At 38.1% G+C, this 57,671-nt stretch carries 55 protein-coding genes and 1 riboswitch (1 of these 56 running past the window's edge); of the genes, 13 read left to right on the forward strand and 42 right to left on the reverse strand.

The genetic code is table 11. From position 1 onward, the window contains the following. Window positions 1-72: 72 nt before the first annotated feature. Entirely contained in the window at window positions 73-618 is a 546-nt protein-coding gene (locus tag FQ204_RS10455; protein WP_186286791.1) for a hypothetical protein, read from the forward strand. A 148-nt stretch (window positions 619-766) separates the two neighbouring features. After that, entirely contained in the window at window positions 767-1,564 is a 798-nt protein-coding gene (gene ucpA / locus FQ204_RS01640; RefSeq protein ID WP_144207773.1) for an SDR family oxidoreductase UcpA, read from the forward strand. A gap of 61 nt (window positions 1,565-1,625) precedes the next feature. On the opposite strand, the gene xerS is transcribed toward ucpA, so the two are convergent. The 4 genes from xerS to FQ204_RS01660 all read right to left on the reverse strand — a co-directional run bounded on the left by xerS (window position 1,626) and on the right by FQ204_RS01660 (window position 5,651). Then, a complete protein-coding gene (xerS, locus tag FQ204_RS01645; RefSeq protein WP_144207776.1) occupies window positions 1,626-2,696 on the reverse strand; it encodes a tyrosine recombinase XerS in 1,071 nt (356 codons plus the stop codon). 185 nt (window positions 2,697-2,881) lie between these two features. After that, on the reverse strand, window positions 2,882-4,432 hold the full coding sequence (ffh, locus tag FQ204_RS01650) for a signal recognition particle protein (RefSeq protein ID WP_144207779.1): 1,551 nt from the start codon (window positions 4,430-4,432) through the stop codon (window positions 2,882-2,884). Window positions 4,433-4,504: 72 nt separating this feature from the next. After that, on the reverse strand, window positions 4,505-4,837 hold the full coding sequence (locus tag FQ204_RS01655) for a putative DNA-binding protein (protein WP_144207782.1): 333 nt from the start codon (window positions 4,835-4,837) through the stop codon (window positions 4,505-4,507). A 115-nt stretch (window positions 4,838-4,952) separates the two neighbouring features. Beyond that, the gene (locus tag FQ204_RS01660; RefSeq protein ID WP_144207785.1) at window positions 4,953-5,651 is read right to left on the reverse strand and encodes a GntR family transcriptional regulator; all 699 of its coding nucleotides are present in this window, start codon (window positions 5,649-5,651) and stop codon (window positions 4,953-4,955) included. A gap of 141 nt (window positions 5,652-5,792) precedes the next feature. Between FQ204_RS01660 and guaA the strand changes: the two genes are divergently transcribed. Then, window positions 5,793-7,352, forward strand: coding sequence for a glutamine-hydrolyzing GMP synthase (guaA, locus tag FQ204_RS01665; protein ID WP_144207788.1), 1,560 nt, complete (start codon window positions 5,793-5,795; stop codon window positions 7,350-7,352). A gap of 55 nt (window positions 7,353-7,407) precedes the next feature. Here guaA and FQ204_RS01670 read toward each other — a convergent pair whose 3' ends face one another. The 10 genes from FQ204_RS01670 to FQ204_RS01715 all read right to left on the reverse strand — a co-directional run bounded on the left by FQ204_RS01670 (window position 7,408) and on the right by FQ204_RS01715 (window position 16,382). After that, window positions 7,408-8,253 (reverse strand): alpha/beta hydrolase, encoded by an 846-nt coding sequence (locus FQ204_RS01670; RefSeq protein ID WP_144207791.1) that lies wholly within the window; start codon window positions 8,251-8,253, stop codon window positions 7,408-7,410. 189 nt (window positions 8,254-8,442) lie between these two features. Beyond that, the gene (locus FQ204_RS01675) at window positions 8,443-9,390 is read right to left on the reverse strand and encodes a 2-keto-3-deoxygluconate permease (protein ID WP_144207794.1); all 948 of its coding nucleotides are present in this window, start codon (window positions 9,388-9,390) and stop codon (window positions 8,443-8,445) included. Between the two features lie 78 nt (window positions 9,391-9,468). Next, window positions 9,469-10,221 carry an SDR family NAD(P)-dependent oxidoreductase gene (locus FQ204_RS01680; protein ID WP_003042925.1) on the reverse strand — a complete coding sequence of 251 codons (753 nt, stop codon included), beginning with the start codon at window positions 10,219-10,221 and terminating at the stop codon, window positions 9,469-9,471. Between the two features lie 182 nt (window positions 10,222-10,403). Beyond that, on the reverse strand, window positions 10,404-11,006 hold the full coding sequence (locus FQ204_RS01685; RefSeq protein ID WP_144207797.1) for a lysozyme family protein: 603 nt from the start codon (window positions 11,004-11,006) through the stop codon (window positions 10,404-10,406). Beyond that, on the reverse strand, window positions 11,006-11,980 hold the full coding sequence (locus tag FQ204_RS01690; RefSeq protein ID WP_144207800.1) for a nucleoid-associated protein: 975 nt from the start codon (window positions 11,978-11,980) through the stop codon (window positions 11,006-11,008). Before FQ204_RS01690 ends, FQ204_RS01685 begins: the two co-directional genes overlap by 1 nt. A gap of 1 nt (window position 11,981) precedes the next feature. Then, window positions 11,982-13,238, reverse strand: a complete 1,257-nt coding sequence (glyA, locus tag FQ204_RS01695) for a serine hydroxymethyltransferase (RefSeq protein ID WP_144207803.1) — start codon at window positions 13,236-13,238, stop codon at window positions 11,982-11,984. Between the two features lie 49 nt (window positions 13,239-13,287). Then, entirely contained in the window at window positions 13,288-13,878 is a 591-nt protein-coding gene (locus FQ204_RS01700) for an L-threonylcarbamoyladenylate synthase (protein ID WP_144207806.1), read from the reverse strand. Further along, on the reverse strand, window positions 13,871-14,701 hold the full coding sequence (prmC, locus tag FQ204_RS01705) for a peptide chain release factor N(5)-glutamine methyltransferase (RefSeq protein ID WP_144207810.1): 831 nt from the start codon (window positions 14,699-14,701) through the stop codon (window positions 13,871-13,873). The genes FQ204_RS01700 and prmC overlap by 8 nt, the downstream gene beginning before the upstream one ends. Beyond that, entirely contained in the window at window positions 14,701-15,780 is a 1,080-nt protein-coding gene (gene prfA, locus FQ204_RS01710) for a peptide chain release factor 1 (RefSeq protein ID WP_003029728.1), read from the reverse strand. Before prfA ends, prmC begins: the two co-directional genes overlap by 1 nt. After that, the gene (locus FQ204_RS01715; protein ID WP_144207813.1) at window positions 15,777-16,382 is read right to left on the reverse strand and encodes a thymidine kinase; all 606 of its coding nucleotides are present in this window, start codon (window positions 16,380-16,382) and stop codon (window positions 15,777-15,779) included. Before FQ204_RS01715 ends, prfA begins: the two co-directional genes overlap by 4 nt. Window positions 16,383-16,485: 103 nt before the next feature. Between FQ204_RS01715 and FQ204_RS01720 the strand changes: the two genes are divergently transcribed. Then, the gene (locus FQ204_RS01720) at window positions 16,486-16,686 is read left to right on the forward strand and encodes a 4-oxalocrotonate tautomerase (RefSeq protein WP_260843534.1); all 201 of its coding nucleotides are present in this window, start codon (window positions 16,486-16,488) and stop codon (window positions 16,684-16,686) included. Window positions 16,687-16,753: 67 nt separating this feature from the next. On the opposite strand, the gene FQ204_RS01725 is transcribed toward FQ204_RS01720, so the two are convergent. The 6 genes from FQ204_RS01725 to nox all read right to left on the reverse strand — a co-directional run bounded on the left by FQ204_RS01725 (window position 16,754) and on the right by nox (window position 24,473). Beyond that, a complete protein-coding gene (locus tag FQ204_RS01725; protein ID WP_144207816.1) occupies window positions 16,754-18,091 on the reverse strand; it encodes an MATE family efflux transporter in 1,338 nt (445 codons plus the stop codon). Window positions 18,092-18,187: 96 nt separating this feature from the next. Further along, window positions 18,188-19,453: a nucleobase:cation symporter-2 family protein gene (locus FQ204_RS01730; protein ID WP_144207819.1), complete on the reverse strand. Its 1,266-nt coding sequence runs from the start codon at window positions 19,451-19,453 to the stop codon at window positions 18,188-18,190. Continuing rightward, window positions 19,453-20,034, reverse strand: coding sequence for a xanthine phosphoribosyltransferase (locus tag FQ204_RS01735; RefSeq protein WP_144207822.1), 582 nt, complete (start codon window positions 20,032-20,034; stop codon window positions 19,453-19,455). The genes FQ204_RS01730 and FQ204_RS01735 overlap by 1 nt, the downstream gene beginning before the upstream one ends. A 100-nt stretch (window positions 20,035-20,134) precedes the next feature. After that, window positions 20,135-20,230, reverse strand: a riboswitch (purine riboswitch). Further along, window positions 20,226-21,209: a GMP reductase gene (gene guaC, locus FQ204_RS01740; RefSeq protein WP_144207825.1), complete on the reverse strand. Its 984-nt coding sequence runs from the start codon at window positions 21,207-21,209 to the stop codon at window positions 20,226-20,228. Its footprint overlaps the riboswitch before it by 5 nt. A 194-nt stretch (window positions 21,210-21,403) precedes the next feature. After that, on the reverse strand, window positions 21,404-22,960 hold the full coding sequence (locus tag FQ204_RS01745; protein WP_144207829.1) for a ClC family H(+)/Cl(-) exchange transporter: 1,557 nt from the start codon (window positions 22,958-22,960) through the stop codon (window positions 21,404-21,406). 139 nt (window positions 22,961-23,099) lie between these two features. Further along, window positions 23,100-24,473 carry a H2O-forming NADH oxidase gene (nox, locus tag FQ204_RS01750; RefSeq protein ID WP_144207832.1) on the reverse strand — a complete coding sequence of 458 codons (1,374 nt, stop codon included), beginning with the start codon at window positions 24,471-24,473 and terminating at the stop codon, window positions 23,100-23,102. Between the two features lie 296 nt (window positions 24,474-24,769). On the opposite strand from nox, the gene FQ204_RS01755 reads away from it, so the two are divergent. The 4 genes from FQ204_RS01755 (at window position 24,770) to FQ204_RS01770 (ending at window position 28,459) form a co-directional block, all read left to right on the forward strand. Next, the gene (locus FQ204_RS01755) at window positions 24,770-25,699 is read left to right on the forward strand and encodes an FAD:protein FMN transferase (protein WP_144207835.1); all 930 of its coding nucleotides are present in this window, start codon (window positions 24,770-24,772) and stop codon (window positions 25,697-25,699) included. A 222-nt stretch (window positions 25,700-25,921) separates the two neighbouring features. Beyond that, window positions 25,922-26,905, forward strand: a complete 984-nt coding sequence (locus FQ204_RS01760) for an ATP-binding cassette domain-containing protein (protein ID WP_144207838.1) — start codon at window positions 25,922-25,924, stop codon at window positions 26,903-26,905. Further along, window positions 26,898-27,677, forward strand: coding sequence for an ABC transporter permease (locus tag FQ204_RS01765; RefSeq protein ID WP_144207841.1), 780 nt, complete (start codon window positions 26,898-26,900; stop codon window positions 27,675-27,677). Before FQ204_RS01760 ends, FQ204_RS01765 begins: the two co-directional genes overlap by 8 nt. A 2-nt stretch (window positions 27,678-27,679) precedes the next feature. Further along, window positions 27,680-28,459, forward strand: coding sequence for an ABC transporter permease (locus tag FQ204_RS01770; protein WP_144207844.1), 780 nt, complete (start codon window positions 27,680-27,682; stop codon window positions 28,457-28,459). Window positions 28,460-28,503: 44 nt separating this feature from the next. Here the strand turns inward: FQ204_RS01770 and FQ204_RS01775 are convergent, their stop codons facing one another. The 9 genes from FQ204_RS01775 to dnaG form a co-directional block, all read right to left on the reverse strand. After that, entirely contained in the window at window positions 28,504-30,201 is a 1,698-nt protein-coding gene (locus FQ204_RS01775; protein ID WP_144207846.1) for a sensor histidine kinase, read from the reverse strand. Beyond that, window positions 30,198-30,932, reverse strand: a complete 735-nt coding sequence (locus FQ204_RS01780; protein WP_144207849.1) for a response regulator — start codon at window positions 30,930-30,932, stop codon at window positions 30,198-30,200. The genes FQ204_RS01775 and FQ204_RS01780 overlap by 4 nt, the downstream gene beginning before the upstream one ends. A 56-nt stretch (window positions 30,933-30,988) precedes the next feature. After that, a complete protein-coding gene (gene msrB, locus FQ204_RS01785) occupies window positions 30,989-32,098 on the reverse strand; it encodes a peptide-methionine (R)-S-oxide reductase MsrB (protein WP_144207854.1) in 1,110 nt (369 codons plus the stop codon). A gap of 12 nt (window positions 32,099-32,110) precedes the next feature. After that, a complete protein-coding gene (locus FQ204_RS01790) occupies window positions 32,111-32,695 on the reverse strand; it encodes a redoxin family protein (protein ID WP_144207857.1) in 585 nt (194 codons plus the stop codon). Window positions 32,696-32,710: 15 nt separating this feature from the next. Next, the gene (gene ccdA2 / locus FQ204_RS01795) at window positions 32,711-33,421 is read right to left on the reverse strand and encodes a thiol-disulfide oxidoreductase-associated membrane protein CcdA2 (protein ID WP_144207860.1); all 711 of its coding nucleotides are present in this window, start codon (window positions 33,419-33,421) and stop codon (window positions 32,711-32,713) included. Window positions 33,422-33,556: 135 nt separating this feature from the next. Then, complete coding sequence (gene brnQ / locus FQ204_RS01800; RefSeq protein ID WP_144207862.1) at window positions 33,557-34,885, reverse strand: branched-chain amino acid transport system II carrier protein; 1,329 nt, start codon at window positions 34,883-34,885, stop codon at window positions 33,557-33,559. Between the two features lie 296 nt (window positions 34,886-35,181). Next, window positions 35,182-35,511: a metal-sulfur cluster assembly factor gene (locus tag FQ204_RS01805; protein ID WP_144207864.1), complete on the reverse strand. Its 330-nt coding sequence runs from the start codon at window positions 35,509-35,511 to the stop codon at window positions 35,182-35,184. A gap of 18 nt (window positions 35,512-35,529) precedes the next feature. Beyond that, on the reverse strand, window positions 35,530-36,642 hold the full coding sequence (gene rpoD / locus FQ204_RS01810; RefSeq protein ID WP_003031450.1) for an RNA polymerase sigma factor RpoD: 1,113 nt from the start codon (window positions 36,640-36,642) through the stop codon (window positions 35,530-35,532). A 2-nt stretch (window positions 36,643-36,644) separates the two neighbouring features. Then, the gene (gene dnaG, locus FQ204_RS01815) at window positions 36,645-38,420 is read right to left on the reverse strand and encodes a DNA primase (RefSeq protein WP_313905176.1); all 1,776 of its coding nucleotides are present in this window, start codon (window positions 38,418-38,420) and stop codon (window positions 36,645-36,647) included. 155 nt (window positions 38,421-38,575) lie between these two features. Here dnaG and mscL point away from each other — a divergent pair, with 155 nt between their 5' ends. Then, the gene (gene mscL / locus FQ204_RS01820; RefSeq protein ID WP_144207871.1) at window positions 38,576-38,953 is read left to right on the forward strand and encodes a large conductance mechanosensitive channel protein MscL; all 378 of its coding nucleotides are present in this window, start codon (window positions 38,576-38,578) and stop codon (window positions 38,951-38,953) included. A 112-nt stretch (window positions 38,954-39,065) separates the two neighbouring features. Here the strand turns inward: mscL and rpsU are convergent, their stop codons facing one another. The 3 genes from rpsU to FQ204_RS01835 all read right to left on the reverse strand — a co-directional run bounded on the left by rpsU (window position 39,066) and on the right by FQ204_RS01835 (window position 42,312). Continuing rightward, window positions 39,066-39,242 carry a 30S ribosomal protein S21 gene (gene rpsU / locus FQ204_RS01825; RefSeq protein ID WP_000048054.1) on the reverse strand — a complete coding sequence of 59 codons (177 nt, stop codon included), beginning with the start codon at window positions 39,240-39,242 and terminating at the stop codon, window positions 39,066-39,068. A 196-nt stretch (window positions 39,243-39,438) separates the two neighbouring features. Beyond that, complete coding sequence (locus FQ204_RS01830) at window positions 39,439-39,777, reverse strand: ATP cone domain-containing protein (RefSeq protein ID WP_003024641.1); 339 nt, start codon at window positions 39,775-39,777, stop codon at window positions 39,439-39,441. A gap of 231 nt (window positions 39,778-40,008) precedes the next feature. Further along, the gene (locus FQ204_RS01835; protein WP_144207874.1) at window positions 40,009-42,312 is read right to left on the reverse strand and encodes a CAP domain-containing protein; all 2,304 of its coding nucleotides are present in this window, start codon (window positions 42,310-42,312) and stop codon (window positions 40,009-40,011) included. 220 nt (window positions 42,313-42,532) lie between these two features. Here FQ204_RS01835 and FQ204_RS01840 point away from each other — a divergent pair, with 220 nt between their 5' ends. Beyond that, complete coding sequence (locus FQ204_RS01840; RefSeq protein ID WP_144207877.1) at window positions 42,533-43,819, forward strand: PLP-dependent aminotransferase family protein; 1,287 nt, start codon at window positions 42,533-42,535, stop codon at window positions 43,817-43,819. Window positions 43,820-43,848: 29 nt separating this feature from the next. On the opposite strand, the gene FQ204_RS01845 is transcribed toward FQ204_RS01840, so the two are convergent. The 5 genes from FQ204_RS01845 to FQ204_RS01865 all read right to left on the reverse strand — a co-directional run bounded on the left by FQ204_RS01845 (window position 43,849) and on the right by FQ204_RS01865 (window position 49,664). After that, entirely contained in the window at window positions 43,849-45,591 is a 1,743-nt protein-coding gene (locus tag FQ204_RS01845) for an ABC transporter ATP-binding protein (RefSeq protein ID WP_144207880.1), read from the reverse strand. A 2-nt stretch (window positions 45,592-45,593) separates the two neighbouring features. Next, window positions 45,594-47,333: an ABC transporter ATP-binding protein gene (locus FQ204_RS01850; protein ID WP_144207883.1), complete on the reverse strand. Its 1,740-nt coding sequence runs from the start codon at window positions 47,331-47,333 to the stop codon at window positions 45,594-45,596. Between the two features lie 95 nt (window positions 47,334-47,428). Then, window positions 47,429-48,100 carry an MmcQ/YjbR family DNA-binding protein gene (locus tag FQ204_RS01855; RefSeq protein ID WP_144207886.1) on the reverse strand — a complete coding sequence of 224 codons (672 nt, stop codon included), beginning with the start codon at window positions 48,098-48,100 and terminating at the stop codon, window positions 47,429-47,431. 12 nt (window positions 48,101-48,112) lie between these two features. Next, the gene (locus FQ204_RS01860; RefSeq protein ID WP_144207889.1) at window positions 48,113-48,745 is read right to left on the reverse strand and encodes a copper homeostasis protein CutC; all 633 of its coding nucleotides are present in this window, start codon (window positions 48,743-48,745) and stop codon (window positions 48,113-48,115) included. Between the two features lie 55 nt (window positions 48,746-48,800). After that, on the reverse strand, window positions 48,801-49,664 hold the full coding sequence (locus FQ204_RS01865; RefSeq protein ID WP_144207892.1) for a GNAT family N-acetyltransferase: 864 nt from the start codon (window positions 49,662-49,664) through the stop codon (window positions 48,801-48,803). A 143-nt stretch (window positions 49,665-49,807) separates the two neighbouring features. Here FQ204_RS01865 and FQ204_RS01870 point away from each other — a divergent pair, with 143 nt between their 5' ends. Both FQ204_RS01870 and FQ204_RS01875 read left to right on the forward strand, forming a co-directional pair. Further along, the gene (locus tag FQ204_RS01870) at window positions 49,808-50,332 is read left to right on the forward strand and encodes an ECF transporter S component (protein WP_144207895.1); all 525 of its coding nucleotides are present in this window, start codon (window positions 49,808-49,810) and stop codon (window positions 50,330-50,332) included. 38 nt (window positions 50,333-50,370) lie between these two features. After that, on the forward strand, window positions 50,371-50,880 hold the full coding sequence (locus tag FQ204_RS01875) for a transcription repressor NadR (protein ID WP_058669512.1): 510 nt from the start codon (window positions 50,371-50,373) through the stop codon (window positions 50,878-50,880). Window positions 50,881-50,939: 59 nt separating this feature from the next. Here the strand turns inward: FQ204_RS01875 and kphA are convergent, their stop codons facing one another. From kphA to ligA, 5 genes are all read right to left on the reverse strand, one after another. Further along, window positions 50,940-51,179 (reverse strand): RNA-binding protein KphA, encoded by a 240-nt coding sequence (gene kphA, locus FQ204_RS01880; RefSeq protein ID WP_003001620.1) that lies wholly within the window; start codon window positions 51,177-51,179, stop codon window positions 50,940-50,942. An 18-nt stretch (window positions 51,180-51,197) separates the two neighbouring features. Next, window positions 51,198-51,470: a 30S ribosomal protein S16 gene (gene rpsP / locus FQ204_RS01885; RefSeq protein ID WP_003034395.1), complete on the reverse strand. Its 273-nt coding sequence runs from the start codon at window positions 51,468-51,470 to the stop codon at window positions 51,198-51,200. Between the two features lie 116 nt (window positions 51,471-51,586). Further along, window positions 51,587-53,887: a type I pullulanase gene (pulA, locus tag FQ204_RS01890; protein WP_144207898.1), complete on the reverse strand. Its 2,301-nt coding sequence runs from the start codon at window positions 53,885-53,887 to the stop codon at window positions 51,587-51,589. Continuing rightward, complete coding sequence (locus FQ204_RS01895) at window positions 53,888-54,859, reverse strand: diacylglycerol kinase family lipid kinase (RefSeq protein WP_006269514.1); 972 nt, start codon at window positions 54,857-54,859, stop codon at window positions 53,888-53,890. 8 nt (window positions 54,860-54,867) lie between these two features. Next, a complete protein-coding gene (gene ligA / locus FQ204_RS01900) occupies window positions 54,868-56,826 on the reverse strand; it encodes an NAD-dependent DNA ligase LigA (RefSeq protein ID WP_039677074.1) in 1,959 nt (652 codons plus the stop codon). Between the two features lie 317 nt (window positions 56,827-57,143). Between ligA and FQ204_RS01905 the strand changes: the two genes are divergently transcribed. Further along, window positions 57,144-57,671: the 5' portion of a 2-dehydropantoate 2-reductase gene (locus FQ204_RS01905; RefSeq protein ID WP_039677073.1), read on the forward strand. The gene runs 420 nt beyond the window's last position; 528 of the gene's 948 nt are visible here — the first part of the coding sequence; its start codon is at window positions 57,144-57,146; the stop codon falls past the right edge of the window.

Raw genomic sequence — 57,671 nt, forward strand, 5'->3', positions numbered from 1 at the left:
ATGGGAGTAGCTCATAGTTTTTCCTCGGGTTCTGTTTGTGTGGTTACTTACAGTTTACACCAATGAAACGCTATGAGTTTTTTTGTTGAACTATATTTTACAATTTATCATAAGAAAAAAAGAGAACTGTTATCCAGCAATTATGATATTGTAAAAATCCCCTTGGGCATGGCCTTAGATAATGTAATCCAACGACCGGAATATCGGCAACTAGTCATTGGAGGTCTGTATTTGCTGGATATTTCCGTGCCAAAGGAAGACCTACTCACGATAAAGGATCAGGTAGACAGCTTTTGTATCATGTATGCCGCAGCAAACAATCGTCTGGACAACATCAAGGCCTATAACTTGCTGAAAAGTAAGACCGTCTATTTTCTGGGAGAGATGCTACGAGCTGATATAAATCTAGGTCAGCAGTTTGGCTATCAGACCCTGAAGAGGGAAGTTAGTGGACACACCTACGAAGCTATTCCTTGTTTTTTGACTGAGGAAAGTGCTCAGAAGTTCAACAGCCAGCATTTGCCAGTCAGCCCGGTTAACTTAGAATATCTGAAATTCTTCTGGAACAAGCCTTTGATTATTGAACCCTACAGAAATTATTGGATCGAATTTTTATAACGAGGACGGAAAATCACAGCAAATGCGGGGTTTTCCTTTATTATTATATTGACAAGCAACTAGAAAAGTACTAGACTAAAGTTAGAAATACATCATAAAATGTCACAAAAATCTGCCAAACTTCTTCGTTTTAGAAAGGATGGTTACCATGGCTAAATTAGATGGAAAAGTTGCTTTGATTACTGGAGCTGCTGTCGGTCTGGGTCAGGGCATTGCCTCAGTCTATGCCAAATATGGCGCTAAGCTCTGCCTTTTCGACCTAGACCCCCAAGTAGAAGCAACTGCTCAAGAACTTCGTGACAGCTACCAAATAGATATTATCAACTATATCGGTGATGTCAGTCGTCGAGAAGATTTGGAAGCGGCTGTCTCTCAGACTATCCAAGCCTTTGGGCATCTTGATATTGCCTGCTGTAATGCTGGTATCTGCAAGCTGATGCCCTTTGAAGAAATGACAGATCAGATACGAGATCAACATATTAATGTCAATATCAAGGGCGTTTGGAACACTTGTCAGACAGCCATCAAGCCCATGTTAAAACAAGGAGCAGGTGCTATCGTCATCGCATCGTCTGTGACAGGCGATTTGGTTGCTGATGCTGGAGAAGCAGCTTACGCTATGACCAAGGCAGCTCTGGTCGGCTTAACCAAGGCCTTTGCAGTAGAATATGCCGATCGCAATATTCGGGTCAATTGCAGCCAGCTAGGCTATGCTCGAACACCGATGGTCGAAAAAATGGCCCTAGAATCCAACCCAGAACATCCAGAAATTCCTATTCAAGATATTGCGGCTGCTGTCCCAATGAAAAGATTGGCTAAACCGCAAGAAGTAGGGGAACTCTTTGCCTTTCTAGGTAGTGACGAATCCTCCTATCTTACAGGATCTCAAATTGTCATTGACGGCGGTAGTACCCTACCAGAAACTATGAGCATGGGCACAAACTAGCAGCATTTAGCTCAATTCAATAAAAAGTTTGCATAATTTAAGGTATGCAAACTTTTTTATTTTATAGATTATCCAATGCATTTTTTTGTTCATCATTAACAATATGGGTGTAGAGGTCTGTAACTTGAGTACTGGCATGCCCTAGCTGATGACTGACCAAAACTTGAGATTTAGTAGCATCATAAAGTCGAGTAGCCAGCGTATGACGGAGTTTGTGAGGTGTCACTCGAATTTTGAAATCTTCAGAATACTTGGCAACCATCTTTTCTACACTAGAAGCATCGATCCGATTGGGAACACCTCTATATTCTGTCAAAAAGAGGGCAGTGTCTGATTTTTCAGCTTTATAGCGTTTAGAGCGAACCTCCAGATACCTTTCCAAATAAGCTTTGGCAAAAGCTGCAACATTGACAGAATCTCTTTTCCCGCCCTTACGAGTAACTTCAATGACCATCATTTTGAGGTTCAGGTCTTTCAAATCAAGATTTACTGCCTCGGATAGACGAATACCAGATGCAAGAAGCAGTGCTATGATTGCCAAATCTCGCTCTTTATTTTTGTCAAAAGAGGAGAGAGCCCGATTTGATAAATTTTTAGGGTATTCTTCATCAATATAATTCAAAAACTGTTCAGTTTCCTCGCCTAAAAAGAGTTTTTGTTTGATGTTTTCAGCGCGCGCAGCTAAAGTCTCTCTCTTTTTCTTAGTAGACACTTTTTTCATGGCATTACGATAGAAATAAGGCTCCCCACTCTCATTTTCCACCTCTTCAGTTAAATATTTATAAAGGCTAGAGAGAGCAGAGAGCGTGCGGTTAATAGTAGTTTGCGATACTCCGTTCTGTGTAGTATTAGCATTAAGTAATGGACGTTCCCGTAAGTAAAGAATAAACGCTTCCATATCTTTTTTAGTCATATTTTCCAATACTGACAGAGGAATTTCTGCAATCTGCGACACATCAGCAATTCCAGAGTCTAAAATCCAATGAAAAAAGCGATCATATTCTTTGAGATATTCATATAAAGTTGTAAAACTGTATGGAACAGTCAATTTAGACTGATAGTATTCCAAAACGTACCAAGGCATGATGGCCTTTAGTTTTTCAATTCTTTCTAACAATATTTCGCGTTTCATTAAGATATTCTCCATCATTTTCTATAATAGAAGTATAGCACACTCCTATATTTTTTTCAAGAAAATTATAGTTTTTCGGAAAGATGTTGGAGGAAGTTCTATACAATATCTCTATTCAGTGATTGCAATTATACAAAAAACAAGCCGCTCCTTTAAATTAAGCGACTTGTTTTTTTTGCGTTTGTTTATTTCCGTTTTTTCTTAGCCTTTTTCATTTTATTTGCCATTCGTTTCATTGCTTGTTTGGTTGCAAATTCACCAATTTTTCCTTTAAGTCCGCCACCAAACATCTGGCTCATGTCAGGATTTCCAGCACCTCCTAGAGCGGACATGTCCATATTTTGAAGGGCTGACATATCCATACCGTTCATATTTGGCATATTTTTCGGTAAATTGTTAGGATTGAGACCCATCTGCTTCATCATCTTATTCATATCGCCAGACATGACACCTTGCATGACAGATTTGGCTTGGTTAAAATCCTTAATAAACTTATTCACTTCGACAAAGCTATTACCAGAACCTGCAGCAATCCGACGGCGACGACTTGGATTAAGAAGGTCGGGATTTTCCCGTTCGGCAGGTGTCATAGATGAAACAATGGCACGTTTGCGGGCGATTTCGTTTTCATCTACCTTAAAATTTTTCATAGCAGGATTGTTAGCCATACCAGGAATCATTTTTAGCAAGTCTTCCATCGGTCCCATGTTTTGCACTTGATCTAGCTGGTCAATGAAATCATTGAAATCAAAGGTGTTTTCTCGCATTTTTTCAGCCATCTCAAGCGATTTCTGCTCATCGTATTCCTGAGAGGCTTTTTCAATCAAGGTCAACATATCTCCCATGCCCAAAATACGGCTAGACATTCGGTCTGGGTGGAAGGTTTCAATATCGGTAATTTTTTCACCAGTACCAGTGAACTTGATTGGTTTACCAGTAATTTGACGGACAGATAAAGCTGCACCGCCACGTGTATCGCCATCAATCTTAGTCAGAATAACCCCAGTTACTTCCAGCTGAGCATTGAATTCGCGAGCTACATTGGCAGCTTCCTGACCAATCATAGCATCTACGACCAAGAGGATTTCATTTGGTTGAGCCAGTGCTTTGACATCTCGCAGCTCATTCATAAGTCTTTCGTCAATTTGCAAACGACCTGCCGTATCAATCAATACATAGTCGTTGTGATTAGCCTTAGCTTGCTCTAGACCTTGACGAACAATCTCTATTGCTGGTACTTCTGTGCCCAGTGAAAAGACTGGTACATCAATTTGCTGACCAAGAGTTTTAAGCTGGTCAATGGCTGCTGGACGGTAAATATCAGCAGCTATCATCAAAGGACGAGCGTTTTCTTCTTTCTTGAGTTTATTGGCTAACTTTCCAGCAAACGTAGTCTTACCAGCACCTTGAAGACCAACCATCATGATAATAGTCGGAATTTTTGGAGATTTGATAATTTCTGCCGTATCAGACCCCAGTACAGTAGTCAATTCCTCATCAACAATCTTGATGATTTGTTGAGCAGGATTTAACGTATCAATAACTTCATGTCCGACAGCACGCTCACGAACTTTCTTGATGAAATCTTTGACAACTGGTAAAGCTACATCGGCCTCCAAGAGCGCCAGACGAATTTCTTTAGTTGCTTCCTGGACATCACTCTCGGAAATTTTGCCCTTGCGACGCAGATTTTTAAAAACGTTCTGCAAACGTTCGGTTAAACTTTCAAATGCCATAAATTTTATTTCTCCTAGTTAATTTCTATGTTATTGGTTATTGATTTTTGCGTTTTTTGAGCTGACAATTCACTATTCCCGATTGTCAATACTGGATAAAAGTGCGATTTGCTCTTGTAAATAGGTATCATTAGCATATTTTTCCATTATTTGATCGAAAATCTGGCTTCTGACGATATAGTCTGAATACATGTGGAGCTTCTTTTCGTAGTCTTCGAGAATCTTTTCTGTCCGTTTGATATTGTCATAGACAGCCTGACGACTAACTTGAAATTCCTCAGCAATCTCAGCCAAACTGTAATCATCCGCATAGTAAAGCTCGATATAATTCATTTGTTTATCTGTTAAAAGCGCTGCATAAAACTCAAAAAGAGCATTCATTCGATTGGTTTTTTCAATTTCCATAAGAAATATTATATCAAAAAATACAGATAAACTCTACTAGTGAAGAGCTTTACTCACTAAAAAACACTCTTAAATCGCTAAGGGTGTTTACGTATATTAAATTATGTAAATCAAATCAGTTATTTTCTAAATAAAATTCAAACCGTTCCCCTACATACTGACTTTTAACATATTCAAAAGCGGTGCCATTGTCAAAATAAGAAATCTGTGTCAAACCAAGAATGGCATGTCCTCTAGGAATTTCTAAGTACTGCGCAATCTTTTCTTTGGCAAGATGAGCATAGATGGTCTGTTGAGATTTTCCGATTTTATAGCCATGTTCTTGTAAGGTTTGGAAAAAATGCTTCGTTATTTCTTCTTTATTAAAATTTTTGATGAATTTCTCTGGAATGGAAGCGACTTCGTAAACTACGGGAATATTGTCCGCATACCGCACCCGCTCCATACGAATGACATTTTCCGTCTTTTCGATTCCTAATTTTTCGACCTCTTCTTTACTCGGCAATGTTCGACGGTAAGAAATTAGCTGACTCGATGGTATCTTGCCTTGAGATTTAATGATTTCTGTAAAACTGGTTGTGCCACGCATCTTTTCCTGAACTCGCGTACTGGCTACAAACGTACCACTTCCCATACGACGTTCCAGCACTCCTTCTTCTACTAAAAGAGTGATTGCCTGACGGAGTGTCATGCGACTAACTTCAAATTGTTCAGCTAAATCGCGCTCGCTTGGCAAGCGCTGTCCGATTTTCCAAATTTCTTCGTCGATTTCTTTTTTTATTTGATCGTGAATTTTAATATAGGCTGGAAGCATAATAACCCCTTTCAAGACTGGTTTTCTCTCTTCATTGTATTATCAATTGAAATAAAAGTCAATTCCCATTCAATGTTATTGGAAAAAGTCTCTATTTTGTGTTAGAATAAACAAAGAAGTTTCATTTGAGAAAGGAAAGAAATGGCAACTACAACTGAATTGCAAGATATTGAAAGAATCATTGTATTGGATTATGGCAGCCAATATAATCAGCTCATCTCACGCCGTATTCGGGAGATTGGTGTTTTTTCTGAGCTAAAAAGCAATAAGATCACAGCCGCTGAAGTTCGCGAGATAAATCCGGTCGGAATTATCCTGTCTGGTGGACCAAATTCTGTCTATGAAGAAGGCTCATTTGATCTTGACCCTGAAATTTTAGAATTGGGTATTCCAATTCTAGGAATTTGTTATGGAATGCAGCTTTTGACTCACAAATTAGGTGGGAAAGTTGTACCTGCTGGAAATGCCGGAAACCGTGAGTATGGTCAATCAGAGCTTATTCATACTGATTCACAGCTTTTTGCAAGCACTCCTGAAAAACAAATCGTTCTTATGAGTCACGGAGATGCTGTTACAGAAATTCCTCAAGGATTTGTACGAACTGGAACTTCTGCTGATTGTCCATTTGCAGCTATTGAAAATCCAGCTAAGAAAATCTATGGTATCCAATTCCACCCTGAAGTACGTCATTCTGTTTATGGTTATGATATTCTGCGCAACTTTGCTTTAAACATTTGTGGCGCCAAGGGCGATTGGTCAATGGATAATTTTATTGATATGCAAATCAAGCAAATTCGAGAAACGGTTGGTGATAAACGCGTCCTTCTAGGTCTTTCGGGCGGTGTTGATTCATCAGTTGTTGGTGTTCTCCTTCAAAAAGCTATTGGAGACCAGCTTATCTGTATCTTTGTAGATCATGGATTGCTCCGCAAGGGCGAAGCAGATCAAGTCATGGATTCTCTTGGGGGGAAATTCGGTCTTAATATCGTCAAAGCAGATGCTGCCAAACGTTTCCTTGATAAATTAGCTGGTGTTTCTGATCCAGAACAAAAGCGTAAAATCATCGGCAATGAGTTTGTTTATGTCTTTGATGATGAAGCAAGTAAGCTAAAAGATGTAAAATTCCTCGCACAAGGAACACTTTACACCGATGTGATTGAATCTGGTACTGATACTGCCCAAACAATCAAATCGCACCACAACGTCGGTGGACTTCCCGAAGACATGCAGTTCAAACTGATTGAACCACTCAATACACTTTATAAAGACGAAGTTCGTGCACTTGGTACAGAACTTGGTATGCCGGATGAAATCGTTTGGCGTCAACCATTTCCAGGTCCAGGGCTTGCCATTCGCATTATGGGTGAAATTACAGAAGAAAAACTCACAACTGTTCGCGAATCCGATGCCATTCTTCGCGAAGAAATCGTGAAAGCTGGACTTGATCGTGATATCTGGCAATACTTCACTGTAAATACTGGTGTTCGTTCAGTAGGTGTTATGGGTGATGGTCGAACTTATGATTATACCATTGCTATCCGTGCTATCACTTCTATCGACGGGATGACAGCAGATTTTGCTAAAATCCCTTGGGAAGTATTACAAAAAATCTCTGTTCGTATCGTCAATGAAGTAGATCACGTTAACCGCATTGTCTACGACATTACCAGTAAACCACCAGCAACGGTTGAGTGGGAGTAAAAACAAAAAAGCTAAACTTCTTATTTCTTGAAGTTTGGCTTTTAAATTTGTCAGCTTATTTTCCCCACAAAAATTGAATCAGTATTTTATCTACTTCTGGATTTTCATGTAATTGGCTATGTTGTGCTAATTTACCTGTGATTTTCTTTTCTTGATAAGATTTTGCATTATCGACAACCAAGTATTTCAAGCTGCGAGATGAAGCGTTTAAAACAGAACCGTCTGATCCGTTTTTATAGTCACCGTAGATATTCAAAACGTCAATTTGATTTTGTGGAAAAACTTCACGTAATGGCAATAATCTTTGGAAAGTTTGTGTGAGTTGATTTGGTTGCCCTGTCGTTTTATCTACTTTTACATCAGATGGTAAGCCCATAGCTTCTAAACCGGCAGCAAAATTAGCAATATTCACTTGTTTTTGCAATTGTGGTAATTTCTCATCTTGTCCATGCTCTAAAAGATAATACAAAATAGCCATATTTCCTAAAGAATGCCCCACCATATTCATTTTGGTAAACCCATACTTTTCCTGTAGCTTGCTGACGACAGCTTTTGCATATCGTCCAACATCAATAGGATTGCGATTGTCTTCGTAATTCACTTCTACGATTGGATTGATAGCGCCTTTGGGAATGTCTCCCCTCAACGTAACCACACCATTTCTGTCAACATTTGCTCGAATAACTGTTTTCGTTACTCCTGCTTTTTTTGCTGCATTCGTCATGTGTCGCTCAGCATTGGCACTACTTCCATAACCATGAAAGAATAGGGTTGGAGTAGTTGATTGCACATACTTCTGTCTGTCTAATTTCCCTTCAGCATTGACACGGTAAAATAAAAAAGTAGAAATAGCAATCAAAATTGTTAAAATTCCTGTAATTAGGGCTATTTTCTTCATCATGTTTAGCATTTCTTTCTGTGAGATATATTTTTAAGTATAACATGTAACAATCTAAATGACAATTGATTTGTTTGAAATGACGTTTTGGATTTAAGGCGATTTGTTGAATAGTAAAAAAGGAAAGTCCCAAAAACTCCCCTTTAATAAATTATTAAATGTTATCATCAAACAACAAGTGAACTTTTAAAATCAATTCATTGTTTTCTCTTGTTCTGTAGTATCTACACGTTTAGCTACCCAAGCTGTCAAAATTGGTGTTAAAATCGCTGTTACAATAACGGATGCTGTTATTTGGGTGGTAGCTGTAGCTTCAACAGCTTTAAAGGAAGCATCTACAGCCGATAAAGCTGCTGGAGTGGCTATGGCACTAGCTGCTGTACTTGAAATAGCTGCACCAGCAATTCCTGATCCATCTGTGGCTTTATCTGCAAAAATAGCAAAGAAGCCTCCAACTAAGGTTGTAATGATTCCAAGTATGATACCTGGCAAACCACCTTGAATAATTTGCATAAAGCTCATATTGGCTCCTAAACAGAATCCAACAATAATAATAATTGCTGTCACACCATTTGATAGAACTTTTTTCATATATGGAAAAGCATTTCCTAATGCAATCCCTAAAACAAGTGGTAAAATAGTTCCTACTAAACTCCAAATAGAAATATTAGCAAGACCAGCACTACTGAGAGCTGCCATTGTCACCATCGGTCCAACACTTAAGGTAGTAATACCAACAGCCCCTGCATCAATTTCATTTCCGTAAACTTCTACAATTCCAGCATACATAGCGTTATTAGCGACAGACATAGCTCCAATAATCGCCAAAGCACTTAAACCTAAAAAATTGTCATTGAAGACTTTTGCTACCAACAGACCTAAAAGAACTGAAACGACAATCTTAGATGTGATAATAGCCGCTCCACGCCCAACAGCTTTTGGAGTGTTCTTTAACGAGATTGTTCCTCCTATAAAAAATAGAAAAGCTCCAACGAGCGGACCAGCTCCCTGAACTATAGCGGTTGTAAAACCTCCAATTTTCAACACTTGAGGGAAAAATGTATTTATCACACAGCCGATAAACATGGGAACAATAATTGTATCACCAGGAATCTTAATTTTCTTATTAAAAATTTTCATAATCATATCTCCTCTATATATTCAAGCCTTGTTTTTATTTAACAAGGCTTGAATGCCATACATCTTTTCGATAAAAAATTAGCCATCCAGCGTAATACCGCCATCACAATCACCGATTTCTCCAGACACGAAGCTGGCTAAGTCACTAGCAAAGAAAAGAATCATTTGAGCAATTTCAACAGGTTCTGCACGACGTCCAAGTGGAATCATGTTGATGACACGCTGACTCTTTTCAGGGTCTTCTGACAATACAGTAGTCATATCCGTTCGTGTAAAAGAAGGACAGACCGCATTACATGCAATACCATATTTGCCTCCTTCTTTCGCTACTGCTTTTGTAAGACCGTTCAAACCAGCTTTAGAAGATGCATAAGCAGCTGTTCCAAGCAAACCACCGCCTAATTTTGCAGCTACTGAGGAAACATTAACAATTCTTCCCCCTTTTTGTTCAATAAAATGTGGGAAAATAGTACTAATAGTTGAAAAACAACCAGAGAGGTTAATACGAATGGTGCGTTCCCATTCGTCGTAAGTTAGTTGTTCAAATGGTTTAGCACTGATAACACCAGCACAATTGACTAAAATATCAATTTTACCAGCTGTTGCGATTATTTTGTTCATTGCTTCTACAATAGATTCGTGATTTCCTAAATCCATATAAGTAAAGCTCGTGTGTTCTGCTCCAAATTCGGCAATCACTCGTTCAGCTGCTTCTTGATTGATGTCGGCAATAATGACATTACCACCACCTTCAACAATACCGCGAACAACTTCTTTGCCAATTCCGTTTGCACCACCGGTAACAATTGCTGTTTTACCTGAAAAATTCATATTCTCAAAACCTTCCGTTTTAATTATTATAGAATTCTACGTGATTATTATAGCACTCTCGTTTTAAAAATAAAAGTAGAAATATGAAATATTTTAAATATTTAGAAAAAACAATCTTTTTGCTGTTTTCTATGACTAATCTAAAAAGGTTAGAAAATAAAGCTCTCTAACCTTTTGATTTATTAAAACCAATTCATCACTTTCATGATATACATATTCATCTGAACTTGACGAGAATAATAGAAATTTCCGCCATTTATATAGAGTCTAGAGCCATGTAGGAGTGCAATGGGGTGGTAATAAGAATAGGTTTGCCCAGTCACGTTTCCTAAACTTGGTGCAACAACATTTTTAGAGTATTTTTTTGCCAAATCAAGGGTATTTTCACCACCGTGTTTTGCAATATAGTCAATGTAAGCTCGACCAAAGTTATAGGCTTGTACAGCAGTCCAAACATCTACTTTCTTTTCTTGAGCTACATTTAGATTAGTGGATAGGGTCTGAACACCTTGACGAATGCTTTCTTTATTATCTAAAATAGAGTTTTTCTGACCCGTCGCACTCTCGCTAGATTGCATGACATCAGAAACTTTTCCCTTTGTTTCAGTATAAATCATAGCAAGGACTAATTCCTCATTGGCTGCAGTATCTTGCTCGTCTAGCACTTCTCTCACTAAGCTACGGTAGGTCATCACTTGCTTGACATCATGATGAACTTGAACCAACTTGTAAGCAACGAGAATTAAAAGAATGAGAAGGATCAATTTTCTAAGAATTTTAAACATTATTTACTTTGGATATCTTCTATGTTTTTGATGAGAATGGAATAGGTTCCATTCTCGTTTTGTATGAATTCTACGGATTCCGCATCTTGATAGATGTTATTGGGGACAATAAGCTCAATTCCATTTGAAAGAGAGAGCTTTTGGTTTTCAAATTTTTTCTTCTGACGACTACTATCAATTTCATCAAATTTAACAGTTTCCGGAATTGCTTCCTTAACCTGATCAATAAAAGTCAAACGAGCTGTCAGATTGTTATCGAACAAGTCATCTGCTAATTTTTCTGGCGATAATTCATTATTTTCTTCTAAATTTTTAAAAATAGACGATTTAACCTTGGATTGAAATTGAAAATCATCCTGATGAAAGCTCTCTGCAACTTTTTGAGCTGTTTTTTCTAAGGCTTTGATAGATTTTTTAGGAGAAATTTTAGGATTGACTTGTAACAGATTAGCAGAAAAATAATTGAGAAAAGCACCATTGTATTTAATCCGTTTTTCAATCAAATGGTATTTACGTGATTGAAGATTGATAACCAAGGCCTCATCGGCACCTGTACCAAATCCCGGCAAATTGTTCTGGGTAATCTTGATAGGATTGTCTACTTCTCCACCTAAGTGAGTGAGTGTTTCTCGCAGAGCAATCCGCAAAAAAGCAAAATGCTCCACGCCTTCCTTGTCAAATTGAACAAAAATCAAATCGTTGGTTTTCTGATTTTCGCTCACCGAAAATTCCTCTTTCCAGAGATTGGCAATCGTTATAGAAGTTTCTAAAAAGTCTTTTGTAATATGTGATAAAAAGACATTATCTTCGGTAAAAATGCCCGTTTTGGCCTCATCTGAATAGACACGTTCAATCTTCTTGCGAAGATATTCTTCAATTTTAGGAGTAATATTGAGATATTTATCTGCTAAAAGAAGGTCGGTGTCTGACGGACTAAATTGATGAATAATGGCTTTTTTTACGTAAATGTCCATTTCAGTCCTCATATAGTGGAAAGGCATCAGTCAATTCTTTAACTTCTGCACGGACCTGCTCTAAAACAGCTTCGTTGTTTTCGTTCTCTAAAGTTTTGATGATTAATTCTGCTACTTTAATACTTTCAGCTACCCCAAAGCCACGGGCTGCAATAGCTGCAGTTCCGATACGAATGCCACTTGTTTTAAATGGAGATAAAGTTTCATAAGGGATAGAGTTTTTATTGAGAGTGATATGGACATCATCCAAAAGGTTTTGAGCGACTTTCCCATTTTCAACGACTTTGGTCACATCCACAAGGAAAAGATGATTCTCCGTACCGCCTGAAATGACACGAAAATTCCCATGTTGTTGGAATACTTGAACCATTGCCTTAGCGTTATCCAAAATCTGCTGAGCATAAACTTTAAAATCTGGATCCAATACTTCTTTGAAAGCAGCTGCTTTAGCCGCCACGACATGCTCCAGTGGTCCTCCTTGAATTCCTGGAAAGATTGCGGAATTGATCTTTTTCGCCAACTCTTCATCATTGGTCAAAATTAAGCCACCACGGGGTCCTCGAAGGGTTTTATGAGTAGTAGTTGTCGTAATATGTGCATACGGTACTGGACTTGGATGCAAACCAGCGGCAACTAAACCGGCAATATGAGCCATGTCTACCATGAGTTTTGCTCCAACAGTATCTGCAATTTCACGGAATTTAGCAAAATCAATAATATGTGAATAGGCAGAAGCACCTGCAACAATCAATTTAGGTTTGACTTCTTTAGCCTGCGCCAAAATAGCATCAAAATCTAAAAGTTCCGTTTCAGGATCAACGTTATAAGGCACAAAGTTGTAGGTTTTCCCAGAGAAGCTAACAGCTGCGCCATGTGTCAAATGTCCGCCTGCTGCAAGATCCATTCCCATTACTGTATCACCTGGCTCAATTAAGGCCATATAAGCTGCACAATTCGCCTGACTGCCTGAGTGGGGTTGAACATTGGCAAATTTTGCTCCAAAGATTTCTTTAGCACGTTCAATTGCTAATGTCTCAATCACATCCACAACGTCCGTACCACCATAATAGCGACGACCTGGATAACCTTCGGCATATTTATTGGTTAAAATAGAACCTTGTGCTGCCATAACAGCTTTTGAAACAACATTTTCTGAAGCAATCAATTCAATATTGTTTTGCTGACGTTTTTCTTCTGCAGCAATAGCTTCCCAAAGCTCAGCATCGTATTCTTTATAGTCTTTATGGTCAAAAATCATAAGATTCTCCCTTCTCTTAAAACGGTTCTAAAACCTACTAATCAAGGTTTTAGAAGTGAATTTCTGGAATTTTGGTGAGAATTTCTTCGCAAGTGACAGCACCTTGACGTAGAATATGTGCTGTTTCACCAGATAAATCCAAAATAGTTGAATCCTGTCCTGTTAAAAAAGCATCATCTTCTAGACCAAGAACTTCATGATGGAAGTCGGCCATAATTTGCTGGAAGTTTATTCCGCTACTCTTTCCAGATAAATTTGCGGACGGACCAATGAGAGGTCCAAATTTTCTAATCAAGTCCAATGTTTTGGGATGACTAGGAACACGAAAACCAATTGTTTTCATACCTGAATTTATCCAAATTGGAACTTGTTCATTAGCTTGTAAAATAATGGTCAAAGGACCGGGTAGAAAGGCTTGGTAGAGCTTTTTTAAATACTGAGGCTGACGTTTGGAAAATTGATAAATTTCTTCTAAGCTTGAAACATTTAAATTCAAGGCCTTTTCGCGAGGTCTACCTTTTAAGTCATAGACATGACTGACGGCCTGCTCATCCATTGCCTTACAAAATAAACCATATACAGTCTCAGTTGGCAGCACGACTGCTCCTCCGCTACTCAGTACTTCCTCAATTTTATCCATTATCTACCACTACCATTCTATCTTTTCCGAATTGATCTTGCAAGACGCGAATCCTCATTTTTGGAAATGCAGACTCAAATAGTTTTTTTACATGTTCCCCTTGCTTGTAGCCAATTTCGAGATAGATTTTTCCTTTTTCTGTTAAATGATTTTGAGCGTTCTCAGCAATTTCTCGATAAACAGCATATCCGTCTTCTTCAGCAAAAAGAGCAAGATGAGGTTCTGAAGCAAGGACATTGAGACCTACTTCTTCTCTGTCCGTCTCTGAAATATAAGGCGGATTGGATACAATAATATCATACTTTCCTGTAATCGCCTGAAAACAATCAGACTGAACAAAATCAATCACTACATCAATTGCTTCCGCATTTTCTTGCGCCAAACCTAAAGCGTCTCGGGAAATGTCGGAAGCCGTGACCTGCCAATTCGCATGCTCAGTAGCCAAAGATAGAGCAATTGCTCCACTTCCAGTGCCGATATCCAAAACTTTCAGACTACTATTTTGATTTTCAGACAAGATCAGGTCAACTAATTCCTCAGTTTCTGGTCGGGGAATCAGCACTCGTTCATCTACTTTGAACGAGTGACCATGAAATGCTGCGCTCCCAATAATGTATTGGGCAGGTCTATGAAGCAATAATTGAGATTGAATCTTTTTCAGTAATTCTCTATCTTCTACTGTCGCTTCTGCTTGCATTTTCAGCACAAATTGGGTGAAGGATAAGTTTCTCAAAGACCGAAAGGTAAAGGAGAGGCTTTCTGCTTCTTCACCAACTGCTTCAAGCTGTTTTTCCATTTCAGCAAGAATTTGAGCTAATTTCATTATTTATTCAATTCTTCTAGCTTCTGTGTTTGGTCATACAATACCAAGGCATCTACGATCTCGTCTAATTTTCCAGCTAAAATCGTATCTAGCTTTTGCAGCGTTAAACCAATACGGTGATCTGTCACACGATTTTGTGGAAAATTATAGGTACGAATCCGCTCTGAGCGATCTCCTGTACCAATAGTTGATTTCCGTTCGGCATCTTGCTCGTCTTGCGCAATTTGCGCAAAATGGTCCGCTACACGCGCACGGATAATCTTCATAGCTTTGTCGCGATTTTTTTGTTGGGTTCGTTCTTCCTGCATTTCAACCTTAATATTTGTTGGCAAGTGAACGATCCGAACGGCTGTTGCAACTTTGTTGACATTCTGACCGCCAGCGCCAGAAGCGTGATAAATGTCAATCCGAAGATCCTTTGGATCAATATCATATTCCACTTCTTCAACTTCAGGCATGACTAAGACTGTTGCTGTCGAAGTGTGAACCCGTCCTTGGCTTTCTGTCACTGGGACACGCTGTACACGGTGAGCACCTGATTCATATTTTAATTTGGAATAAACGGATTGACCAGAAACCATCGCTACCACTTCTTTGAAGCCACCGACTCCATTCATGGAGGCTTCCATAACCTCAAATTTCCATCCTTGCGATTCGGCGTATTTTTGATACATTGTCAGAAGATCACCAGCAAAGAGTGAAGCTTCATCACCTCCTGCTGCACCACGGATTTCTAAGATGATGTTTTTATCATCGTTTGGATCTTTTGGTAAAAGAAGAATTTTCAATTTTTCCTCGTATTCTTCTTTTTCAGCTTTTGCATCTTTGAGCTCTTGCTTTGCCATTTCTTCCAAATCAGCATCGCCAGAAGCGTCTTTGATCATTTCTTCGGCATCTGTGATGTTTTGGAGCACTCGTTTGTATTCACGATAAGTTGCTACCGTATCGCGTGTACTTGCTTCTTCTTTGGACAATTCCATAAAACGCTTGGTGTCACTGACAACATCTGGGTCACTCAGAAGTTCCCCCAACTCTTCATAGCGATCTTCAACGGCTTGTAACTGTTCATAGATATTCATCGTTTGCTATTTTCTCCTTCACTTCCCATTTTCTCTATCTCTGGCTGAAAATAATGCTTCCGACAGACAGGAATATAGGTTTCATTCCCACCGATTTGAATCTGCTCACCTTCATAGACCGGCTTACCATTCGTTGTTCTTAATACCATGGTTGCTTTTTTGGAGCAAAATTGACAAATCGTTTTAATCTCATCAATTTTATCTGCTAGAAGCAGGAGATATTTCGAGCCTTCAAATAACTCATTGCGAAAATCATTTTTCAAACCAAAAGCCATAACTGGTACGTTTAATTCGTCAACTACTCTTGCCAAATCATAGACATGATGACGAGATAGAAACTGTGCTTCATCAATCAATACACAATAAGGTTTTTCGGACATTTCTTGAATAAAACGGAAAATATCAGTATCTTCTGCTATTGCAGTTGCTTTTCGCTTCATTCCGATACGACTAGAAACAACGCCGAAACCGTCGCGTGTATCAAGTGCGCTCGTCATAATGACAACACCTTTGCCTTGTTCTTCGTAGTTGTGTGCTACTTTTAAAATTTCGATTGTTTTGCCCGAATTCATCGTGCCATATTTATAATACAATTGAGCCATTTTCTTTAATTCGTTTCAAATTCTCCAATTTTTAATACTTCTTATTTTACCATATTCTGACACGCTTTAAAACCTAATTTATGATAAAATAAAAATATCAAAGATAAAAAGGAGAAACATTATGCCATTTGTCAGAATTGATTTATTTGAAGGGCGCACGTTAGAACAAAAGAAAGCTCTTGCAAAAGAAGTTACTGCCGCTGTTGTAAAAAATACTGGCGCGCCACAATCTGCTGTTCATGTCATCATCAACGACATGCCAGAAGGGACTTATTTCCCACAAGGTGAAATGCGTACAAAATAACAAAAAAGAATCTTGGATAAAAATCTGAGATTCTTTTTTGATTCAGAATGATAAATGATGTATAAATCTAATTTCTTTTTTGAATATGATTGAGACGAAGTTGGTATAAAATGCCACTAACAACCAGACTAGAAATTAAACCAATCCAATAAGCAAAGGGACCTAAATTTGTCATGTGATCCAATAGTAACCCAACTGGTAACGACACCCCCCAATAGCCAATCAAGCCCAAATAAAATGGAACTTTTGTATCCTTGTATCCGCGTAAAATCCCTTGAAGTGGCGCTGCAAAAGTATCTGCTAATTGAAAAAATAAACTGTAAGTTAAGAAAATAGACGTTAAACGAATAAATTCCCTGTTCGTTCCATACAACGAAGCAACTTGATAACGGAAAAGATATAAAAATGTCAGCGTGAAAACAGCGAACCCAAGTGCAGTCAATCTTCCCAAAACACAATATTTTCTGACATCATCTGGACGTTTTGCGCCAATCTCGTAAGAAACGATAATAGCCATAGCATTAGAAATGCTCATGGGAAAAGCATACATAAGATTGGAAAAGCTGATAGCAGATTGGTGGCTGGCAATGATTAACGAAGAAAATTTAGCCATGAGCAAACCTACGACTGAAAATATCACAACTTCTGCAAAGACAGTTCCGCCAATAGGAAAACCGAGACGAATCCCTTCCTGCAATCCTTTTTTATCCAAAGGTCGAATGTTCCATAATTGATATTTTTTAATTCTAGGATGTCTTTTAGCAACTACTACTGAAAGGATTAACAACACCCAGTAAGCCAGCGAGGTTCCCAGCCCCGCTCCTGCTCCGCCCATTTCTGGAAAGCCAAATGCTCCATAAATTAAAACATAGTTAAAGCTGGCATTCAACGGTAACAAGAGCAACATAAGGTACATGGATAATCTTGTCAATCCTAATGCGTCTAATAAAGAGCGTACAACACTAAATAAAAGCAAAGGGATAATTCCAAATGCCAAATACCAGAGGTAGTGTATAGAAACTTCTGCTACTAGTGGTTCTAAACCAATATTGGACAAAACAAGCGGTGCACCTAAAAAAACGAGTCCAAACAAAAGAAGAGACAAGCCGAGAGATAAATAAATAAACTGATAAAAATCAGAAGCGATTTTTTCTTCTTGTTTTCGTCCCAGATGGTGTCCAATAATCGGAACCAACGCTGAAACAATACCAGTCAGAAAGGTAAAAAACGGACTCCATAAGCTAGTCGCCATTGAAACTCCCGCCAAATGCAAAGTATGGTATTGCCCTGTCATGGTTGTGTCCACAAACGAAGCTGAAAAATTGGCCAGTTGATAAATCAAAATTGGCAAAAAAATCGAAATAAATAGAGTCATCCGTTCTTTTAAATTGCGATCTTGGTACATAAAATCTCCTCAAATTATTCCTTCTCTCTTAACTATACTATAAGCACTCAGAATAGTCAAAAAAGCTAAGAGAAAATCTCCTAGCCTTTTCAAACTTTATTTCTTGTCACGATTTAAAATAAGGTTCAATACAATCGCAATGACACTCGCCATAACAATCCCGTTTGAGAAAAACATTTGCAAGCCAGTTGGCAAACTGTTAAAAAGATTGCTTCCATTTAAACCGACTCCTGCAGAAATAGACACAGCGGCAATCAAGAAATGATGTTCATTGTGTTCAAAATCAACTCGTGCTAGCATTTGCATTCCTTGGACAGAAACAAAACCAAACATGACAAGCATGGCACCACCGAGTACAGGACTTGGAATAATTTGTGCCAAAGCTCCGAATTTCGGTACCAATCCTAACAAGACTAAGAATCCTGCTGCATAATAAATTGGGAGACGTGTTTTAATTCCAGAAAGTTTGACTAAACCAACATTTTGCGAAAATCCTGTATAAGGGAAAGTGTTAAAAATACCGCCAAGAAGCACTGCAAGTCCTTCTGCACGATACCCATTTCGCAGACGAATGCTGTCTAACTTTTCATTCGTAATATCTGAAAGCGCAAAATAAACACCTGTTGATTCTACCAAAGAAACCGTTGCGATGATACACATCATGACGATAGACGAAAATTCAAACTTAGGAATTCCAAAATAAAACGGTGTTGGAACATGTACAAGAGGGGCTTGAGCTACTGGCGCAAAATCCACCAAGCCCATAAAGCTAGCAATAATCGTTCCAATAATTAAGCCAATCAGAATGGAAATGGATTTAAGAAAGCCTTTCGCAAAGATATTTACTAACAGTATAATTAGAATCGTAACAGCAGCCAACAGCAAACTTTGTGCAGTTGGTTTTTCACTATTATTTCCCATATTTCCAATCGCAACAGGAATAAGTGTCAAACCAATAGTTGTAATCACCGATCCTGTCACTATCGCTGGGAAGAAATTAGCAATTTTAGAAAAAATTCCTGCAATCAAAAGAACGTAGACACCAGAAATGATGAGTGCTCCAAACATGGCTCCACTTCCGTGTTTTTGACCAATCATAATCAAAGGCGCAACCGATTGGAAAGCAACGCCAAGTACGACTGGTAAGCCAATGCCAAAATATTTATTGAGCTGCAATTGCAAAAACGTTGCCACACCACACATAAAAATATCTGTGGAGATGAGATAGGTCAGCTGTTTGCTCGAATAACCTAGCGCACCAGCAATCATAATGGGTACAAGGATTGATCCTGAGTACATTGCCAATAAGTGCTGCAAACCTAAGACAGCTGCCTGTGAGTGTTTTTCTTCTTTCAGTTCCATTATGCATCAGCCTCCATAAATACAACTTTTCCATTTTCAAATTTTTGAATACGAGCCAACGAAACGACTTTTCGCTTATCTTCTTCTAGCAACTTTCTTCCCTCTTGGAATGATTTTTCAATCACAATGCCAATCGCTTCCACATGGGCACCTGATTGTTCAATGATATCAACCAGCCCTTTAGCTGCTTGCCCATTTGCTAGAAAATCATCGACAATAAGCACTTTATCATGGCAATTTAAAAATTTCCCTGCAATTGAGACCGTACTTGTCACTTGCTTGGTAAAAGAATAGACCTCGGTCGTCAAAATACCTTCCGTCATGGTGATGTTTTTTGATTTTTTCGCAAAAATCATCGGAACGCCCAATGCTTCTGCTGTATAAATAGCAGGTGCGATGCCAGATGCTTCAATTGTCACAACTTTTGTAATACCGGCCGCTCGAAAATAGGTTGCAAACACTTTCCCAATTTCTTTCATCAAGTTGAAATCGACTTGGTGAGTTAGAAATGAATCCACTTTTAAAATATTTTCTCCTAAAACATTTCCGTCTTTTAGGATGCGTTCTTCTAATAATTTCATAAAATCTCCTTTTAGAAAAAACAAAAGGCTTGCCAAAAGCAAGCCTAAAACAATTGGTTAACCAACTGAATACAAAATTCCTTACTAAAAAACATAGCAGGAAAGCTGAAGACTTACTTATTGTTAGACATTAGGTGTCTTGTAGAAACATTACGCCAAATTCGTAATATAAATAAGTAATTATTTTATTGTTAATGCGCATCACCGTTCCAAATGGAATTTTTCACAATGACGTAATCTACGTGCTTAAGGCCAGCTAAGTCTCTTCCGCCAGCATAGGAAATAGCACTTTGTAAGTCCTGCTCCATTTCAACCAAAGTGTCAGCTAAATGTCCTTTAACTGGTAAAAGAATTTTCTTTCCTTCCACATTCTTATAAGCTCCCTTTTGGTACTCTGAAGCTGAACCATAATACTCTTTGAATTGTTCGCCATCTACTTCAACCGTTTGACCTGGGCTTTCGATATGACCTGCAAATAGAGAACCAATCATTACCATAGTAGCACCAAAGCGAATGGATTTGGCAATATCGCCGTGCGTACGAATACCACCGTCCGCAATAATCGGTTTGCGAGCAGCTTTTGCACACCAACGAAGAGCAGCTAATTGCCAACCTCCTGTACCAAAGCCTGTTTTCACTTTTGTGATGCAAACTTTCCCTGGTCCAATGCCAACTTTGGTCGCATCAGCTCCTGCATTTTCCAGCTCACGTACCGCCTCTGGCGTTCCAACATTTCCTGCAATTACAAAAGTCGTTGGTAATTCCTTTTTGATATGTTGAATCATTTCAATCACACTTTCTGAGTGACCGTGAGCGATATCAATCGTGATGTATTCTGGAGCGTCTGCTTTCAACTGACTGACAAAGTCGTATTCAGAGTCTTTCACGCCAACTGAAATGGAAGCAATCAGCCCCTGCTTGTGCATGCGTTTAATGAAAGGAATGCGACCAGCTTCATCAAAACGGTGCATGATATAAAAATAGCCACTTTTAGCCAATCTCTCTGCCACGTCTTCATCAAGAATGGTCTGCATATTGGCTGGAACAACAGGAAGTTTAAAAGTATGATTTCCAAAAGTAACGGTCGTATTTGCTTCTGAGCGGCTTTTGATGATACATTTATTCGGAATCAATTGGATATCTTCATAGTCAAAAATAGGAAATTCGTTCAGCATGTCATTCTCCTTTAATCTTATGCTAAAAATGACCTACCTATGCTTTTGCATCGCTACGTCTTTCCTGACGTTTCCTTTAGTATTATAACACAAGGTACAGAAATTACAATATATTGATACCAATAGATGTATTTTGTTCGGAAATTATCTAAAAATTCTCTCTTTGCAAACAAAAAAAGAGGTCCCCCTCTTCTTTATAAGAGCAAATCTTTAATGCGCCCAATATCCGATTTTTTCAAGACTACATAAATCATATCTCCCAGATAAAGACGCGTGCTGCCATTCACTGTTTGATTTTTCCCATTGTGATGTTGCATGGTAATCAGAATATCTATTGGCAGCTCCAGCTCATGAACTTGCTTGCCGGCTATTTTTTCAGAGACAGGAATTTCGATAAGCGTCGTCTCTCCGTCATCTGCTACACTATCTGGAAGCATTCGCTCTAGCATAGCTTCATACACAGGTGCTCCACCCAATAAATCCATTACAACGTATGCCACTAAAGTCACTAAACCAAGAGGCATGAGGTTTCGTATATCACCAACCATCTCAGTCACCAAGATGATTGCTGTCAACGGAGCTTTAGAAATTGCACCAAAATAGCCGCTCATACCTAAAATAATAAAAATAGGAAATTGCTCTTGTGTTGCAAAACCCAATTGCACACAAACGACACCAGCAATTGCTCCCAAAAGAGATCCGAGAGCCAGAATTGGTAGAAAAATACCGCCAGGAAGCCCGCTGCCATAGCTGATCATACTCCAGATAAAGCGAATGATGAGAAACATCACCAATGTCAGCAACAAATAATGCTGACTGGTCAAAGAAAGGATCAGCTGATTGCCACCACCTAAAAGTTGTGGAAGAAAATACCCTATTGGAAAAATGAAAGAGAAAGCTATAATAGGATAATATTGCGAAGAAAGGTGCAAAACTTCTCCAATCATATCGTAAATACGAGGCATAGCTAGAACAACTTTTTCATATAAAAATCCGGAAAAACCAAGAAATATTCCCAACAACAGATAAAGCCAATATTGCCCCAGTCCCATCAGAGGAATATTATCAGGCATATTTAATACAGGCGTCAGCCCAAACATCATGAGCGAAACAAAATTCGCCGTCAAACTTGCCGCCAAAGACGAGACCCAAAAGAAACGAGAAAAATGATGATAGACTTCCTCAATAACAAATAATAAACCTGCAATTGGAGCATTAAAAGCCGCTGCCAGCCCTGCTGCCGCTCCGCTCGCAATCAGAGAACGCTCTTCCACAGGACTTAAATGAAGATGTTTGGCAATTCCTTTTCCGCCCATTGCTCCAAGCTGAATACTTGGACCTTCACGCCCTAACATTAAGCCACTTGCAATGGCTAAAACACCCAGAATATACTTTTTCCAGAGAACACTCCTCCATGACAAGCTCATCAGCCCTTTCAGCTCCGCTTCTACTTGCGGAATTCCAGAACCTTTAATATCCTTTTCTGAAAGCGTTAATTTTGCACTTATCCAAATCACGCAAGCATAAAATAACAGAATAGAAGCAAACCCAATGATACTATCATGCCCTTGCTGATAGAAATGTTGAACAATATGAAATCCCTTTTCAATCAAAAAACGAAAAGAACCGACAATTGCACCCACGATAATCCCGACTAAAATTCCTCTTGAAACTTGCAGAATGATCGAACTAGAAGTAAACGCAAATTCTTTCTTGGTATTTGATATTCCTTTTTCTGTCTGAACAGACATCATTTCCTCCCCAATATGTTCTCTTTCTATTTTAGCATAATTTTTTATTGCTTGTGGAAATTGTTTTAGAGAATGAAATCCAGATAAAAAAGCAAACCAGTCTCATACGAAACTGGTTTGTAAACTCAATATCTTATCTTTATTTTTCAGCTGTCAATGCTGCCATTGTGATGTAGTTATAAGGTTTATTAAAGTGTGGCAGGAAGAAAATATCTGTCAACGCTAATTTATCAATAGTCACTTTTTCTTGGATTGCAAGTGAGAAGAGATGAATTCCCATTGAAATATCTTCGTGCGAAGCCATTTGTGCTCCAAGGATGACGCGTGTATCTTTATCGAATACGATGCGAATAGCTACTTCATGGTTATCGTGTTTGATAAATTCTGGCTTTTGAAGGTCGTTAAAGCCAGTTTCAACTGCATTGTAGCCAGCAGCTTTTGCCTTGTCCAATGTCAAACCAGTTGAAACCATTTTAAGGTCGTAAATGTTGATACCGTTTGAACCTTGTACACCAATGCCTTCTAATTCATGACCAGTTGCGTTGTAAGCTCCGACAATACCTGAGCGAACAGCATTTGAAGCAAGTGCGATATAACTCATTTCATCAAGAGCATTGTCATAAATCGTTGCACAATCACCAACTGCATAAACACCTGGAATACTTGTTTCTTGTTTTTTATCAACAAGGAATGCGCCATTACGGAAAAGTTCAATCTTGCCAGCGCCGAGAGCTGTGTTTGGTCGGAAACCAACAGCCATAATAACCATGTCTACGTCAAATGTTTCTTTATCCGTTACAATGCGTTCAACTTTGCCTTCACCTTCAACCGCTTGCACAGTTTGACCATAAGCGAGTTTAATGCCATGATCTGCCAAGTTTTTACTCATCAAGTCAGACAATTCACGATCGTAGTAACCAGCAAGGCAAGTATCTGCCACATCAATCAGGATTACTTCTTTTCCAAGACGCTCAAAAGCTTCTGCGAGTTCAACACCAATGTAGCCGGCTCCAACAACAGCAACGCGATTGATACCTTCGTTGTTTTTCAGCTTTTCGATTACTTCAGCAGAGTTTTGATACAATTTTACAAATTGAACGTTTTCCAAAGTCGCTTTAAATTCGCGATTCCCTTCTACAATTTCAACACCTTTGATTGGCGGGATAATTGGTTGTGAACCAGTCGCAAAAATCAATTTGTCATAAGATTCAAGATGTTCTTGACCATTTACAAGTGCGGTCACTTCTTTTTTGTCATAATCAACCGACAAAACAGGGCTTTCCATGTAAACTTTAGCACCTTTTGCTTCAAGCTTTTCCTTATCTGAATAGAACAGACCTTCTGGACCGTCAATTTGTTTTCCAATCCAGAGTGCCATTCCGCATCCTAAGAAGGAAATGTTTGAATTTTGATCAAAAACTACAACTTCATTTTCATTTCCGAAGTTGTCTAACATCGTATTGATACAAGCTGTACCAGCGTGGTTGGCACCAATAACAACAATTTTACTCATAGAGCAATTCCTACCTTAATTTTAATTTACTAAAACATTATAACATTAGGTGTTAGCGTTTACAATATATTTGCTCATAAAACTGAAAAATATTACATTTTGTATCAATTTAATAGAACTTTTCATGAATGATTTCATTTCTACTCTCAATGTATTCAAATTCAAGTTCTCATCTTTTCTTACGGGCAGACAACTCTGTTGAAGTTGTCATAAAATTCTTAGGAATAAGTTTGTGAAAATGTTATCTATCTGTTATAATAGACATATATTTTTATTGATAGAAGGGATGTGATACGGTGGATTTCAGTTCTCGTTCCATTTATTTAATGGGCACGACGATTACGATTTCAATCCTTCACCCTCAAGCCGACTCATTGCTTGATGAGGTTGTACATCTCCTTTTTCTGTATGAGAAACGCTTTAGTGCAAACGATGATACTTCTGAGTTGATGCAAATCAATCATCAAGCTGGACGGCAATGGGTTCAGGTGCATTCTGATTTGTTTGAGTTGATTGAGTTAGGAAAACAGCATAGTTTAGCTCAAAATAGTCATTTAAACATTACTATCGGCCCGCTTGTTCAAACATGGCGAATTGGTTTTCCAGATGCAAAAATTCCTCATCCAGAAGAAATAAAACATTGTCTTTCTTTAATAGATCCCGCTTCTATTAAACTAGATTCTGCTTCTTCTAGTGTTTTTTTAGCAAATAAAGGAATGAAAATTGACCTCGGAGCACTTGCAAAAGGCTATATTGCCGATAAAGTGATGGGATTCTTAAAAAATGAAGGAGTGACTTCTGCTCTCATCAACCTAGGTGGAAATGTATTGACCTTAGGAATCAACCAAGTTTCTAAGCGTCCTTGGCGGATTGGAATTCAGCACCCAAAATTAACACGCGGAAATAATCTGGCTATTCTTCCTATCATAAATCAATCCGTTGTAACTTCTGGGATTTATGAGCGAACTCTGGAAAAACAAGGGCAATCCTATCATCATATTCTTGACAGCAAAACTGGTTATCCCGTTGAGACAGATGTCGCTAGTTTAACGATTGTGTCTAATCGCTCTGTAGATGGCGAAATTTGGACAACACGATTATTTGGCGAAAGTCCAGCTTCTATTTTAGGACAAGTCGAAAAAGAAGAACAGATTGAAGCGCTAGGGATTACAAAAGATAATCAATTATTTTACACTTCTGGCTTAAAGCCAGAATTCCTATTTTAATATTGGAAAGGAAGCGATGATTGTAAAACTCATCGGTTTAGTTGGCTCAAATTTAAACGTTCCACCAATCACCAGCTATTACAATGAAAGAAAGATTGAGAGTCGATATCTCAGTCTTTTTTGTATGTAAAAAGCATTTTCATAAAATCCTCTTGCATAGAAACCATGAACTTGCTATAATAATTACTGTCTGCAAACGTTTTCTATCACAAGGAGATGATAATGATTGAAGCCAATCAATTATATAAAACATATAGTATCGTTGAGAAAGAATTAGGTTTAAAAGGTTCTATTAAAGCCTTTTTTCGCCCTGCTAAAAAACAAATTCATGCCGTACGCAATATTTCATTAACCGTCCAAAAGGGTGAAATTATCGGTTATATTGGCTCAAATGGAAGTGGAAAATCTACGACCATTAAAATGCTAACAGGTGTTCTTTATCCAGACCAAGGAAGTGTTGAAATCAATGGGCTTAATCCACAGAAACATCGCGTAGCGGTCAACAAACAAATCGGGGTTCTTTTTGGGCAGAAATCACATTTGCGTTGGGATATTCCTGTGCTGGAATCTTTTATCTTACATGCTAAAATTTATGACATTCCTGATAAACTTTTTGAGGAACGCTTGGAGCAATTGATTGACCTGTTGCAACTTGGAGATTTTATTCACCAACCTGTTCGCAATCTTTCACTCGGTCAGAGAGTTCGCTGTGAATTTGCTGCTATTTTCATTCATCAGCCTGCCATTGTTTTCTTGGATGAACCGACAATTGGTCTTGATGCCAGCGTAAAGGAAACAATCCGCTCCTTTATTCGCTTTATGAATAAAGAACATCAGACAACTTTCCTCATTACGTCTCATGATATGCAGGATATTGAATCGCTCTGTGAACGAATTTTTATTATTGATAAGGGCAGAAAGATTTATGACGGAACTCTAGCAGAATTAAGAGAAAAGTTTTCGACAATCAAAACAATTTCCTTTAAAACGCAAATGCCTATAGAAAAAACTTTCCAAATCAACGGTCTTCACTTTGAGAAAATTGACTCCTACCACTTCAATATCCATTATCAGACAGATATTCATACCAGCGCCCAAGTTATCAATCAGATTTTTGAACATTATGCAATCGAAGACGTTGCCATTAAGGAACTGACAATTGAAAATATTGTCAAACAGATCTACGAGGAGGGGCTTGATGCGTAAATACATTCATATCACACGATTAGCCCTTATCACACAACTTCAATATAAATCTTTCTTTGTCGCAACACTGGTTCGTACGTTCATACAAGTGCTAGTCTCTATTTTCGTTTGGAAAACCATATTTTTCACCCAATCTCAAGTCAATGGCTATACTTTAGAAACTTTTACCACCTATATTATCTTTGCGAATCTACTGGGAAATCTAAATAGTTTTAGCATTGGACGAGATTTATCTTTGATGATTGTTGATGGAAATATTACCGGCGAGCTGCTTTATCCTTACTCTTTAATTACTTCACTCTTTTTCCAAGACTTTGCTGTCAAAATCGTTGAAATTGTCAAATTCATTCCAATTTTACTAGTGATTCCTTTTGTTCAAGGGCAGCTCTATCTTCCAAATTGGCAAACAGGCTTGCTTTTCCTATTTTCCAGTTTGTTAGGAATATTTATTATCCTCTTACTAGATTTAGGCTTTAGCTTAACAGCTTTTTTCACGACCAATACATGGGGAATTTTGATTCTCAGAAACGGGCTTTTTTCACTCGCTTCTGGAGCGCTTTTGCCACTGAGTTTTTATCCAGAAAATATTGCAAACATTTTGAAACTGTTACCTTACAACTTTGCTGTTAATTTTCCTGTCAATATCCTTTTGAAAAGACCTGTTAATACTGAACTCTTCTGGCTTCAATTAGCTTGGATTCCGATACTTTCAGCTTTCATTGCTCTGCTTTGGTATCAAGCTAAACGCCGTTTAGTCATTTTAGGAGGTTGAAGATGAAATACATCAATATTTATTTTTATAACCTCAAAGCTTACTTGATTGCTAGCATGTCTTACCGAATGGACTTTTTCATCGGACTTGTTTCTTCCTTGATTGAACAGATTGTTTATTTAATCTTTTTAAATGTCTTATTTGCAAATATCAAGGAAGTGGCGGGATTCAACTATGGACAAATGCTCTTTATTTATGGAATGGCAACCATTGGACGTTCAATTCACTTGATTTTCTTTGACAATCTCTGGATGTTTGGAAGTCGCTATATCCGCAAAGGAGAGTTTGAGCGTGTGCTGATTATGCCTGTCAACCCTCTTTTTCAGTTAATTTGTGAGCTCGTGCAACTACAAGGTTTTGGCACAACACTTATGGGGGCTATTGCAACCTATCAGGCCTATCATTTGCTCAGTCTACATTGGAATCTTTTTCATCTGTTACTCTTTGTCTTCATCTGTATTTGTATTGGCTTGCTTTATGCTGCCATTCAATTAGGACCAACCGCTCTTGCTTTTTGGATTGTCGAATCTTTCCCTATCACAATGGGAATTTTCTCTCTCAATCAAATGGCGCAATATCCTATCAAGATTTATCCAACCTTTATCCAAATGATACTGATTTTCGTCTTCCCTTATGCTTTTACTTCCTATTTCCCAGCTCTTTACTTTTTAAATTTAGGCTGGATTGGCTTACTGCTTCCACTGGTAGTACTTATTGTCTTTACTATCAATTATACCTTATTTAAATATGGAATGAAAAAATTCTCCAGCGTAGGAAACTAATCTTGACAAAACTCCAGCTGCTATTCTCAGCTGGAGTTTCTGTTTTATTTTGGAAAATAGAGACGAATCTCTGTATAAGTGTTTTCTTCAGATTGAATTTCCATGTGATAGGCTTCACCAAATTGCAAACGCAAACGCTGGTCAACATTTTTCAGACCTACACCACCCAAGCGAACGAGTGTAGCATTTGTCGTTTCGCTTGCGACAAAACCGCGACCATTGTCATAAATTGAAACGATGAGCTGCGTGTCATTTTCAGAAACGCTAACTCGAATCATTCCTTGACGATTCATTTCTTTGATACCATGATAAATGGCATTCTCAACCAAAGGTTGCAAAATCAATTTTGGAATTTGGTATTCATCATATTGCTTCAACTCTTCGATTTCATATTGCAACTTCTCGCCATAACGCTGCTTTTGAATAAACAAATATTGCCGAACATGGTCAATCTCATCTTTTAGAGAAATCTGTTCATGACCTTGATTGAGCGCTAAACGGAAATACTTAGCTAGTGATTTTGTTACTTCTACTACACGCTTACTATCGTTGAATTCTGCCATCCAAACAATGGTATCTAACGTATTATACAAAAAATGAGGATTGATTTGACTGGAAAGTGCCTGCAATTCATATTTTCTAACATTCTGCTCCTCTTCTTTGACGGCAATCATTAGCTGATCAATCTGATCCAACATAGTATTGAATTGCCTTGCCAAATCAATCAACTCAGGAGAGCCGTTTTCAACAGCACGCAACTGAGCATTTCCAGCTCCGATAGCTAAAATAGTCCCTTGCAGCTCACGTAAAGGCTTAATCCATAATCGTAAAACAAACCAAATACCAATGAGACAAATTCCTAAAGCTAGTAAGCCCGTTCCAACGAAAGACCAGAGAATCTGCTTTTGCACAGCATGCAGCTGCTCCATTGAAGACACACCAATTAAAGTCCAGTCGCTGTGTGGAATTTGGTATTGAGAAACATAAGCCTGCTTTGATTTCACATAACCATTTTTCGCTGCAATATAAGGTTCCATCGCTTGCATTTCGGAATGAGACGAATAAACAGCTTTCTTGGGATGATAGACAAAATTGTGCTTGTCATTCACAATAAAGGTAAAACCGTCTTTTCCCAGTTGCAGGCGATCTAGATAGGCTTCCAAGGTCTTGTAACCAATATCAAGTCGGACGACTCCTAGATTTTTCCCATCTTTATCTACGACTTCTTGTGTAATAGAAATGACCCATTTTTCAGCAGCTTCTGTTTTATCAACAGTTTTGCGCGCTGGTGTCAAGACAGGCATAGCCCCTTTATGAATAGCCTCCTGATACCAGCTTTCTTGCATCATATCACCAGATGTTTTTACTGTTACATTAGGATCAGTTGAGATGAGATTGCCATCTTTTGTTACCAAAACAGCGGATACCAAATCTGAATCTGTCTTTAAAATCATTTTCAGTAACTGACGAAGTTGTTCAGCATTATTTTCATCAGGTTTCTGTGTATAAGCCTTCACCGTATCACTTCCAGCTAAACTGCTAGTAGTTTCTTTTAATTTTTGTAAATAAGAAGTGATAAACTGCCCGCTTTGCTGAATCGTATTGCGTGTCGTTTGCTCTGTCGTTTGCCGAATGGCAGCCGAGCTCGTTTGATAATACAGCCCACCGACAATTCCCAGAAGAATCAAAATTATAACAAAAACATAAATCACTAACTGAATCAGAAGCGAATAACGTTTCATTTCTGGTCTCCTTTTTTAAATTGTCGAGGTGTCACTCCAACAATTTGCTTAAAGCGCTGAGAAAAATAATTCATATCCTCAAACCCGACTTGCTCTGCTATTTCATACACTTTTAAATCGGTAGTCAACAGTAGTAACTTAGCCCTTTTCATCCGCTCTTGGATTAAATAATCTTGAAATGGCAAACCAAGCTCTTTTTTTATCAATACACTCAAATAAGACGGACTGAAGCCCAATTGAAACGCCAAAGATTTCAAGGATAATTCTGCATCAGCCAATCGGTCATGAATCGCTTGCTCCAAGTCCGAAAACTCTGCTTGCTCCACCAACTCATGCACTTGTTGCTGTTTCTTTTCTTTATCCAATTTTTCTTTTACTTTTATCAGCATAGCTTCAACATCTTCTCGCGAAAATGGCTTTAACAAATAATCATCTGCGCCTAATTTAACCGCCGAAAGAGCATAATCAAAATCATCATACCCCGTCAGAAAAATAATATGCAGCTGCGGATAGTGCTCTTTCACTAGCTGGGCTAATTTAATGCCATTCATCTGGGGCATATTGATATCTGTCAAGATAATATCTGGTTGTTCTGCTTGAATCTTTTTCCAAGCCTCCAACCCATTTTCAGCCTCGCCCATGACTTGCATGTCAAAATTTTTAAAGTCTATTAAAGACGAAATGCCTTGTCGAACAAGGTATTCATCTTCCACAATCATAATTGAATACACGAACGCACTCCTATTGTTTTATTAAACTCATTATAGCAAATTTTTTTAAAATGCTGTTAGACATAGTCTAATAAATATCCATAACCTTCGCTTTCCATTTGGTCTTTAGGAACGAACTTGATAGATAAGCTATTGATACAATAACGAAGTCCGCCCTTATCTTTCGGTCCGTCCGTAAAGACATGCCCTAGATGAGAATTTCCAACACGACTTCGCACCTCTGTTCGAGTCATGTTAAAACTATGATCTTCTTTATAAGTTGCGACATCTGGGCTGATTGGACGGGTGAAGCTAGGCCAGCCGCAGCCTGATTCAAATTTGTCTTTTGATGAAAACAGCGGTTCACCTGTTACCACATCCACATAGATTCCTGCATCAAATTTATCCCAATAACGATTTGAAAAAGCACGTTCTGTATCGTCTTTTTGAGTCACTGCATACTCTTCATCTGTCAATTTCTTTTTGATTTCAGCATCTGACGGCTTTTTATATTTAGAAGCATCAATAACTGGATAGGCAGCTTGCTTAACATTGATATGACAATATCCATTTGGATTTTTCTTCAGATAATCCTGATGATATTCTTCAGCCTTGATAAAATTTTTAAGCGGCTCTTTTTCGACAGCTAAAGTGGTTTTAAATTTCTTGCTTTGTTCATCAAAAACCTTGTTAATCGTTTCAACATCGGCTTTATCCTTGTAATACACGCCTGTACGGTATTGTACACCACGGTCATTTCCTTGCTTATTTTTGCTAGTTGGATCAATGATTCTAAAATAATGCAACAATATTTCTCTCAAAGAAATTTTATTGGCATCATAAGTCACATGAACTGTTTCAGCATGCTTAGTTTGTGAAATCAACTTGTAATTAGTCGTTTCACTTGTCCCATTTGCATAGCCCGAAACTGCATCAACGACACCATTGACACGTGAAAAATATTCTTCTACACCCCAGAAACAGCCGCCTGCGAGATAAATATGCTTTACATTCGCATTTTTCAAATCAGGATTTTTGTTATTGACGGTTGTTGTTTGACTAACGGATGCCTCTTTAATCTGGTCAATAGAAGATTTTGTTGTCATAAAACGACCGCCCAACACAATTGTACCAAGGATAAGCAAAATGGATCCGAAGAGTAAAAGCAATTTCATTTTTTGATCCATTATCTTCACCTCCTATTTGATACTTTTCAGAGTTGATTCAATTTCAGACTTTTTGATAAAACCTGGACGAGTTTTAACTAGTTTGCCATTACTATCAATAAATGCTGCTGTAGGATAGGAACGAACTCCATATTGCTCCAATAATTTTCCGCTAGAGTCTATCAGAACAGGTAAGTTTTTATAATCTAATTTTGAATACCATTTTTTGAAGTCTGCTTCTGATTTTTCGCCCTTATGCCCTGGCGAAACAACTGATAAGATGACATAGTCCTTGCCATTTTCTTTGGCTAATTCATCTGTATGTTTCAAAGTAGACAGACAGATCGAGCACCATGATGCCCAGAACTTCAAATAAACTTTTTTTCCTTTAAAATCTGATAATTTATAAGTCTTGCCATCCACTCCTTTTAGACTAAAGTCAGGAACAGCTTCACCTTGATTTGCTTTTGTAGCAATAACTTTATTATCCTTAGTAGTGACTTGGCCTTGTTCAGTTTTACTTGTATTATTTGCTGAAGAACTTGTTTTTTGATTTGCACACGCCCCTAAAAAGGTAGCACATAACAGACTTGTGACAACTAACATTGATTTTTTCATGAGATTCCTCCTTTTTTATCCACCAAATATTGAAGCTAGAACATTAAGATTTCCTAGCATGAGTAAAATTCCCATCAAAATGATGAGGGTACCTCCAATCTTCTTCAAGGTTCCCATATAAGGTTTTATTTTCCCAAAATGACGCAACACAATTGAAGAAGCTAAAGCCAAAATAAGAAACGGTATGGCTAAGCCAAGCGTATAAACGAGCATGAGTAAACCGCCTTGCAAGGCTCCGTTACCACCAGATGCTGCAATAGCCAACACTGAGCTAAGAACCGGTCCAACACAAGGTGTCCATCCAAAGCTAAAGGTCACACCTAGCAAGAAAGCATTGTAAAAATCATTTCGATTTTTGTTTTGCTCTAATTGAACACTTTTTTGTCGTTGCAATACTTTGAAATTTACTAACTCCATTTGATGAATACCTAGCAGAATGACAATAGCACCTAGCACATAGCGGAACCAATCTGCATTGAAGATTTTTCCTAAAAATCCTGCTCCATATCCAAGAATTAGAAATACAACTGACAAACCAGCAATGAAAAACAGTGTTTTTACAATGCCGTACCAGGAAATTTTCTTTCCAAAAATAGTCACTGTCCTCGGCTCATCTGTATCTAGCAAAATTCCAACATAGACCGGTAGTAAAGGCAAAATACATGGTGAGAAGAAGGATAAGATACCTGCCAGAAATACAGAAATCAAAAATACAATCGATGCCATACCTGTTCTCCTTACGAATTTTCTTTATATATAGTATATACTCGTCTAACAGTAAAAAATAGAAACTACGATTTGAAAAAACTTGAATTTGATATGGTCATAAAAAAACTACCACTTTTCGTGATAGTTTTTAAATTATTCCATTTCAAAAGTATCGCTTTTCTGCTTGTTCGGCAAAAACAGAGATAATACAATCCCAATGACTGTTGGTATTAGCCAAGGGATAGATGCTTGTGCAAGCGGCAAAGCATTGATTAAACTCACAAGACCAGTTAGTTTAAATTGTGGTCCAATAATACTGGCAAAGGCGATCGCTGTCACAACGGCTATTGTCAGTTGCATTCCTACTTTAGATAAGGCAACAAACTTATTGACAATTACAATCATCACGATTGCAATGGTGATTGGATACAGAATTTGTAAAACTGGTACAGAGTACTGAATAATCGCTCCCAAGCCAAGATTTGCAATTGCAAACCCAATCAATGTAAAGACTGTCGCATAAGTTTTGTAGCCAATCGCAGGAAATGTCTTATTGAAAAATTCAGATGTTGAGACAATCAACCCGACCGTTGTGGTAAAGCAGGTCACTGTCACCATTGCAGCAAGGAAAATTTGCGCTGTCGGTCCAAAAATGGCTTGTGTAGCTTGGGATAAGACATAAACCCCTTTATTGGCATCTGATGCCATTACATCAGCAGAAATAGGGAAATGATTTCCAAGAAATCCTAATCCAGTATAAAGTGCACTAAATCCCAATGCAACAACAATTCCAACAATCCAAATTGTTGAGATATACTCTTTTTTATTAGCAAAACCAAGTTGGTTCAATGTTTGTACAGCAATAACGCTAAAAGCAACAGAGGCAAGTGCATCAAGCGTATTGTACCCTTCAAGAAAGCCAGCTCCAAAAGCCGCCTTTGCGTATTCCGCGCTAACTGCTTGTGGTGCATCAGCCCCATATTTGATAGCTCCTAAAATGACTAGAATGACAATCAAAATAGCAAATACAGGGGTCAAAATCCGACCAATCCGATCCAAAATTTTGGAAGGATTTAATGAAATCAGATAAGCAGCCACAAAATACAAGATTGTAAAAACAATAAGTCCTAATCCAGTCATATTACTCGGAAGTAATGGCGCAATCCCAACTTCATAAGAGGTCGTTCCTGTCCGAGGAATAGCAAAAAATGGACCAATTGCCAGATAAAGAACCACTAAGTAACTGGTCGCAAACCACGGAGAAATCTTTTTAGAAATCTCATAAACATAGCCTTTTGGATTTAAAGTCCCAATAATCAACGTCAAAATGGCAATTCCAACTCCTGAAAGTACAAATCCCGCAATCGCCGGCCAGAAGTGCTCACCTGACATAGCTCCTAAAGTTGGCGGAAAGATTAAATTCCCTGCACCAAAAAATATTCCGAACAAGAGTAATCCTGTTAGTGCTCCTTTTTTTAACATCCTATCTCCCTTTTATAAAATTACCTATATTCAACTATTATAGCAAATTCTTATAATACTTCAAGCAATACAGGATCTAAATTGAAAATATTGCGTAAATTCTGAACTTTGGAGCAAAAGAAAAGGAAGCTGAGACGAAAAGTCTACAGCTTCAAAGGATAACTATACAATAAATCAACGACACAGTGGCTGATTGCTTAAAGTAGTACTTTGAGGCGGCGGACAAGACTTTCAAAGTAAGCTTGCACGGAAAAGCACCTAATGTCTCATCTTCATATATTAGAAGAGGTTTGCATTTATTTAATTCCCAAAGCAATACGAGCATAACGACTCATTTTATCAACAGTCCATGCTGGATACCATACCAATCGAACTTCTACTTTGCTCACTTCAGGTACATCTGACATTGCATCATGGATCTGATCAGTTAATAAGTCTGCCAGCGGACAGCCCATTGTGGTTAAAGTCATATCAATCTGCGTCTCACCATTTTCACCATTGAACCGAATTTCATAAATTAAACCAAGATTTACAATATCAATTCCTAATTCAGGGTCAATAACTTGTTCCAAACTTTCCAAAATACGATTTTTAATACCATCAATTTGTTCGTTTGTGTATGTCATGGTGCCTCCTTTTATTTACTAATCCTCAATAAAGTCACGAAGCGGTTTGCTGCGGCTTGGATGACGTAATTTTCGCAGCGCTTTGGCCTCAATTTGTCGAATCCGTTCACGTGTAACGTTAAAGACTTTTCCAACATCTTCAAGCGTACGCATTTTCCCATCATCTAGACCGAAACGCAGACGCAACACATTTTCTTCACGGTCTGTTAATGTATCAAGAACCTCATCTAATTGCTCACGCAGAACGATACGCGTTGTATAATCAACTGGATTTTCAATAACCTCATCCTCAATGAAATCACCAAGATGACTATCATCTTCTTCCCCAATTGGTGTTTCAAGAGAGACAGGCTCTTGTGCTATCTTCAAAATTTCACGGACTTTATCCGGTGTCATATCCATGCGCTCAGCAATTTGCTCTGGCGTTGGATCTTGTCCCAATTCTTGCAAAAGATTTCGTTGTTCCCGCACTAATTTATTGATTGTTTCAACCATGTGAACCGGAATCCGAATCGTACGAGCTTGGTCAGCAATCGCACGGGTGATTGCTTGACGAATCCACCAAGTAGCATAGGTTGAAAATTTGAAACCTTTGGTATAGTCAAACTTGTCAACGGCTTTCATCAATCCCATATTTCCTTCTTGAATCAAGTCAAGAAACTGCATACCGCGTCCGACATAGCGTTTAGCAATGGAAACGACCAACCGCAAGTTGGCCTCCGCCAAACGTTGCTTCGCTTCTAAATCACCTTGCTCCACAAGAACAGCTAATTCTTGCTCTTCTTCATTGGTCAATAACGGAACAACACCAATTTCCTTTAAATACATACGAACAGGGTCGTTCACTTTAGCAGAATTGCTGCCAAGCAATTCCTCGTCTGTTAATTCAGCTTCTTCTTCCTCTGTATTTAAAACCCGTTCACTTGGGTTGCCCTCTTTATCCGTAATAGCAATCCCTGCGTCCTGAATCCGTTGAAGAAGATCCTCAATGCCATCAGCATTTAAAGTAAATGGAATGACTAGTTGATCATTGATTTCATCATCGGTTGCTGTACCAGTTTTTTTATGGTTGCGAATAAATTCTGCAACTTGAACATCAAAAGTTGTTACTTCTTTTTGTTTTGTAGCCATTCCTACTCCATTCTCTTTTTTTGAGCAATAAATCGCTCTAACTCTTCTAATGCCGTATCCGCATCACCATTGTGAGATGCTTCACGAACTTTTTTACCAATCAATTGATTTTCTTTGCGAAGCAATTCCTTATCTCGAGTCTGCTCCACTTCGACCAGCTCCTGCTCAGACACCTCTTCGGGCAAATTCTCCTCTAAAACCCGATACCAAGCTTGCTGTACTGAATCATTTTGCTCAGATAAATCTTGTGGTGTAACTTCACCATTCGTTTTTAAAATATCATACAAAGTTTGCAATTCTGCTGTTGCAAAATGAAAATCTTCTCTTAAACGATAGTCATTTAAGATGACAGGATTCTCAATCATACGTTGCAAGAGATGACTTTCAGCTTTAATCAATCGCGATACTTGCTTCGTTATTGGAATATCAAAGCGTTTCACCTGCTGGCGAGCTTGCTGTTGCTGTTCTTTTCGATTGACCAAACGGTGATTATTAACAGCCTGCTCCACTTGCTGGTAGTCAAAATCAGGCAATAGTTCAGCTAACATATAAATATATGAATTCTGTGCAGTGATAGATTGAACTTGCGCAATCAAAGGAGACATTTGTTCAACAAATTCAATTTGAGCTTGCAAGTTTTCTACATTATCTGGCTTCAGATAGTTCAAAAGAAACTCTATATCACTAATTCGTGTTTTGGTTAGTAAATTTTGTAAATCATCAGCAGAATTTTTTTTGATAAACTCATCTGGATCCATATTATCAGGAATCCTGACAATTTCAACTGATAAATTATGCAATTCATTCAGTGCTTTTTGTGTTGCTGCCTGTCCCGCTTTATCACCATCGTATGTTAAAACAACTTTCTTTGTGAACTTACGGAGATGCTCTACATGTTCATGCGTCAATGCTGTCCCCATAGACGCTACAGCATTTTCAATGCCAGCACGATAAGCCGCAATAACATCCATAAAGCCTTCCATCAAGTAAACTTCATGACTTTTCTTGATAGTCGCTTTGGCTCTATCCAGATGATACAACTCATAACTTTTATTGAAAATCGGTGTAATGCGACTATTTTTATACTTCGCGACTTTCTGCTCTATATCACTAGCTTGCCAAATACGACCCGAAAAAGCAATGACTTGCCCTGTATCATTTGTCAACGGAAAGATAATTCGATTTTGAAAGGCATCATAAACCAGATTATTATCAGCTAAGTTAAATAAGCCTGAATTCATAATGACTTGTTCGTCAAATTTCCCACTAACACTTCTATAAAGATAGTTGCTTTCATTAGGTGCTAAGCCAATTTGAAAATGCTTAATGACCTCATCTGTCAAGCCACGCTCATAAAGATAAGAACGTGCTTCTTCTCCTATCTTTGTTGTCATCAATACTGCATGGTAAAATCTTGCAGCTTCCGTATGAATGTCATAAAGCGCTTGATGAGGATGTGTACGTGTTGACTGTTCTTTTCTGTTATGCTCTATTTCTAATGGAATCCCTGCACGATCTGCAACAATTTGTACAGCGTCCATAAAAGAAACACCACGATAATCTTCAATAAATTTAAAGACATCACCTGACTTTCCACAGCCAAAACAGTGATAAAATTGCTTTTCTTCTACCACGTTAAATGAAGGAGTTTTTTCACCATGAAAAGGACAAAGTCCCAGATAATTCCTTCCAGCCTTTGTTAGAGCAACGACTTCTCCTATGATTTCGACGATATTGACGCTATTTTTAATATCAGAAATGGTTTCTTTATCAATCAATAGACAACACCCCCAATTTATCATAGAATAACAACTTACATTTTATAACAAATTTGCCAAAAAGTAAAATATTCACTATGTTTTTTAGACATTTTATTGAACTTTTCCTTTTGTTAAGATATAATATAATTTAGTATTTTGAAAGGAAAAAGAAAATGTTAAAGGATCTTAAAGAGTTTTTGCTCCGCGGTAATGTAATTGATTTAGCAGTCGGTGTTATCATTGCCAATGCTTTTGGAGCTATTGTTACTTCACTTATCGGAGATGTTATCACTCCTTTGTTTCTCAATCCAGCTTTAAAAGCTGCTGGTGTAGAACAAATTGCTGGTCTAAAATGGAATGGAATTGCATATGGCAACTTCTTAAGTGCTGTTATCAATTTCCTCGTCATCGGAACGGTACTCTTCTTTATCGTCAAATCTGTTGAAAAAGCACAAAACCTTACTAAAAAAGAAGATACTGTTGAAGAACCGGCAAAACCAACTGAATTAGAAGTGCTTCAAGAAATCAAAGCCTTGCTTGAAAAGAAATAGAGGTTTGGGAAAAATTAAGAGATTGTAAGAGTTTGGGAAAATTTTTATCCCAGACTCTTTTCTTTTGAAATAGCCACAAAAAAACAGGACTTCAATCCTGCTTTTTCTTTTATTAGAATTTTTTACGTTTACGAGCTGCTTCTGATTTACGTTTACGTTTTACAGAAGGTTTTTCATAGAATTCACGTTTGCGTGTTTCTTGAAGAGTACCAGCTTTAGTAACCGCACGTTTGAAACGACGAAGAGCATCGTCAAGGGATTCATTCTTGCGTACTACGGTTTTTGACATTTTTTTCACTCCCTTCAAGCTTAAAATCTTTTAAATTTTATCATATTAAAATACACTTGTCAAGTCTTAGAAATTAGGAGAATATGGTAAACTTTTGTAGAACAAGCAATATGTATTAACTTAAAAGAGAGTTGATTTTTAGCAAATTTTCCAAAAAATCTGCCAACTACTTCATTCTGTAATCTAGGCTGCAAATTTATCGAATTTGTTCAAAATGCAAATGAACTGCGATATGATCGCCATAGCCGTTCCGATCTAAATCACGTTGCAAGCGGTAGGAAATATAATGTTCGGCAATAGTGATATAACCAGCACCTAGCAGACGATTTTCTACCATAGATTGGATCATACTGATAGTAGCTCGTTCAACACCAGCTTCCTCCAGATCCAACACTACTTTTTTAGTTACAAGCGCTAAATTTTGACGTAGATCATCTGTCAAAACATAGACTGTTTGTGCCGCTTTCAGAATAGCTTGATAAATTTTATCTGGATTAAAATCAGTAACTTCTCCATTACGTTTGATAACTTGCATGGGAAACTCCTTTACACTTAGTTAGTTTTGTGTACTTAGTACAGTAAAAACATTATACTATTTTTCCACCAATTCTCAAAACGATAGATACTGTGGGAGAGTTGGTAGACAAAAGCTGCGGTTTTCAATGCTTGCTTTTGATTATTTTGATTAAAAAAAGACAAACACTCAAAAACAGAGTTGTTTGTCTTTGGGAAGAAAGATTAGATTTTTTCTAAAATCTTCAATTATTTAATCTTCGTTATTTCTTTTACGACGGCGAGCACTAGCTAGAGTTCCCAAACCAAGTAGCAAACCTAATGCAGCAACCTGATCTGCTTTAGTACCTGTAGCAGGCAGAACTTTTTGACCAGTATTTTGTTGTCTAACTAACAATGGTTTTGGTTGGTAAGTTCTGGATAAGTGTAAGTTTTGTACTTCTCCGCCTGTTTCTTTTTGAGCCTTCGGAGGAAGTTGACTTCTCAATTGCTCATAGTTTTCTTGTAACTTGGTATAAATTGAACGAGAAATCTCTAGTTTTGCTTCTTCATCTTTTAACGTTTTAACCTTAGCAGCATAGTCAGCTTGTGCAGCTTGAAGAGCCTTTTGAGCTGCTTCCAGTGCTTGTGGTGCATTTTGTAATTTTTCCAAGTTATCTTGTGCTCCTTTTAGCTTGGTTTGACTAGTTTGCAAAGCGTCTTTTGCCTTGGCAACATTTAATTCTGCTGTAATTAAGACTTTCTTGAGTGCTGCTAATTTATTTTTAGCAGCTTCTAGTAATCCTTGTTCTTTTGCTAATGCTGCTTGTTTTGGTGCCAACTTGGATGCAATAGTTGCAGTTGCGCGCTTCAAAGCTGCTTCTTTTGTCACAACATTTTGCTTCGCTTTTGTCAAAGCCGCTTCAGCTGTAATCACTCCAGCATTCGCAGTAGCAAGGGCAGCTGAACGATTCGCAGCCAACTTTTGAAGGTCTGCTAATTTTGCTTTTTGAATATTTAAAGTAGATACATAACCCGTTCTTTGAGCTTGCAACACGCCTAATTGACTCTTCGCTGCTGTTGCTTGTGCATTTGCGGCTCTTGCAGCACCAGCAAAATTACGGATTGCTTGCTCATACGCGTCTGCGCTAAGAAGAGTACCGTTGTTAACACGCGCATTAAAATTAGGTTCTCTATGAAATCCAACTTCAGACGTTCCATATACATTGCTGTATTGATTTGGAACTTGATCATATGCAGCTGAAATAGTGTTGGCTTGATTATCCATCATTTGAACGTAGTGACCAATTCGTGCAAAGACAGCAGCCCCCACTTTCATATAAATAGCGTTAGCATCAATTTTAGTTTCAGCGGTTGGAAGACCATATTGTGCAGCGATTTGCTGATATAGAGCTTTCTCACTATGCCAGAAGTCAACGGCTCCTTTCGGAGTAAAACTAATCGCTACATTTTCATTTCCAAAATATTTGCCCATATGCCAATCTGCTCTTTCAAAATAAAGAGTTTGGACTTGGCTGGCTGGATTTTTATAAGGATCAATCAATAATTCTTTTAATCCAGCTTGTCTACGATAAGCATTGATAGCTCTAACCAATTCAATCGCTTTTAAATTATTTGCTAAAGTTGCTGGACTTGTTGCGTCAGAACCAACTGTAATACCATCTTCGCGTTTAGCTCTTTCATAAGTTGCTAGAGCTTCCGCAGCTGCATTACGAATCGCTTGGTTGGCTCCATTTGTTTTAGCGTGTTGTAAAAATTCACCATAGGTTGCCTTGTTTAAATCAACGTTTCTTCTATTGGTAGCTGACTGTTCAGCACGGGCTACTTCACCGGCTTTTTGATCGATAGCTGCTTGATTTTCTGCAACTTTTTGCTCACTTTGCTTGACTTGTTCAGTCGCTGAATTGATTTCTTTAGGAAGATTAGCGATCTCTTCTTTCACTTTAGCAAGATTTTTTTGCTTTTCTGCCAAATTCTTTTCCGCTTGTTTTTCTTCTTCCTTTGCGCGGTTAAGGTCTTGTTCTTCATTGGCAACTGGAGCTTTAGCTGTGTCTAATTCGCGTTGTGCAACGTCAACAAGTGATTGTTGTCCTGCAACAACATTTTCTTGATCTTTAACAGCTTCTTTTGCCTCTGTTTCAGACTGTTCTGCTTCTTGAACCTTATTTTCCTCTGTTGTAACCGTCTTCTCTGATGTCGCCACTTCTTCTTTTGCGGTTTCAATAACTTCTGGAGTTGCTGCTTTCTTTTCTGCCTCAGCATTTGCAACAGCTTTTTCGCTATCTGCTACCGCTTCCTTTGAAGCGTTAGCGTTATCTTTCGCTTGATTTACAACTTTCTGTTGAACATCTGTTTGAACTTTCGCAGCATTTACTTCTAATTTTGCCGATTGAACGTCTGATTCTGTAACTGGTTTGGTAATTTTTTCAGATGTCTTCGGCTCAGTAGATTGTGTTTTTACTTCTTCGGCATTTACTTGATGTGATAAACTACCCGAAATAATAGTGGTTGCTGCTAAACCGGTCGCAACTACTGATTTTTTAATTTTTCTCTCCATTAGACGGCCTCCTAATATACTTGCTACCTTTCATTATAAACTATTTCAACCCAAATTACAATTCCACTAATGTATTACGCAGATAACTATTTCGTTAAATTTCTTTTACATCAATTATTGCTAGGGAGAAATCCATGAGGTAATCCTACACAATACAACTTATCATTTCCTGATTGTAAAAGATTTCAAAATACGCTACAATAGAGAAAATTTCTTCTGTATGGGGACAGTTAAGATGCCAAAATCTAAATATCAATGTATCGTAGATCAGATTAGCCAGGATATTAAAAGTGGGAAATTGTCCAAGGGACAAAAGATTCCTTCCATTCGTCAACTGGCAGACGACTATCACTGTAGCAAAGACACAGCCCAGAAAGCGCTGATAGAGTTGAAATATCAAAAGTATATCTATGCAGTTCCTAAAAGTGGCTACTATGTGTTGGAAAATAATCTGGAAGACCAGCAGGACATGGAGCTAATCGTCAGAGATGACCATTACCAAATTTATGAAGACTTTCGACTTTGTCTTAATGAAACGCTGATTGGACGAGAAAATTATCTTTTTAACTACTACTCACAGCAGGAAGGGTTAGAGGATTTGCGACAATCTGTCCAGCAGTTGCTTCTGGATTCAGCTATCTACACATCTGCTGATAAAATTGTTCTGACATCTGGTACCCAGCAAGCTCTTTATATTCTTTCACAAATTGCTTTTCCAAACGAAAAGCATGAAATTCTAGTGGAGCAGCCGACCTATCATCGGATAAATGATTTGCTAACTGCGCAAAAAATTCCTTATCAAACAATTGAGCGAACCCCTGAAGGGATTGATTTAGAAGAATTGGAACGAATTTTCCAGTCGGGAAATATCAAATTTTTCTATACTATCCCACGCTTTCACTACCCCTTAGGGCATTCTTACAGTCGAAAGGAAAAGGAAGAAATCGTTCGTCTCGCTCAGCTTTATGATGTTTATATCATAGAAGATGATTATTTGGCTGACTTTGACAGTAAGCGCGAACTGACCTTCCATTACTTGGACGACAGCCAGCATGTCATCTATATCAAGTCTTTTTCTACCAGCCTCTTTCCTGCCCTTCGGATAACAGCTCTGCTATTTCCTCCAGTCATTCAACCCACTTTTATCGCCTATAAAAAGGCGGTAGACTACGACAGCAATCTCATCATGCAGAAAGCTTTATCGCTTTATATTGACAATCTCATGTTTGAAAAAAATCGTCTTTCTCTGCTCAATCAGCAAGAAAAAGAATTGACGAGAGCTAGAAAACTTTTAAGCCAAAATCAGCTCAAACTTCCTTACTTTCTCAATAGGGATGGTATTTTACTAGATCTACGTGGACTTAAATCTATCAGTTCCCTCAAACATAGCAATCTGCCATTGGATTTTTTTGAAGCGAGCTATATACAGGATTGCCCTTATCAATATGCAAAAATTAAGTATGAAGATTTAGAAAAAGTCTTACAACATTTAAATGAATATTTATAAAAAGGAGTCGAAACTCCTTTTTTAAGACTTTACTCTTTTTCCATCATTCCAGCCTGCAACTGATACATTTTATAATAAGTTCCCTTAAGCGCTAGAAGCTCCTCGTGTGTGCCAGATTCGATGATACGCCCCTGCTCCATAACATAAATGCAATTAGCGTCCTGAATGGTAGACAGCCGATGGGCAATGGCAATCGTCGTTCGGCCTTGACGCATTTTTTTCAGCGAAGTTTGGATAAGTTCTTCAGTCTCCGAATCAATATTAGCAGTTGCTTCGTCTAAAATCAAAATTTTGGGCTTGGTAGCGATTGTTCTCGCAAAAGCCAATAGTTGTCTTTGCCCACTTGAAAAAGTCGCACCTCGCTCGGTTACTGGACTGTCATATCCTGCAGGAAGCTGACTAATGAAGTCATGAGCATCCACAAATTTAGCAGCTTCTACAATATCCTCTCGGCTCATATTTTCCTGATACATTTGGATATTAGAAGCAATGGTACCATGATAAAGGAAGGGAGCTTGAAGAACTAAACCAATATTGCGACGCAGTTCAGCTTGGCTGTAATCCTTAATGTTTTGATCATCAATTAAAATTTCTCCCCTTTCAAATTCATAAAAACGCAGAAAGAGATTGATGATGGAAGACTTGCCTGAGCCCGTCGCACCGACAAAGGCGATTGTTCCCCCCTGCTTAACTGAAAATGAAATATCTTTCAGAACATCACGCTTGCCGTCATAAGAAAAGGAAACATGACGAAATTCAATATTCCCAGCTGTAATTTCCAATGGAAGATTAGCCTGCTTAGGCTCATAGTCTCTACGGTCTATGATTGCAAAAACACGATCTGCAGCCACCATAGATGTCTGCAAAACAGAGTAATTTTGCATCAAATCAATCAGAGGATTAAAAAGTTGATTGACATATTGGATAAAAGCGTACATGACCCCAGCTGTCACTCCTGCAACCTGCCAAGTAAAACCAAAGTAAGCTAAAATAACTGCATAAGCTAAAATTTTCAGCAAAGACATAGCTGGACGGAGAAAAAGGCTATTGATATTGAGATAGCGAACTGTATACTCCAAATGCTCCCCGTTAATCGCTTCAAATTCATTTATTAGACGCTTTTCCTGACCAAATGCCTGAATAATTCGCATTCCCTCAATACTTTCAGAAAGTTTGACATTCAAATCGCTCAGTTTGCTTCGGACGAGTTTGAGGAGACGATTAGATAAGCGTTGATAAAGTAAAATGGAGCCCAGCATGACTGGTAAAAAGAATACAATAAGTCCTGTCAAGCGCCAATTCAAGGTAAACATTGTCACTACTGTTACAACAAGAATAAAAATGGAACTTAGAAAACTCGAAAATATGCTACTAAACATATCTGCTACCGCTTGTGTGTCATTCGTCAAACGAGAGACAATCGCTCCTGCAGCCGTTTGATCAAAATAAGACATACGTAGCCTCTCAATATTTTCAAAACTCTCCTGACGCAAATCGCGAACAATGCTATATGCCACACGAGCAAAAGAATACTGTCCCAAGAAAGTAAATAGCACCCTCAAAAGAAAGAGAGCATAATAGAGAATTAGAATATAAAATCCCGCCATAATCTGATGACGACTGATAAAATGATCAATGAAATATCGAGCCAAAAGTGGTAAAGCTGTCGTCACTAAAGTTGTCGCAAAGATAAAAGCAAGCGCCAAAATGCTCACCCATTTATAACGCCACATATAAGTCAGAAGGCGATGAAAAGTTGCTTGTTTTTTCATGATTACTCCTCCTTCAGACTTTCTGCCAGTTGTTGGTTGTGATAAGTATGCGCATACCAACCATTTTGAGCCAGCAATTCTTGGTGAGTGCCTCGTTCTTTGATTTGTCCATTCTCCATCACCAAAATCAAATCTGCATGAACAATTGCTGACAGCCGATGAGCAGTAATAATAGTTGTTTTACCGTCTCTTTCTCCCTTAAGATTTTCCAAAATCAAATGCTCTGTTTTAGCATCAACAGCAGATAAAGAATCATCCAAGATTAAAATATCTGGTTTCAGAACGAGCGCTCGACTCATTGCTAAACGTTGCTTTTGGCCTCCTGAAAGCGATACTCCGCGTTCACCGACAATTGTCTGAAAGCCTTCTGGCATGGCAATAATATCCTCATAAAGACCACAAAGTTTACTAGCTTGAATCACTTCGTCTTCTGACAAGTCTGGATTTGCAAAACGAATATTGTCCGCAATCGACATCGCAAAAAGAATCTGCTCTTGTGGCACGTAGCCAATCAAACTCCGCAAATCATTTAAGCTATAATCTCGGATATCATGATTATTTAGATAAATAGAACCTTCCTGAATATCCTGTTCTCGCATGAGCAGGCGTAACAGTGTTGTTTTACCAGAACCTGTTTGTCCGACAATTCCTAATGTCTGTCCTTTTTCTAAGGAAAAGCGAATATTTCTTAGAGTTGTTGCTTCTTCATAAGAAAAACGCTGAATATCATAGAGCAAACGGCCATTTTGTATAGGGAAAACGGGATTTTGGGTCTCTTTGACATCCGATTTTTCTGCCAACAATCGCTCAATCCGTTCATAAGACACCATTCCCCTCTGGCTAATGTTGAAGAGATAGCCCATCGCCTGTAAAGGCCATACCAGCATATCTAGATAAGTAATAAACGTCACTAATTCCCCAACTGTAAATTGCCCTCTAGAGATGAACATTCCCCCAAAAATCAAGGTTAACGCATAAGATAAGCCGATGAAAATTAGAACCATAGGGTCGAAAAGGGAATTGTATTTAGCGGCTAAAATATTTTTCTCATAGACATCCTGATTTGTCCTAGCAAAAGAGTGACTCTCTGCTTTTTGATAGCCAAACGATTTCGTCACTTTAATCCCTGAAACGCTTTCCTGTACCTTGTTATTCAAGTCAGAAAAGGCCTCCTGAGCCGCTTTAAAGCTCTCATGATTTTTTCGTCCAATTAAACTGGTTCCCCAAGAAAGAAATGGCAATGGCAGAATAGCAATCAAAGTCAAGCGCCAGTCTAAAACAAAAAACATAGTCAGCAGCGTTACCAGTGCTGTGATAGAAGCATCTACCGCCGACATGACACCCCCACCTGCCACACTGACAACTGCGTTAATATCATTCGTTGCATGCGCCATCAAATCTCCTGTTCGATATTTTTGATAAAAAGATGGTGCCATTTGGGTAAAGTGCTCAAAGAGTTGAGAACGCAAAAGTCGTCCCAAATGATTTGCCGTACCAAAAATATATAGACGCCAAAGATAACGCAGACCATACATAATAAAGGCCGCAGCAACCAAAAGTGAAAGATTTAAAAGCAACTGGTCTGACGTTAAATTTCGACTAGCAATACGGTCAATCACCACACCAATTACTCTTGGGGGAATTAAATTAAAAACACTAACCAAAGACAAGGCTAGAATTCCGATAATATAACGTTTTTTCTCCAGTTTGAAAAACCAGCCCAATTTTCTGATAAGATTCATACTCTCTCCTCTGCTATTACTGATTACCATTATACACTATTTTGTGTATTTACCGGTAAAAATAAAACACAGCTAGCGCAACCTAACTGTGTTCCTCATTTCTTTTGGGTCAATTCAAAGCTCTTATCCAAAAGGGAAAAAAGTTCTGTATCCGTCAAAGTATCATCCAAGGGTAGGCTCAGCCAATATTTTTTATTCATGTGAAATGCTGGATAAATTCCTGCTTTTTTAAGTAAATCAGCTACTTGATTGTTTTTGACATTAAGCACTTCTATTTGACCAGTTTTGCCATTTTCAAACTTCGACCAGTCTATCGTCATAAAAATACCATACCATTTTTTAGTATCCTGATGTCGAAAAACACCAGCATGAAGATTGCTATTTTTTGAAGAATTCTCCCAGAGATATTCAAGTCGTCCGTCATAGGTTCTTGCTACGTACTCCTTCAAGCGACTGCTCTGTTCATAAAGAAAGCCAACTTCCTCAAAACAGTTAGCTCGAATCGTCAAAAAAATTTCCTGACAGGCTTCACGGACTTGACCGACAAATTCACCCGTCATAGTCTCCATTTTGACCTGCACGTATTCATCACCAGTCTCTTGGTCAAACACTTGATAGTCCAGCTTCTCACCCTGCAATTTTAGCTGTAACAGAAATTCACCATTCATTATTTCCTGAGAATAAAGAAAACTATCACCTCTTTTTTCAAAACCAAATACCTGTAATTTTTCTGGATTTGCTTGGTATTTCTCAAATAAGTCTAACATGATCTTCACTTTCTAAAATACAATTTTGGTACCATGAAGTTGATTGACACCAAGCTTTGCAACAATTTCATCACGATTATCAAGCGTAATACCGCCTCCTGGTAAAATATCAATCCGACCAGCTGCATGATTTATCAATGTGTTTAACCAAGAAAAATGCTCTTGAACCGGCTCTTCTGCTAGTCCACCGTGAGTTAAAATCCGATGTACGCCATGTTCCATTAGCCAGTCCATTTCACTAAATTGATGTTCTCTTGGAATGGCGTCAAAAGCCATGTGAAAGACGACTTCCAGACCTTGCGAGGCTTCTAACAACTTTTCCATTTTTGGATAATCAATTTTATTAGCAGTTGTCAAAACACCAAAAACAAGTCCATGTGTCCCAGCGCTGCGCGCCTTTTGAATGTCTTCTAGCATGATGTCCATTTCTAAGTCATTGTATACAAAGTCTCCCCCGCGTGGACGAATCATCGTCATAATGGTCGCATTGTAAGGTTTGGCTAGCTCAACAGTCGCTTTTATGACACCGTAACTAGGTGTCGTTCCGCCAACTGCTAGATTATCACAAAGTTCAATCCGTCGAGCACCAGCCTGCATAGCTTTTTCCAAATTAGTCACATTTTCTGCACAAAATTCATAAATCATTTTTGACCTCTTCTATGTGAAAGTGTTTTCTTGCTTATTATAACATAATCACTAGTTATTCTTCAAAATCTTTCGCGACTCGCTGGCACCAATCCAACCATTTTTTCCTATAATCCGACTCAGACAAGATACGATTTTCTAAATCTTTTATCGTGAAAATTCCTTTTTCTTCACAAGCTTGAAGACAATAGCAATAGAAATCCCAATTCAAATCGTCCTCTTCTGCATAAACTGGAATCTCTTCAAAACCAGCTTGATAGGCTATAAATGCTCTGCTGTGACCATCAGTGAAAAAGATTTTTCCTTTCAATCGCTTAATTGGTAAAGGCTTTAAAGTGTTTATGTCCTTTATATCAAACCATGTCTGTACCTGCTCTAATTTCTTTTCAGAAAGATAAAATTGACTTGGTTGAATAGCTGAGAAAGGAAGCATCAAATCCAAAGCATAGTGATGCCCATTTTCAGTCTTTTCCAAAGGATAAAACCCTACTGACTCAAACATCTTCTTAGAAGCTTCATTATAATCATAGATTTCTTGAACATACAAGCGCTTATAGCCCAACTTACGCCCGCGTCCAATCAATGCCTGAACAACTGTCCTCCCGATTCCCTGACCACGATAAGCTGAATTGCCAATAACAATCGGTATGTCCTTTTGCCAAAAACTCACATCACCAATCGGCAGCCAGGTTGCATTTGTCAAAACCTCAATAAAATACACTTCTCCATGCTGAGTAAGATAGTCATACATTTTCTTGATTCGCTGAAGTGTGTAAGGCTCTCTACTCCCATCAATCAAACGAATTACCTCAGGGTCTTGATACCAAGAAAAGGCAAGATGAGCTTGTCCATCATACTTTCGCAAACGTAAGGAAGAATCAATGGAAATATACTCTGGTTGTTTCTTTACATCTATCATAATATTCTCCTCTTACTGACATTCTAACAGAAATTACACAGATTGTTTAGAAATTCTGTCCTATTCTACCCAAATTTTCTCTTGACATTATCTGTAAAAGCAGTAAACTATACTTATGTATATACAATAAATAGGAGAAAATTATGAAACCTAAAACAAAAAACCAATTTATAACTCTTACAGCTCTTTTAACTGCACTAGCTATTGTTATTCCGATGGTTATGCCTGCAAAAATTATTATTCCACCTGCTTCTTATACTTTAGCAAGCCACGTTCCCATCTTTTTAGCCATGTTTATCTCACCGTTGATGACTTTGGTCGTGATTCTAGGATCTACTTTCGGCTTTTTAGTGGCTGGTTATCCTATTGTCATCGTTCTTCGCGCTTTATCGCATCTATTTTTCGGATTGCTTGGTGCGCTTTATCTTAAAAAATATCCTAAAACTTTAGATAAACCAATCCAGACGTGGATTCTCAATATTGTTCTTGCTTTTGTTCATGCAATTGCTGAAGTTCTTGCTTGCCTCATCTTTTACGCCTCTACTTCTTTTCCGGCAAATATGTTTTACCTTCTTTTCATACTCGTAGGAGTTGGAACCATTATTCATAGTATCGTTGATTTTATCATCGCACAATTTATCTATAAAGCTCTACAAAAAATCCGCTAAATCTTGAATATTTAACGGATTTATTCTACAATAAATTTATGATAAAAAAAAGAAGAACTGATTTATTACAACTTTTAAAAAATGCGGAAACTCCTTTAAATGGTCAAATTCTAGCAGAAAAATTCAATGTTACGCGCCAAATTATTGTTCAAGATATTGCCGTTCTTCGAGCTGATGGTGCTCCTATTATTAGCACAAATCGGGGTTATATTTACAAAATGAACGATACTGTTAAATATTACCACCAGCTTTTTAAAGTCAAGCACACAATTGAAGATATCGAAACAGAATTGTTGGCAATCGTAGACAATGGCGGACGAGTCAAAAATATTATGGTGGAGCATCCCGTTTATGGGGAAATCCAAACGTATCTGAAATTAACTTGTCGCAGAGATGTCCAACATTTTATCCAACAAATTCATGAAAGTAATTTTCGAGGTTTATCTGAATTGACAGATGGCATTCATTATCATTTGGTTGAAGCCGATTCGCAGCAAGATTTAGATTATATCGAAAAAGCATTAGAAAACTTAGGTTTTCTAATGTAAAACATACACAAGTCATTTTAAGTATAGATTTCCAAAAATAGAGCCTAAGTGGCTCTATTTTATTTTTCATCAATAACAATTCTAACTTTTTTATCTTCGGTTGGAACAGAGTAAACAATCGTTCTTATCGCAGAAATTGTGCGACCTTTACGACCAATTACACGTCCAACATCGCTAGGATCAAGATCCAAATGATATTCCAAAAATTCTGGTGTATCTTCAATCTTGATAGTTAAAGCATCTGGTTGTGAAATCAAAGGTTTCACTATTGCAATAATAAGATTTTCAATCGTGTCCATAGTCAACCTGCAATTCTGTTATTTAGAGTATTTTGAATCGTGAAATTTCTTCATCACACCAGCTTTTGAAAGGATGTTGCGAACTGTATCAGAAGGTTGAGCACCTTTCGACAACCAGTCAAGAACACGATCTTCTTTCAAGGTCACTTGGTTTTCAGCAACAAGTGGATTATAAGTTCCGATTGTTTCAATGAAACGTCCATCACGTGGTGAACGTGAATCTGCTACGTTAATACGATAGTAAGGTTTTTTCTTAGAACCCATACGAGTTAAACGAATTTTAACTGCCATTTTTAAAATTTCTCTTTTCTCTTTTTATTTTTAGGTATAGCAGAGCTATTACCAACGTACTCTATCATATCACAAGTAAGAATAGGTGTCAAGAAAAAAACTTGACATCTTTAAATTTACCACTCTACAACTTCAAAGACTGTCGCTGTCAAATCTTCAACAAAAGAATCACTAACTTGACGACTATTTCCAGCTACAAGTCTCAAATTGCCAATATCTTCAATGTTGTAACTTTGACCGCTTGCATTGAAAATAATGAGATAATATTTCTCATCTTTCACCTCAAAAATAACAATCCCACTTCCTGAATGAGCTGAGTGCACAAAGACGTGCTGGTAAATGTCTTCGTAATGTTGATAAGAAAATTCTTTTGTCATAGTTTTTAAATGGATAATCTGTTTGATGTAATCAATACTTTCTTGGTGATCAGCTATCAAATCCCAATCCACCTGATTGACAATATCAGGAGCGTTGTAACTATTCATAGCACGCTCATGATCTTCCTGAATAGTTTGACCATTTTCTCCAGTTGCTATTAGCTTGCTACGTGAAAATTCCTGTCCTAGTTCCATAAAACTCATACCTTGCAACAGCAGATTCATCGCAGTCGCTAATTCAATCCGTTTAGTACGAGTCAAGTCATCATCATCTGGGTGTAGTTCCACTAACAAGTCATGCAAATTATAATTATCATGCGCTTCTACATAGTTCACAACTTGGTTTGGCGTCAGATAAGTCCCTAACTCATTGCTTCCTAATATTGCTTTCGCAATAATAGCCTCTGTTGCCTCTCCACTGACAAAACCAGCTTTTAAGCCACCGTAGACCTCTGCTCCTTTAATCGCATCACGTTCAGTATCATTGAAAAATCCGATATTTGATAATTCAAAAGCATTATCTTTCTTAGCTTTATCAAGAGGAAGCAATCCTGTTCCCATGTCCCATCCTTCTCCATAAGTCAGGATTCTCAGATCAATCTCATCTAACGCTTCTCGAATCTGACGCATGGTTTCAATGTCATGAATTCCCATCAAATCAAAACGAAAACCGTCAATATTATACTCTTTTACCCAATAAAGGAGCGAATCAATCATATATTTCCGGAACATCTCGTGCTCACTAGCTGTCTCGCTCCCTACACCTGTTCCGTTTTGGAAAGAGCCATCTGGATTCATTCGATAATAATAATCGGGCATTGTGGCTTGAAAAGGAGAATCATAGGTAGAATAAATATGGTTGTAGACAACGTCTATCACCACGGAAATGTCTGCATCGTGATAGGCTTGAATCATTGTTTTTAAGTCCCGCATGCCTTGAGATGGCTTTGTTGGATTTGTTGAAAAACTCGTTTCTGGAGCATTGTAATTTTGTGGATCATACCCCCAATTGTAGGTCACATTTCCATGCCAATCATACTCTTTGTGTCGATCAGAGATTGGCTGCAATTGTACAACATTGATACCTAAAGATTGGATATAATCAAATCCCGTCGCTTGACCAGATCGATTTTTAGTTCCTTTTTGACAAGCACCTAAAAAGGAACCTCGGTATTTTTTAGATACACCAGAACTACTAGACTTTGTCAAATCTCGCACATGCATTTCATAAATAACTGCCTGACAAGGATTATCCAAACGCCAAGTCGCTTGTTGGCCTTGTTTCACTTGAAAATGTTTTGGATTTCGCTCTGTAGGTGACAAAATGACAGAGCGTTTCCCGTCTTCAGTTGTTGCTTCGGCGTATGGGTCACGCGTCAATGTTTTGTGATGTTCAAACTCTAATTGATACTGATAAGCTCTATCTGCTAGATCATCTGAAATCACTCGAGACCAAATTCCGATTGTATTTTCAGAATGATCTTTTGAAAAATTTTTCCCTCTTTGTAAGTCATAAACTTTCCAGATTTTCGAGTGGTTACTACCATTCTTATACACCACTAATTGAACTTTTTTTGCAGTTGGTGCCCAAAGTTTAAATTCAGCTTTTTTACCATCATACCGACAACCTAGCCAACCTTGATAGCCCCAATGCTGATCAAAACGTTTGCTATCTAATGCCATATCAAAAGCATGAGGATCTTGCTTTGCATAATACGGACTAGTCATAGCAGCTTGTCGGGAATAATAAACTTGACTGTCTCCTTCAATAATCCAAATTTCCGTCACCAGATGAGGAGGTAATAACTGAATGGAATAATCAACCGACTGGTGAGACCAATCGATTGTTTTTACAATGACATGTACATATCCCAAAGCCTGATTACTCTTATACGATAAATTCCCTTGAATGCCAAAGTCATCTCTCTGAAAAAAAGAAGCCTCCTCTCCCCATTGATTCATTTGCCACTTCCACATATTGTAAGCAGCATAATTGTCTAACTGATTGTGGTAATGAATTAAGACACGATAGTCTAACATCTAATTCTCCTGATTATTTTTATTTTCTAATGACAAAGCGCTATCGCTAATCTCATCAATATTTGCAAAAAATTCTAAATGGTTATGAAGAACTTCTAACTCAACAGGAGTGTCTCCACCATATTCACCATCCAAATTCAACATAAATGGTGCTTTTTTATCTAAAACTTCTAATTTTAATTTACTTGTTTTTAAATATTCTACATTCGCATCAGTCACATGCTGTCCGCCATTGATGGCTTGAATCATTAAGCCCAGCATATCAAATAAGCGAGCAGTTTTCACTAAAATCAAGGTGAAATTTCCGTCATCTAACACCGTATCTGGCGCTAATTTTTCAAAACCACCGATTGAATTGGTTAAGGCAACAAAGATTAAAGAGACCTTGCCTTCAAACACACCGTGGTCGTGCTCAATATGTACTTTACGTAATTTAGATTTTGGCAGCATTTCCGCTCCCTTGGCTACATAAGCAAGATAACCAAGGCGCGATTTTACTTCACTTGGAACACTATATGTTAATTCTGTCAAAGTCCCTGCCGCAGCGATATTGATGAAATATTTTTTCCCATAAGCCTGACCAATATCCATTTTTATGGTTTGATCTTTTTCAATAATCCGAGCAGCTGCTACTGGATCTCCCATTGGAATTTTGAGAGCACGCGCATAGTCATTGGTTGTACCAGTAGGAATAAACGCCAACTTAGGACGGTTTTCCAAAGGTGCCACGCCATTAACCACTTCGTTAATTGTTCCATCGCCACCAGCTGCCACAATTAAATCAAATCCTGCTTTAGCCGCTCTCTCTGCTTCGTTTTGAGCTGATAAAGGAGCGGGCGTTGTCTGATAAGCACTTGTTTCATAACCCACATCTTCTAAAACGTCTAAAACTTCTGCGATATTTTTTTTAATAATTTCCTGACCAGAGGTCGGATTATAAATCAATCGTGCTCTTTTTCTAGCTGTTTCCATACAAACCTCTACAAGCTCTCAAGCCAAGATTCATCACGAATGTCAATGCCTAACTCTTGAGCTTTTATTAATTTACTTCCTGCATCTGCTCCAGCAACGACTAAACTCGTTTTTTTAGAAACAGAGCTCGTCACCTTTGCACCTAAACTTTCTAATTTTACTTTTGCTTCTGAACGATTCAATCGTTCTAATTTTCCTGTTAAGACAACGGTCAATCCAGAAAGAACTGCGTTTGCTGCAACTTTTTCACCTAAGTAAGCTAGATTAAGCCCTGCTTCTTTCAATTCTCTCAGTAGAATCTGCGATCCTTCCTGAGCAAAATAACTAGTCAAACTTTCTGCAATCACCATTCCTAGACTATCCAGTGCAACAATTTCTTCTCTTTCTGCTTTTGCTAATTGTTCCAAATCATGAAAATGCTCTAACAAAATCTGACTCGCTTTGCTTCCAACATGGCGAATGCCCAACCCAAATAGTAATTTCTCTGCTGAATTTTCTTTAGAAGCTTGAATAGCAGAGTACAACTTGTTAGCTGATTTTTCCTTAACATTCTCCAATTGTAACAAATCTTCGACAGTCAAGTGGTAAATGCCAGCCACATCTTTCACCAATTCCTGAGCAAATAATTTCTCCACCACTGCTGGTCCAAGCCCTGTGATATTCATGGCATCACGGCTCGCGAAATGAATCAACCCCTCCTTAATTTGTGCAGGACAGCGCGGATTGATACAGCGCAAAGCCACCTCATCTTCAAAGTGAATCAGCTCGCTGTTGCAACTTGGACAGTTCGTTGGAATCTCTAGTTGCTCTTCTGATTGGCGCCTGTTTTCAACCACTCGCAAAACAGCTGGAATGATATCACCCGCCTTATAAACGATAACTGTATCGTCTTTACGAATATCTTTTTCAGCAATGTAATCGACATTGTGCAGAGTTGCTCGACTGACGGTTGTCCCTGCTAATTTCACAGGTGTAAGATTAGCGGTCGGTGTAACCACTCCAGTTCGCCCAACCGTCCAATCAACCGATAAAAGCTGTGCTTCTTTTTCTTCCGCCGGAAATTTATAAGCAATCGCCCATTTAGGAGCTTTCACGGTAAAACCGAGCTCTTCTTGAACAGATAAATCATTTACCTTGATGACAACACCGTCAATATCATAAGGCAATTGCGCACGTTCGTGATTGATTTGCTCTATAAATCGCCATACTTCATCCATCGAATATGCCAAAATATGCCGTTCATTTACGCTAAAGCCATTTTTAGATAACTTATTTAAAACAGCTTCTTGAGTTGACACATCTGTTGGACTGGCTTCTTGATAAAGAAAAGTTGCTAGATTTCGCTTGGCAACAATTGCAGTATCCAACTGACGCAGCGTTCCTGCCGCTGCATTTCTCGGATTTGCAAATTCTGGCTCTCCATTTTCTTGACGCAGTTGATTCACTGCGTCAAAAGAACTACGTGGCATGTAACATTCACCACGAACTGTCAAATTTACAGCAGTTGGCAAAGTTAGCGGAATATCTTTCACCCTTTTTAAATTTTCTGTGATATTTTCTCCGACGGAGCCATCTCCCCGAGTGGCTCCTGCAACCAAAATGCCATTTTCATACATAAGAGAAATGGAGAGACCGTCAATTTTTAACTCACACAGATAACTCACCTTTGGAAAATCTTTGCGAATCCGTACATCAAATGCCTCTAACTCTTCACGTGAAAAAGCATCCTGCAAACTATATAGCGGATACTGATGTTGGTATTTTTCAAACCCTTCTAAAACCTTACCACCCACGCGATGAGTTGGGCTATCGGCCTGAACGAGCTCTGGGTATTGCTGTTCTAAATCTAACAATTCATGATATAACCTATCATATTCACTATCCGATACGCTTGGATTATCAGTTGTATAATATTCATGCGCATATTGATTTAGTAGATTCACTAGTTCTAACATTCTGTCTTTCATATTTCTATTTTATCATAAAACATACGATTCTACAGGATTATTACTGTTAATATCATAAAAAATTTAGACATATCAAATAAAACAGCATAAAAACAATGATGTCTAAATATTATAAGTATTTACTAGCTAAAATCTGCTGTATTTTTACAAATAATTTAATGAATTTTTTTGGTTAAAAAGCTAGAGCTAGCCTACAACTTCAAAAATTATAAATTCAAAATTTAATTGATAAAAAAAGATAAAAGAAGTAAAATATATATAGTTCATTTTCTTTTAATAAAGAAATAATCCAAACAATGTAGAGGAGGAATCTTATTGTGAATATTACAATTGCAGGTGCAGGTGCAATGGGCAGCCGGTTTGGTCTCATGTTGCATCAAGCGGGTCATAAGGTCATTTTAGTAGATGGTTGGGCAGACCATGTAAAAGCTATCCAAAAAAATGGCTTGCAGGCTAATTTTAATGGCGAGGAGCTTGTTGCGAAATTGCCAATTTATCTTCAAAACGAAGTAGAACCAACTTTGTCCAGTGATTTAATCATTTTATTTACTAAAGCAATGCAGTTAGAAGCAATGCTAACAGACATTCAGCCATTGATAAAAGAGCACACAAATGTTCTTTGTTTATTGAATGGAATTGGACATGAAGAAATCATTGAAAAATATGTTCCAAAAGAGCATATCATGATCGGAAATACTATGTGGACAGCAGGTATGGAAGGACCAGGTCGAGTGAAGTTATTCGGAAACGGAACTGTTGCACTGAAGAATCTCGTTTCAGATTCAAAAGCTAAACAAGCAGCTGATCACATTGTAGAAATCTTAAATTCTGCTGGATTGAACGCA

The organism is Streptococcus constellatus (assembly GCF_902167705.1).
Classification (GTDB): domain Bacteria; phylum Bacillota; class Bacilli; order Lactobacillales; family Streptococcaceae; genus Streptococcus; species Streptococcus constellatus_A.

What these genes read in the sequence shown, in the direction of transcription:
- pulA (WP_144207898.1), bottom strand. Translation starts at nt 53,887, where the DNA reads ATGTTAGACTATCGTGTCTTAATTCATTACCACAATCAGTTAGACAAT.
- FQ204_RS01845 (WP_144207880.1), bottom strand. Translation starts at nt 45,591, where the DNA reads ATGAAAAAACAAGCAACTTTTCATCGCCTTCTGACTTATATGTGGCGT.
- prfA (WP_003029728.1), bottom strand. Translation starts at nt 15,780, where the DNA reads ATGAATATCTATGAACAGTTACAAGCCGTTGAAGATCGCTATGAAGAG.
- FQ204_RS01660 (WP_144207785.1), bottom strand. Translation starts at nt 5,651, where the DNA reads ATGCTTCCAGCCTATATTAAAATTCACGATCAAATAAAAAAAGAAATC.
- FQ204_RS01790 (WP_144207857.1), bottom strand. Translation starts at nt 32,695, where the DNA reads ATGAAAAAATCAATGTTAGTTGTCACAAGTCTGTTATGTGCTACCTTT.
- glyA (WP_144207803.1), bottom strand. Translation starts at nt 13,238, where the DNA reads ATGATTTTTGACCATAAAGACTATAAAGAATACGATGCTGAGCTTTGG.
- FQ204_RS01735 (WP_144207822.1), bottom strand. Translation starts at nt 20,034, where the DNA reads ATGAAATTATTAGAAGAACGCATCCTAAAAGACGGAAATGTTTTAGGA.
- guaA (WP_144207788.1), top strand. Translation starts at nt 5,793, where the DNA reads ATGGCAACTACAACTGAATTGCAAGATATTGAAAGAATCATTGTATTG.
- xerS (WP_144207776.1), bottom strand. Translation starts at nt 2,696, where the DNA reads ATGAAACGCGAAATATTGTTAGAAAGAATTGAAAAACTAAAGGCCATC.
- FQ204_RS01745 (WP_144207829.1), bottom strand. Translation starts at nt 22,960, where the DNA reads ATGTCTGTTCAGACAGAAAAAGGAATATCAAATACCAAGAAAGAATTT.
- rpsU (WP_000048054.1), bottom strand. Translation starts at nt 39,242, where the DNA reads ATGTCAAAAACCGTAGTACGCAAGAATGAATCCCTTGACGATGCTCTT.
- kphA (WP_003001620.1), bottom strand. Translation starts at nt 51,179, where the DNA reads ATGGACACGATTGAAAATCTTATTATTGCAATAGTGAAACCTTTGATT.
- FQ204_RS01860 (WP_144207889.1), bottom strand. Translation starts at nt 48,745, where the DNA reads ATGATTTATGAATTTTGTGCAGAAAATGTGACTAATTTGGAAAAAGCT.
- FQ204_RS01770 (WP_144207844.1), top strand. Translation starts at nt 27,680, where the DNA reads ATGAAATACATCAATATTTATTTTTATAACCTCAAAGCTTACTTGATT.
- FQ204_RS01715 (WP_144207813.1), bottom strand. Translation starts at nt 16,382, where the DNA reads ATGGCTCAATTGTATTATAAATATGGCACGATGAATTCGGGCAAAACA.
- brnQ (WP_144207862.1), bottom strand. Translation starts at nt 34,885, where the DNA reads ATGTTAAAAAAAGGAGCACTAACAGGATTACTCTTGTTCGGAATATTT.
- FQ204_RS01870 (WP_144207895.1), top strand. Translation starts at nt 49,808, where the DNA reads ATGAAACCTAAAACAAAAAACCAATTTATAACTCTTACAGCTCTTTTA.
- FQ204_RS01675 (WP_144207794.1), bottom strand. Translation starts at nt 9,390, where the DNA reads ATGAAAATTTTTAATAAGAAAATTAAGATTCCTGGTGATACAATTATT.
- ffh (WP_144207779.1), bottom strand. Translation starts at nt 4,432, where the DNA reads ATGGCATTTGAAAGTTTAACCGAACGTTTGCAGAACGTTTTTAAAAAT.
- FQ204_RS01840 (WP_144207877.1), top strand. Translation starts at nt 42,533, where the DNA reads ATGGGGACAGTTAAGATGCCAAAATCTAAATATCAATGTATCGTAGAT.
- msrB (WP_144207854.1), bottom strand. Translation starts at nt 32,098, where the DNA reads ATGGATCAAAAAATGAAATTGCTTTTACTCTTCGGATCCATTTTGCTT.
- rpsP (WP_003034395.1), bottom strand. Translation starts at nt 51,470, where the DNA reads ATGGCAGTTAAAATTCGTTTAACTCGTATGGGTTCTAAGAAAAAACCT.
- FQ204_RS01725 (WP_144207816.1), bottom strand. Translation starts at nt 18,091, where the DNA reads ATGTACCAAGATCGCAATTTAAAAGAACGGATGACTCTATTTATTTCG.
- FQ204_RS01895 (WP_006269514.1), bottom strand. Translation starts at nt 54,859, where the DNA reads ATGGAAACAGCTAGAAAAAGAGCACGATTGATTTATAATCCGACCTCT.
- FQ204_RS01875 (WP_058669512.1), top strand. Translation starts at nt 50,371, where the DNA reads ATGATAAAAAAAAGAAGAACTGATTTATTACAACTTTTAAAAAATGCG.
- FQ204_RS01865 (WP_144207892.1), bottom strand. Translation starts at nt 49,664, where the DNA reads ATGATAGATGTAAAGAAACAACCAGAGTATATTTCCATTGATTCTTCC.
- FQ204_RS01805 (WP_144207864.1), bottom strand. Translation starts at nt 35,511, where the DNA reads ATGACATACACAAACGAACAAATTGATGGTATTAAAAATCGTATTTTG.
- FQ204_RS01730 (WP_144207819.1), bottom strand. Translation starts at nt 19,453, where the DNA reads ATGGAACTGAAAGAAGAAAAACACTCACAGGCAGCTGTCTTAGGTTTG.
- FQ204_RS01765 (WP_144207841.1), top strand. Translation starts at nt 26,898, where the DNA reads ATGCGTAAATACATTCATATCACACGATTAGCCCTTATCACACAACTT.
- FQ204_RS10455 (WP_186286791.1), top strand. Translation starts at nt 73, where the DNA reads ATGAGTTTTTTTGTTGAACTATATTTTACAATTTATCATAAGAAAAAA.
- ucpA (WP_144207773.1), top strand. Translation starts at nt 767, where the DNA reads ATGGCTAAATTAGATGGAAAAGTTGCTTTGATTACTGGAGCTGCTGTC.
- FQ204_RS01775 (WP_144207846.1), bottom strand. Translation starts at nt 30,201, where the DNA reads ATGAAACGTTATTCGCTTCTGATTCAGTTAGTGATTTATGTTTTTGTT.
- FQ204_RS01760 (WP_144207838.1), top strand. Translation starts at nt 25,922, where the DNA reads ATGATTGAAGCCAATCAATTATATAAAACATATAGTATCGTTGAGAAA.
- rpoD (WP_003031450.1), bottom strand. Translation starts at nt 36,642, where the DNA reads ATGGCTACAAAACAAAAAGAAGTAACAACTTTTGATGTTCAAGTTGCA.
- ligA (WP_039677074.1), bottom strand. Translation starts at nt 56,826, where the DNA reads ATGAAAGACAGAATGTTAGAACTAGTGAATCTACTAAATCAATATGCG.
- nox (WP_144207832.1), bottom strand. Translation starts at nt 24,473, where the DNA reads ATGAGTAAAATTGTTGTTATTGGTGCCAACCACGCTGGTACAGCTTGT.
- FQ204_RS01830 (WP_003024641.1), bottom strand. Translation starts at nt 39,777, where the DNA reads ATGCAAGTTATCAAACGTAATGGAGAAGTTACTGATTTTAATCCAGAT.
- ccdA2 (WP_144207860.1), bottom strand. Translation starts at nt 33,421, where the DNA reads ATGGCATCGATTGTATTTTTGATTTCTGTATTTCTGGCAGGTATCTTA.
- FQ204_RS01700 (WP_144207806.1), bottom strand. Translation starts at nt 13,878, where the DNA reads ATGGATAAAATTGAGGAAGTACTGAGTAGCGGAGGAGCAGTCGTGCTG.
- FQ204_RS01685 (WP_144207797.1), bottom strand. Translation starts at nt 11,006, where the DNA reads ATGTTTAAAATTCTTAGAAAATTGATCCTTCTCATTCTTTTAATTCTC.
- FQ204_RS01850 (WP_144207883.1), bottom strand. Translation starts at nt 47,333, where the DNA reads ATGAATCTTATCAGAAAATTGGGCTGGTTTTTCAAACTGGAGAAAAAA.
- mscL (WP_144207871.1), top strand. Translation starts at nt 38,576, where the DNA reads ATGTTAAAGGATCTTAAAGAGTTTTTGCTCCGCGGTAATGTAATTGAT.
- FQ204_RS01655 (WP_144207782.1), bottom strand. Translation starts at nt 4,837, where the DNA reads ATGGAAATTGAAAAAACCAATCGAATGAATGCTCTTTTTGAGTTTTAT.
- FQ204_RS01835 (WP_144207874.1), bottom strand. Translation starts at nt 42,312, where the DNA reads ATGGAGAGAAAAATTAAAAAATCAGTAGTTGCGACCGGTTTAGCAGCA.
- FQ204_RS01680 (WP_003042925.1), bottom strand. Translation starts at nt 10,221, where the DNA reads ATGAATTTTTCAGGTAAAACAGCAATTGTTACCGGTGGTGCAAACGGA.
- FQ204_RS01670 (WP_144207791.1), bottom strand. Translation starts at nt 8,253, where the DNA reads ATGATGAAGAAAATAGCCCTAATTACAGGAATTTTAACAATTTTGATT.
- prmC (WP_144207810.1), bottom strand. Translation starts at nt 14,701, where the DNA reads ATGAAATTAGCTCAAATTCTTGCTGAAATGGAAAAACAGCTTGAAGCA.
- FQ204_RS01690 (WP_144207800.1), bottom strand. Translation starts at nt 11,980, where the DNA reads ATGGACATTTACGTAAAAAAAGCCATTATTCATCAATTTAGTCCGTCA.
- FQ204_RS01855 (WP_144207886.1), bottom strand. Translation starts at nt 48,100, where the DNA reads ATGTTAGACTTATTTGAGAAATACCAAGCAAATCCAGAAAAATTACAG.
- guaC (WP_144207825.1), bottom strand. Translation starts at nt 21,209, where the DNA reads ATGCTGAACGAATTTCCTATTTTTGACTATGAAGATATCCAATTGATT.